A 42,528-nucleotide genomic window follows, 5' to 3' on the forward strand; every position below is an offset into this window, starting at 1 on the left:
GTTCACCAGGTTGTGGTCGCTGCGCAGCAGGTCGCGCGGCTCGCCGGCCTGCGCGGTGGTCTGCGGCACGAGCGTCCACTGCCGGACGGGCGTGCCGGCCTTGACGAAGATGTGGTCGATCTTGTCCTCCGACTTCGGCAGCGGGATCTTCCCGCCGTTGAACGAGGCGTACTCGGCGTTGGAGCGCCGGTTCGCCGGGGCCGCTTCGAAGGAGTCGGCGTAGCCGAGGTCGGCGAACGCGTCGTAGGCGCTGGCGCCGTCCTCCTTCGAGGCGGAGTTCATGTCGCCCGCGAACACGATCGGCAGCCGCCGCGTGGACGCGTTGTCGCGGGTGAGGTATTGCACGGTGCGGGTGGCGTCGGCGTAGCGGACCTGGTCCCAGTTCTTCGTCCAGCCGTTGGGGTCGGTCGCGCCGTTCTTGCGGTACTCCAGGTGCATGTCGACGACGACGAAGCGGGTGCCGGTGCGGCGCTCGCGCAGCACGTTCCACGTCATCGTCTTGCCGTAGATCTCGGTGGAGTCGGGCAGCCACAGCAGGTCGTGCGGGAGGGCCCGGCCGCGCTCGTCCTTGTCGGAGAACCGGCGGGCGTCGTAGTAGGTGAACCGGCCCGCGCCGGACTTGAGCGGGTAGCCGTACCAGGGGTTGCGCGTTCCGGCGTAGTCGGCGGGCGCCTCGGCGTAGCCGCGCGCCCGCATCGCCGCGGTCAGCGGCGCGCGGAACGACTCGACGTCCACGCCCGGCTGGGTCGGGGTGGGGTTGTTGCCGATCTCCTGCGTGACGACGACGCCGGCGCGGGCGCGGACGATGTCGTCGGCGACCTTCGCGGCGCGGCCGTCCGCCCAGGGGGCCAGCTTGGTCGCGCAGTCGCGGCCGATCGTGTCGACGCACTCCTGCTCGGTCGGCAGGCAGCCGTGCCCGCACGTGTTGTAGGTGGCGATCCGCAGATCGAAGCCGCGCGGGTGCCGGCCCGGCGCGGCGGCCTGCGCGGCCGCCGCGGGGGCGAGCACCGCGGCGGCGCACGCGGCCGCGGCGAGCGCGGCGGCCGGGCGGGCGGGGGGACGGGGGGTCCTCATGCTGACGGGGGCCTTCCGGTGGTGTCGGCTGCGTCACATTAACGTTCACGTGATCGTTCACACACCATCGATGTACAGCCACCGTCATGTCAAGAGCGGAAACGAAAACGGCCCGGCTCTCCGCACGAGCGAACAGCACGCCCGTGCACGGCGGCCGGACCGGACGCGGCGGTCCCGCGCGTCACCGGCCCCGGGCCTGCAGACCCGGCTCAGCGGGCCATGCCCAGCGGGCCATGCCCAGCGGGCCATGCTCAGCGGGCCATGCTCAGCGGGCCTCGCCGTCGAGGCGGGCGGCCGCCTGGTCGGACAGGGCGCGGGCCAGCTCGGCGGCCTGCGCGTCGCCGAGCGGCTCGTGCCCGACGAGGACGCGGTACCAGAGCACGCCGTAGACCTGGTCGACCATCAGGGCGAGGTCGGCGCCAGCGGCGATCTCGCCGCGGTCGCGCGCCCGCTCCAGCAGCCCGGTCAACACGCGGCGCCGCGACTCGACGAACGCGCGCATGTGCTCGCGCGCGTGCGGGTCGCGCTGCGCCTCGGCCATCGAGTTGCGTAGGACGGACGCGGTGAGCCGCTGGCCGGCACCGCGGAACGTCGCGGCCAGGAAGCCCTCGAGGTCGCCGCGGAGCGTGCCGGTGTCGGGCACGGGGATGTCGGCGCCCGCGCGCTCGGCCATCGCCTCCAGCAGCACCGCGCCCTTGGACGGCCACCAGCGGTAGATCGTCTGCTTGCCGACGCCGGCGGCCGCGGCGAGCGAGTCGATCGTGACGGGGACGCCGTCGTCGCGGGCGAGCAGGTCCACGGCGACGTCGAGGATCGCGCGCCGCGCGGCCTCGTTGCGGCGCCGCCCGGTGTGCGGCCGTTGGCTGTCACTCATGGCGCCACCCTACCCATTTGACGAGACCACCGGTCTCGATGAATACTTGTCGAGACAGAAGGTCTCGACAATAAAAGGAGCCGGCCATGTCGCTCACCGGAAAGCGCACCCTCGTCTTCGGCGGCACCTCGGGCATCGGCGCGGCCACCGCCGAGCTGTTCGCCGGCCAGGGCGCCGACGTCGTGATCACCGGCCGGGACGAGGAGCGCCTCGCCAAGGCCGCGGCGGGCGGCCTCACCGCCCGCCGCGTCGACGCCTCCTCGCCCGACGAGGTGACCGCGTTCTTCGCCGAGGACACCCGCTACGACCACCTGGTCCTCGCGCTGAGCGGCGGATCGGGCGCCGGCCCGTTCGCCACGCTGGACCTCGGCGACCTCCGCCACGGGTTCGAGGCGAAGTTCTGGCTGCACCTGCGGATCCTCCAGGCGGCGCTGCCGCGGCTCACCGAGGACGGCTCGGTCACCTTCATCACCGCCTCGTCCGCCCGCGCGGCGCTGCCCGGCACCGCCGGCCTCGCCGCGATCAACGGCGCGCTGGAGGCGATGGTGCGGCCGCTCGCGACCGAGCTGGCGCCGCTGCGCGTCAACGCCGTCTCCCCCGGCGTCATCGAGACGCCGTGGTGGGACGGCATGCCCGCCGAGCAGCGGGACGCGATGTTCGCCCAGCACGCCGCCGCGCTGCCGGTCGGCCGGGTGGGGCGGCCCGAGGACGTCGCGCAGGCCGTCCTGCTCGCCGCGGCCAACGGGTTCGTCACCGGCCAGGTCATCGAGTGCAACGGCGGCCTCAGCCTGCCGACCGGCCGCTGACCGGCTCCCGGACGCCGCGCCCCTCGCCGGTTCGTCCCGGCTGCCCTACTCTGTCGCCTGCCGATCACAGCGCGAGGAGACGACCGTGGCCGCCGACTTCCCCACCGATCCGCCCGCCGCCGCACCGGGGGAGGACGACGAGCAGCACATCTCCCCCGACCGGCTGCGGGCGCTCAGCGACGGCGTCTTCGCGATCGCGGCGACCCTGCTGATCCTCGACGTCAGGCCGCCGGCCGCGGACGAGGGCGTCTGGTCGGGGCTGCGGCACGAATGGCCCGCGCTGGACGCCTACGCGGTCTCGTTCCTCATCATCGGGATCGCCTGGATCCACCACCACAACCTGTTCCACCAGGTGCGGAAGGTGGACCGCGGGCTGCTGTTCCTCAACCTCGGCATGCTCGCGACGATCGCGTTCCTGCCCCTGCCGGCGGCCACCCTCGGCGACCACCTCGGCAGGGGCGACGCGCCCGCCGCGGCGGTCTTCTACTCGGTGTCCATGGCGGCGGCGTCGCTGTGGTTCACCCTGTTCTGGAACCACCTGTGCCGCCGCCCCGAGCTGATGCACCCGCGGGCGCGCGACGAAGCGCGGCGCGCCCGCGCCCGGTCCCTGCTGGGCCCGGTCGGCTACGCGGTCGCCGCGGCCATCGCCCTGCTCAGCCCGACCGGCTCGCTGGTGCTCAGCGCCGCGATCGTCCTGTACTTCATCGTCGGACGCCGCGCGCCCGCCACCCGCACCCGCATCCCCGCCGCCTCCGGCGAATGACGACGGGCCGCCTCCCCGCGCGGGGAGACGGCCCGTTTCTCGGCGGTCCTTACTTGCGGATGAGGTTCCGCAGGACGTACTGCAGGATGCCGCCGTTGCGGTAGTAGTCCGCCTCACCGGGGGTGTCGATGCGGACGTCGACCGTGAACTCCTTGCCGTCCGCCTTCACCGTCACCTCGCTCGGGACGCCGCCCTCGTTGAGCGCCGTGACGCCGGTGATGTCGAACGTCTCGGTGCCGGTCAGGCCGAGGGACTCGGCGGAGTCGCCCTCCTTGAACTGCAGCGGGAGGACGCCGAGGCCGATCAGGTTCGAGCGGTGGATGCGCTCGTACGACTGCGCGATGACGGCGCGGACGCCGAGCAGCGCGGTGCCCTTCGCGGCCCAGTCGCGGGACGAGCCGGAGCCGTACTCCTTGCCCGCCAGCACCACCAGCGGGGTGCCCTGCGCGGCGTAGTTCTGCGCGGCGTCGTAGATGAACGCCTGCGGCGCGCCGTCCTGCGTGAAGTCGCGGGTGTAGCCGCCCTCCACGTCGTCCAGCAGCTGGTTGCGCAGCCGGATGTTGGCGAACGTGCCGCGGATCATCACCTCGTGGTTGCCGCGGCGCGAGCCGTAGGAGTTGAAGTCCTTCACCGCGACGCCGTTGTCCTGCAGGTACTGCGCGGCGGGCGTGCCGGCCTTGATGGACCCGGCGGGCGAGATGTGGTCGGTGGTGACCGAGTCGCCGAGCTTGGCGAGCACCCGGGCGCCGTGGATGTCGGAGACCAGCTCCGGCTCGGCGCCCATGCCGTCGAAGTACGGCGCCTTGCGGACGTAGGTGGACGCGTCGTCCCACTCGAACAGGTCGCCGGTCGGGATGTCGAGGCCGCGCCAGCGCTCGTCGCCCTTGAAGACGTCGGCGTAGTCCTTGGTGAACATCTCCTTGCCGATCGACGACTCGACGATCTCCGCGACCTCCTCGGCGGCCGGCCAGATGTCGCGCAGGTAGACCGGGCCGTCGGTGCCCTCGGCGATCGGGTCGTTGAGGATGTCGATGTCCATCGTCCCGGCCAGCGCGTAGGCGATGACCAGCGGCGGGGACGCCAGGTAGTTCATCATCACGTCGGGGCTGATGCGGCCCTCGAAGTTGCGGTTGCCGGACAGCACCGCGGTGACCGCCAGGTCGTTGTCGTTGACGGCCTTGGAGATCTCCGGCTGCAGCGGGCCGGTGTTGCCGATGCAGGTGGTGCAGCCGTACCCGACCAGGTTGAAGCCGATCTTGTCGAGGTACGGGGTGAGGCCCGCGCGCTCGTAGTAGTCGGTGACGACCTGCGAGCCGGGCGCCAGCGAGGTCTTCACCCACGGCTTGCGGGTCAGGCCCTTCTCGACGGCCTTCTTCGCCAGCAGCGCCGCGCCGATCATCACGTACGGGTTCGAGGTGTTGGTGCAGGACGTGATGGCGGCGACCGCGACGTGGCCGTGGTCGAGCTCGAACCTCGTGCCGTCCTCCAGCGTGACCGGCACCGGCTTGTGCGGGCGGCCCGAGCCGTTCGCGTCCACGTGGCGCGGCTTGTCGCCGGCGCCGTCGTGGCCGACGGCCGGGGAGTCGGAGGCGGGGAAGGACTCGGCGGACGCCTCGTCCGCCGGGCCCAGCGCGACCTTGACGTAGTTCTGCACGTCGCGGCGCCAGGTCTGCTTGGCGTCCGACAGCGAGATGCGGTCCTGCGGGCGCTTCGGGCCGGCCAGCGACGGCACGACCGTCGACAGGTCCAGCTCGAGGTACTCGGAGAACTCCGGCTCGACCGACGGGTCGAGCCACATGCCCTGCTCCTTGGCGTAGGCCTCGACGAGCGCGACCTGCTCGTCGCTGCGGCCGGTGAGGCGCAGGTAGTTCAGCGTCTCGTCGTCGATCGGGAAGATCGCGCAGGTGGAGCCGAACTCGGGGCTCATGTTGCCGATCGTGGCGCGGTTGGCGAGCGGCAGCGCGTGCACGCCCTCGCCGTAGAACTCCACGAACTTGCCGACGACGCCGTGCTCGCGCAGCATCTCGGTGATGGTGAGCACCAGGTCCGTCGCGGTGGTGCCGGCGGGCAGCTCGCCGGTCAGCTTGAAGCCGACCACGCGCGGGATCAGCATGGAGATCGGCTGGCCGAGCATCGCGGCCTCCGCCTCGATGCCGCCGACGCCCCAGCCGAGCACGCCGATGCCGTTCTCCATCGTGGTGTGGGAGTCGGTGCCCACGCAGGTGTCGGGGTAGGCGACGCCGTCGCGGTCGAACACCACGCGGGCCAGGTGCTCGATGTTCACCTGGTGGACGATGCCCGTCCCCGGCGGCACCACCTTGAACTCGTCGAACGCCGTCTGCCCCCAGCGCAGGAACTGGTAGCGCTCCTTGTTGCGCTCGTACTCGACCTGCACGTTGCGCTCGAACGCCTGCGGCGAGCCGAAGTACTCCACGATGACGGAGTGGTCGATGACCATCTCGGCGGGCGCCAGCGGGTTGATCTTCGTCGGGTCGCCGCCCAGGTCCCGCACGGCCTCGCGCATCGTCGCCAGGTCCACCACGCACGGCACGCCGGTGAAGTCCTGCATGATCACCCGGGCCGGGGTGAACTGGATCTCCTTGCTCGGCTTGGCCTTGGCGTCCCACTGGGCCAGCGCGCGGATGTGCTCGGCGGTGACGTTCGCGCCGTCCTCGGTGCGCAGCAGGTTCTCCAGCAGCACCTTCAGGCTGTACGGGAGACGGGCCGAGCCCTCGACGGCGTCCAGCCGGTAGATGTCGTACGACTTGCCGCCCACCTGCAGCTTGCTCAGGCTGCCGAAGCTGTTCGCGGACACGGACTCCTCCTCCGTCGCACGCCGCGCGTCCGGTCCGGGACATGACCGCGCGGCGACGTTCATCGTGATGTTCAATGTGCGCCCGCCCTCGCGGCCGGCGCGGTCGGGCGGCGCGGCGCGCGGCGAGGCGGGTGTGCTCGTCTACCTTGATCCTGCCCTAGTCAAGCCCTTGACCGAGAACCGGGTCCGCCTAACTTCCGCAGGTTTTTTCTTGATGTCAAGATACATCCAATTTATCTCGACATCAAGCTACTCGCCCCCGGCCCGCGGCAGTTTCGCCCACACCGCCTTGCCCCCCTCGGTCAGCGGCCGGACGCCCCAGCACCCCCGCACGAACCCGGCGACCAGCAGAAGCCCGCGCCCGCACACCGCCCCGTCGTCGGGCGGCCGGACGACCGGGCGGCCCGCCCCCGAGTCCCATACCTCGACCACCGGCAGCCCGTCCCACTCGTCCAGGTACAACCGGACGACGATCGGCCCCTCGCCATGCCGCCAGGCATTGGTGACCAGCTCGCAGACGACCAGCCGGCCGAGATGGTCGTCCTCGATCCCCCACCCCGCGAACTGCTCGGCGAGAAACCGCCGCGCGAGCAAGGGCGCGTGGACGGTCGGTTCGAGGACGAGCGTGCGCGGACCTTCGGGCGCGAGCGCCATAGCGGACATACCGGATCACCTCGGAAGACTCCATGAATTCCTGTGACCGAAGCGTCTCCCCGCGGCGATGCTTCGGAGAGACGAAGCCCGAGGCGGCGGGCATCGACGCGACTTCGCGTACATCACCGGTCATCGCACGGTCATCACTGGAGGTGGACATGCCGCAACGCCCGAAGCGCCTCACACCGTCCCGCGGCCCGCTGGACCTTTTCGGCTCGGAGGTGCGCCGCTACAGGACCCTCGCGGACCTGTCCCTCGCGCAACTCGCCGCACTGATCCCCTACGCCCCGTCCACCATCGGAGAGATCGAGCGCGGCGAGTCCGCCTGCGACCGCGGATTCGCCGAGGACTGCGACCGCGTCCTCGACACCCGCGACGCTCTCGCCCACCTCCACGACGGCCTCTTCGACGGCCGCAGCGCCGCATATCCGGCGTGGTTCGCCGACTGGCCCGAATACGAAGGGCAGGCTGAGACCCTGCGCGCCTACGAGCCGCTCGTGATCTACGGCTTGTTGCAGACGCCGAGCTATGCAGACGTGCTCTTGTACGGCGACCAGAACGGCGTCCAAGCGCGAATGGCACGGCAAGGAGTCCTGTCCCGCGAGCAACCGCTGCCACCGCGACTGATCTACCTGCTCCCAGAGCGGGTCCTGCGGTCACGCGTCGGCACGATGGCCGTGATGTACGAGCAACTGCATCACCTCGCCGACGCGGTGTCGCCTCGCCTGTCCGTCCAGGTCATTCCCGACGGCGCACCGCACCCGGGGAACTCGGGGGCATTTGTCGTCGCCACCCTGCCGGGAGACTCACATATCGCCTACGCTGCATCCGAGCCGCAGGGAAGGATCCTCGATGGGCGCTCCGACGTTGAACGCCTGAACGAGCGGTTCGCGGACATCGCCACCTACGCGCTTCCGGCTGACTTGTCGGCTGCGCTGATCAGGGAGATTGCAGACGAAGCATGGAAGTCATGAGAGCTCACCCCGGGTGGCGCAAGAGCAGCTACAGCAGCTCGCAGGGCGACAACTGCGTCGAGTTGGCCGACCTCGGTGGGACGATCGGCGTCCGCGACAGCAAGGATCCCGGTGGCGGTCACATCACCATCAGCCGTGATGGCCTGGACGCGTTGCTCGCTCGGCTGAAGCAGCGGTGACGTCGGCGTTTTGAGCGAGGCTACGCCGGGTTAGGCCGGGGCCGGGTCTGGAAGAGCGACCAGTCGGCATACCGGGGCGAATTCGCCCGCAGGAGGGGTGTTCGGGTGGTGGGGTGGCGCTTGCGTACGGGGCCGCCCCTCCAAAGTCAAGGGCGCCTTCGGCGTCGCTTCGCGATGGACTTCGTCCACCCTTGACTTTGGAGCCTCTGCGGCCCCTAGGCAGGTGATGGGGGCAGGCTCCGCCTGCCCCGCCCCCGGGTCGCGCCACCCCACCACCCCCCTCCGTACGCGTGTTCCAACAAACGCGGCAACCGACGGTGCGGCGCAAATAGTCGCCATTCAGATACCGAAAAGTATCCGCGTTGAAGCGCTGAATTCAAGATGCGATTGTCGGTCACAGCGGGTATTATCTAGGTATGCATTCAGTGACGATCAAGCTTGAGGCCGCGTCCACCATGGAACTGGTGAACGCGCTCTCAACCATCGCCACTGAACTCGCCAAGCGAGATGCCCCCGAATCGGCAGCCGCGTGCCTGGAACTCACCGAAACCCTCGTGGCCGCCTGCGATATGCAGGAAAGCGCACTCGCCGGATTCATCGGCCGCGTTGACGCCACCGCAGAACAAGCCCGGTGGGGATATCCCTCCGCCCAAGCATGGCTGCGATCGAGCCTGGGCATGCGCGACAACCGCGCCAAAGAACGCCTCACTCTCGCCCGGCAGCGTCACCGCCTCCCGCAGGTGGCCGAGCGGCTCGCGGCCGGGGAGCTGTCGCACGGTTACGCCGTCACCATCGGCGACGCGGTCGCCCGCCTCGACGACACCGACTGCTCCCAAGCCGAGACCACCCTGCTGGAGATGGCCGACCAAGGCTTCTCGGCCGGGAAGGTCGCCGCGTTCGGCCGCCGCATCCGCGACCTCATCGCCGAACGCGACGACACCGAAGACGCCCCCGACGAGGATTCTCGGCGCGGCTACGACAAGTCCTGGATCACCACCACCCGCTCCCTCGACGGCGGCCGCTACGTCAAGGGCTGGTTGAACCCCGAGGACGCCGCGATCTGGGACGGCACCCTGGCGCCGCTGGCCAAGCCGGCCGGACCCGACGACCGCCGCGACCTCGCAGAGCGGACAGCAGCAGCCCTTTCCAGCGTCCTATCCGGTGGGCACAAGGCATCCAAGGTCACCGTCATCTGCGACCTGGACACCCTCACCGGCGGCAACGCACCCGCCCGCCTGACCGATGGGACACCGATCCCCGCCGCGCAGGCCCGCCGCATCGCCCTGTCGGCCGGAGTGTCGCCCCTTCTCCTCGGGAAGGGGAACACCCCGCTGTATCTGGGGTGGCGGGAACGGTTCGCCTCCTCGGCGCAACGGCAGGTCCTCAAGACGCTGTACCCGTCATGCGCAGTACGGGGATGCGAGGTGCCAGGGACGTTGTGCGAGGTCGACCACGTGCACGGCTGGGCACTCGGGGAATCGCCCACCGACATCGACCAGCTCGCCCTCGCCTGCGGGTGGCACAACCGGTTCAAGCACACCAACCCGGACCAGATCCAGATCACCAAGGATCAGGACGGACGCTACGTCTACCAGTTGCTGCCGCCGTCCGACGCCCGACCGTCTTCGGGAGACCATCCGCCACCGGGTGACATCGGGCCGCCTGATCCGGCGCTCGACTGGGCTGCATAACCCACTTCCACCAGTACGGCCGCCCGGATCCCATCTGGATCCCGGGCGGCTCCGGCATGCCCAATTCACCTGGAACAGAACACGCGTGCGGAAGGGGGTGGTGGGGTGGCGCGACCCAGGGCGGGGCAGGCGGAGCCTGCCCCTAACGCTGCCTCAGGGGCCGCAGAGGCTCCAAAGTCAAGGGTGGACGAAGTCCATCGCGAAGCGACGCCGAAGGCGCCCTTGACTTTGGAGGGGCGGCCCCGTACGCCAGCGCCACCCCACCACCCGAACACCCCTCTTGCCAATCACCCCATCGCCCGAACAACCCCTCATACCCGATCGCGATCCGTCGATGGCGTCACCTCAATGGCGTCACCTCGATGCGACCACCCCGGCACGCCCCCCAGCACGACCACCTCCAGCACGATCACCCCGATGCGACCACCCCAGCGCGACCGCCCGGCGTGATCACCCCCGCGCATCCACCCCGCGCATCCACTCCGGTGGGACCACCCCAGCACGACCACCTCGATCCATCCCCGCGCGGATTCGTCGAGGCTTCCCGTTGGCCCTCCGCCTCTATGCGTCCGTGGGCCTCGCCCCCACTGTGTTGTGCTCGTCGAGCAGGAGCGCCGCGACCGCCTCCGGGGCCTCGCGCATGGCGTCGTGACCGGTCGGCAGATCGTGGACCCGCCACCCGGGATCGGCCAGGAGCCGGCCGCGGAGTTCGGCGAAGGGCGTCCGGTCCTCCCATCCCGAGCAGTAGACGAACTCCCGGCACGGGATCCGGTCGAGCGCGCCGGTGAGCCGGGCCGCCTGCAGGAACGAGGCCAGCGGGTGGGGTCGGCGCCGGGGATCGCCGCCGCCCGGCGGCAGGACGGCGTAGCCGGTGGCCGCGGCGCCGGCGGCGAACACCTCCCGGAAGCGCTCGGTCGTCGCCGACCAGCACGACTCGCCGTCGCGCGGGACGTAGGCGTCGAGATGCACCAGCCGCGAGATCCGCCCGGCGGCGCGGTCGGCGGCGGCGGAGACCACCATCCCGCCGTAGCTGTGCCCCACCAGCGTCACGCCGGTGAGGCCGACGCGGTCGAGGAGCCGCAGGACGTCATCGGCGTGCGTGTCGAGGTTGGCGGACGCGACGGTCGCCTCGTCGTCGTCCGGCCGCAGGCCCGTCAGGGTCAGCGCGTGAACCGCATGCCCGGCGCGCTCCAGCAGCGGAACCACCGCCTCGTACGTCCAGGAGCCGCGCCAACCACCGGGCACGAGAACGAACGTCGCCATGTGCATCTCCCTCGCTCAGCCGCGGCGTCGAGCACGCCGCTTCGGCGGTCACGTGGTCCGGCGCCGCCTCCGCGCGTCTGGGGACCACTCCGCATGCAGGCAGTGTCACAAGATCAAGCCGTGGCCGGCCACCGGCAGAAGGCCAACCGATACCCGTTTGCCGCCAAGTCGGCCGATCGCCGGCACCGGACCCCGAAAGTGATTGACGACCTCCAACTGACAGTGCACTATCAAATTCTAGTCAACTGTCACTTAGGAGGACGCCATGACGACGACGCACCCCGAGCGCTCCGCGCGGCGGTGGTGGGCGCTGGCGGCGCTCACGCTGAGCGTGCTGATCGTGGGACTGGACGGGACGATCATCAACGTCGCGCTGCCCACGCTGTCGGACGAGCTGGGCGCGACCAGCGCGCAGCTGCAGTGGATCGGCGGCGGCTACCTGCTGGCGCTGTCGGTGGGGATGCTCCCTGCGGGGCTGCTCGGTGACCGGTACGGCCACCGGCGGCTGCTGGTGGGCGGGATCGCGCTGTTCGGGCTGGCGTCCGCGGCGGGCGCGCTGGCGGGGACGGCCGGGCAGGTGATCGCGGCGCGCGCGGTCCTCGGCCTCGGCGCGGCGATGATCACGCCGCTGTCGATGGCGATCCTGCCGCGCGTGTTCGGCAGGGACGAGCTGCCGCGCGCCATCGGCGTGTGGACGGCGGCGACGGCGGTCGGGATGCCGATCGGCCCGCTCGTCGGCGGCTGGCTGCTCGACCACTTCCCGTGGGGGTCGGTGTTCCTGTTCAACGTGCCGGTGACGGTGCTCGCCGCGATCGCGTGCCTGCGGCTGCTCCCGGCGGACGGCCCGCGCGCGCGGGACGGCAGGCCGTTCGACTACCTCGGCACGGTGCTCGGCACCTTCGGCATCATCGCGCTCGTCTACGGGACCATCCAGGTGCCCGGGCACGGCTGGGGCAGCGCGTCCGTGCTGGTGCCGCTCGCCGCCGGCGCGGTGCTGATGGCGCTGTTCGTGCGGCGGCAGCGCCGGGCGGCGGCGCCGCTGGTCGACCTCGGCCTGTTCGCGGACGGGACGTTCCGGTGGGGCGCGATCATCGCCGTCTTCGTCAACTTCGCGGTGATGGGGCTGCTGTTCGTCGTCCCGCAGTACCTGCAGGCGGTGCTGGGGAACGGCGCGTTCGGCGGCGGGCTGCGGCTGCTGCCGCTGATCGGCGGGCTGATGGCGGCGGCGACGCTGGCCGAGCCGCTCGTCCCGCGGCTCGGCGCCCGCGTCGTGATCCCCGCGGGACTGCTGCTCCTCGCGGGCGGCGCGCTGCTCGGCGCCGCCACCGGCCCCGGCGACGGCTACGGCCCGACCGCCGGGTGGCTCTCGCTGGCGGGTCTCGGGTTCGGGCTGGCGATCGTCCCGGCGACGAGCATGGTGATCGGGTCGCTTCCGGAGGACGGCCCCGGCACGGGGACGAGCCTGCTGGAGACGATCCAGCAGCTCGGCGGGGCGCTCGGCGTCGCGGCGCTCGGCAGCGTGCTGAACGCGGGGTACCTGGCGCGGCTGTCGGTGGCGGGGCTGCCGGACGCGGCGGCGGACGCGGCGCGCGGCTCGGTGACCGGCGCGGACGCGGTGGCCGGGCGGCTGCACGACGGGGCGCTGGCGGCGTCCGCGCACGGCGCGTTCGTCCACGGGATGGATCTGACGCTGCTGGTCTGCGCGGGCGCGGCCCTTCTCGCCGCCGTCCTCGCGGTCGCCTTCCTGCCCGGGCGCCGCGCGGACGCCGCGGAGGCCGGGCGGACCGCCGCCGCGGCCCCGGTGCCCGCCGCGCGCGCGGGAGAATTGCCGGCATGAGCACCAGGGAGACCCCGGCCGGCAAGGCGTGCGGGCTGCGCGAGCGCAAGAAGGCGAAGACCCGGCTGGCGATCCGGCGCGCGGCGTACCGGCTGTTCGCCGAGCAGGGCTACGAGGCGACGACCGTCGACCAGATCGCCGAGGCGGCCGAGGTCTCCCCCAGCACGTTCTTCCGCTACTTCCCGGCGAAGGAGGACGTGATCCTGTCGGACGAGTACGACTCGGCGCTCGTCGACGCGCTCGCCGCGCGCCCGGCGGACGAGCCGGTGCTGCTGTCGCTCCGGCACTCGATGACCGACTCGCTGGGCCGCGTCCTGGAGGCCGACCGCGAGGAGCTGTTCACCCGGATCCGGCTGTCCTTCACCGACCCCGGCATCCGGGCCCGCGCGATGGACGAGCAGCTGCGCAACCAGGACGCGGTGGCCGCGGCGGTCGCGGACCGGACCGGCCGGGACGCCGCCGAGCTGGACGTGCGGTGCGCGGCGGCGGCGATCATCGCGGTCTCGATGACGGTGATGCGGCACTGGGTGGACGGCGGCGGCACCGAGGACCTCACCGCCCTGTACGACCGGCAGCTGACCACCTTGTTCGAGGGCCTACGCCTGTGACCCCACCGCCGCCCGAGCGGCCGGTGCGCGCGGTCGACGCCCGCCTCACCAGCGCTGGCGGGCCTCCTCCGCCCATCCCGTGAGGCCGTCGAACTCGATCCAGGTGCCGTCGTCGGTGCGGGCGCGCCCGCCGAAGTGCCCGAAGCACTGGTGCGTCTCGCTGCCGACGACGCCGAGCTCGACCCGGGAGACCTTCTCGTGGAAGGGCCGGAACTCCACCTCGACGCGGTCGCCGAGGATCGCCCAGGGGCGGGTCCAGCCGGACCGGTCGTAGGTCCATTCCAGCTCGTCGCCGATCTTGTGCAGGCGGCCGTCGACGATGAGCGCGTTCTCGGTCAGGCCGGTGCCGGCGGTCCACTTGCCGCCGAGCTGGAGCGCGACGCCGGGGCCGGCGGCGGCCGCCCAGTTCCACGTCATCCGGTACGGCCACTTGCCGCGCCCGTGGTCGAGGACGGCGAACGACTCGTCGCCGCCGATGGCGTGCTCGCCGGACGGGAGGACCAGCCGCCCGTGCACGGGCCGGCCCACGTCCTTCACCGTGTACTGGAACCGGGTGTCGCTCCACGGGATCACGACGCCGAGCGACTCGTGGCCGTCCGGCAGCGGGATCTCCAGCTCGATCCGGACGCCGCGCGCGGCGGCGCGCAGCGAGGTGCCGCCGGGGCGCTGCCGGATGCCGACCGCCACTCCCCCGCCGCGGACGGCGGCCTCGCCCTCGCCGCTGCGGTCGGGGAACGCGGCGCCGCGCGCGAACGGGACCACCGCGTCCCTGGCGGTCTCCTCGCCGGTCTCGCGGTCGAGGACGTAGACGCCGTGCACGCCCGCGTAGTCCAGCGACGACGCGACGATCCCGATGATGTGCCGGGGCGTGACGACGCCCCAGTACTCCCAGCGCTTCGCGCGGCCCCAGCCGCGCAGGTTCGCGCGGTGCAGGGGGCGGCGCGTCCAGCCGACCGCCGCCGGGTTGAGGCGCCCGTCGGGGAGGCACAGGTCGACGGGCTCGGTGATCTCGCGCTCGGTCGGCATCCCGCGAGCCTAACGGCGCCGGCGCGCCCCCGTCCCGCCCCGCCGGGGGTCCGTCCCGGCGGGGGCGGGACGGGGCTCACCGGCGGTCAGGACTTGTCGACGTGGCCCGGAACCGGGTCGGAGGCGTGCGGGCCGGGGATCACGGTGCCGCAGCCGCCGCAGGCCTGCTGGACCTGCTTCAGCAGCGTCATCTTGTTCGCGGTGAGATAGCCGATGTTCATGGTGACCGCGGCGTTGTCCGAAACCAGCACCGCGACGGCCGAAATGTTCGTCTTGGTGTAGTTTCCGTAGGCGGTCGCCTGGGCCGGGGTGCCGAACTCGGCATAGGTCATCTGTCCCGCCGCGTTCGGGAACAGCTCGCCCTTCTTCTCGTAGCAGCTGTATTCGCGGTAGAACGTCGTCTGCTTCGAGTACGGCGTGCCGATCGCGAACGTGCCGTCGTTCCATTCGCCGTAACCGCACGCCCGGTCGCCCCCGAGGGCGGTGTCGCCCAGCCCTTTGACCAGGTCGAACGTGAGCTTCTTGGGAGCCGCCTTGACCGGCGCGGCGCTCTTGGCGGCGCTCTTGGCCGTGCTCTTCGCCGTGCTCTTCGCCGCGGCGTGCGACGTCCCGCCGGAGCCCCCGCAGCCGGCGGCCAGGACCATGCTCACCCCCATGAGCCCCACCATCGTCCCCCAACGTGTGCCGGTTCCCCGCATGTCCGGACTTCCTCTCTGAACGGCCTTTACGCGAATGATGGGCAGTTCAATGACCCAGACGCCAGGGACTCTGGAACGGTTCAGCCCGGGACACGCGGCGCTTCAATAAGTCCATACCTTGGCCAGAGTTTCTTTAGTGCCGGACCGGCGAATCTCACAATGGTGATCACCGATTCACCCTGGAGCGCGTTCGACCACGACCGGATGCTGGACGCGCTGGCGGCACGGGAGAACTTCCCGGTCGCCGCGCGGCTGCTGCCCGCCCGGCACCGCGCCGACCTGCGGGCCGTCTACGGCTTCGCGCGGCTCGTCGACGACATCGGGGACGAGGCGCCGCCCGAGCAGCGCGCGGACCTGCTGGCCCTGGTCGACGACGACCTGGACCTGGTCTACAAGGGCGGGACGCCGAAGCTGCCGCAGCTGCGGCGGCTGGCCGGCACGGTGCACGCGCACGGGATCCCGGCCGAGCCGTTCCGGCGGCTGGTCGAGGCGAACCGGCAGGACCAGGTCGTCCACCGCTACGAGACGTTCGAGCAGCTGGTGGAGTACTGCGCGCTGTCGGCCGACCCCGTCGGCCGCGTCGTGCTGCACGTGTTCGGCGCCCAGGGCGCCGGGCTGGAGGGGGCGTCGGACCGGGTCTGCACGGCGCTGCAGATCATCGAGCACTGCCAGGACGTCGCGGAGGACCACCGGGCCGGGCGCGTGTACCTGCCCGCCGAGGACCTGCGCAGGTTCGGCTGCGAGGACGCCGACCTGGCCCGCCGGGCGACGCCGACGCGGCTGCGCGGCGTGCTGGCCCTGGAGGCCGGGCGCGCCCGCGACCTGCTGGACCGCGGCGCCGCGCCGCTGATGAGGGGACTGTCCGGATGGGCCCGGGTCGCCGTGGGCGGCTACGTGGCCGGCGGGAGGGCGGCGCTGAGGGCGCTGGCCGGGGCCCGCTACGACGTGCTCGCGCATCCGCCGCGTCCCCGCCGGGCCGCAGTGCTGGCCGGGTGGGCGCGCGCACTGGGAAGGGGCTGAGCGATGACGGTTTCAGAGACGTGTGAGCGTGCCGAAGAGGTCGCCGGGGCGTACCGGCACTGCGAGCGGGTGGTGCGCGAGGAGGCCCGCAACTTCTCCTACGGGATACGGCTGATGCCGCCGCCGAAGCGCCGCGCGATGAGCGCGATCTACGCGTTCGCGCGCGGCGTCGACGACATAGGGGACGGCCCGGAGCCGGCGTGCGTGCGGCTGGACCTGCTGGACCGGTCGCGGCAGCGGCTGCTCACCGTGCAGGAGGTGCTGCGGCGGCGCAGCGACGCGCGGGCGCTGGAGGGCCATCCGGTGCTGACGGCGCTGGCGGACGCGGCGGGCCGGTTCCCGATCCCCCTCGCCGCGTTCGACGAGCTGATCGACGGCTGCGAGAGCGACGTGCGCGGCGCCCGCTACGAGACGTTCGACGACCTGCTGCGCTACTGCCAGCAGGTCGCGGGCACTGTGGGCCGGCTGTCGCTCGGGGTGTTCGGGTCGGACGGCCGGCAGCGCGCCGAGGGCCTCGCGGACTCGCTGGGCGTCGCGCTGCAGCTCACCAACATCCTGCGGGACGTCCGCGAGGACCGGATGGCGGGGCGGGTGTACCTGCCCGCCGAGGACCTGGAGCAGTTCGGCTGCACGCTGGAGCTGGACGAGTCGGGCGTGTTCATCGACCCGCCGTGGCGGCTGCACAAGCTGATCGGCTTCCAGGCGGAGCGGGCCCGCGCCTGGTACGCGGAAGGGCTGCGGCTGCTGCCGCTGCTGGACCGGCGCAGCGCGGCGTGCACCGCCGCGATGGCGGGGATCTACCGGCGGCTGCTGGAGAGCATCGCGGCGAACCCGGCGGCGGCGCTGAACTCGCGGGTCTCGCTGCCGACGTGGCAGAAGGCCGTGGTCGCTGCGCGCGCGCTCACGGGGGTGGAGCGGTGAGCGTCGTCGTCGTCGGCGGCGGACTGGCCGGCATCAGCACCGCGATCGCCCTGCAGGAGACGGGCGTCCCGGTCACGCTGGTGGAGGCCCGCCCGTGGCTCGGCGGCGCGACCCACTCGTTCCGCCGCGACGAGCTGAGCGTCGACAACGGCCAGCACGTGTTCCTGCGCTGCTGCACCGCCTACCAGGGGCTGCTGCGGCGGCTCCGCGCCGAGCACCTGGTGCGGATGCAGGACCGGTTCGACGTCGCGGTGCTGCGGCCGGGCGCGCGGCCGGCGCGGCTGCGCAGGTCGCCGCTGCCGAGCCCGCTGCACCTGGTGCCGTCGCTGGCGCGGTACTCGCACCTGCCGGTCGCCGACCGGCTGCGGGCGGTGCGCGCGGCGGCGGGGCTCCAGCGGCTCGACCCCGACGACCCGGCGCTGGACCTGCTGTCGGCGGGCGCGTGGCTGGCCGAGCGCGGGCAGCGGCCGTGGGCGCGGGAGGCGCTGTGGGGCCTGTTCATCACCGCGGCGCTGAACGCGGAGGTGGGCGACGCCGCGCTCGGCCTGTCGGCGATGGTGTGCCGGCGGGCGCTGTTCGGGCGGCCGGACGCCGCCGACATCGGCGTCCCGACCGTCCCGCTGGGCGAGCTGCACGGCGGCCCGGCGCTGCGCCGGATCGCGGAGATGGGCGGCACCGTCCGGCTGAAGGCGAAGGTCGAGGCGGTGACCACCGACCCGAAGGTGGTGGTGGACGGCGTGCCGATCGCCGCGGACGCGGTGGTGCTGGCCGTCCCGCACGAGGCGGCGGCGCGGCTGCTGCCCGCCGAGGCGCTGCCGCAGCCGCTGCGCTGGCACGAGCTGGACGCGAGCCCGATCGTCAACGTGCACGTGGTGTACGACCGGCCGGTGCTGGACGAGCCGTTCGCCGCCGCGGTCGGCTCCCCCGTCCAGTGGATCTTCGACCGGTCGGGGGTGGCCGGGCTGCGCGACGGCCAGTACCTGGCGATCTCGCTGTCGGCGGCGGACCGCTGGATCGACCGGCCCACCGCGGCGCTGCGCGCGGAGTTCGTGCCGGAGCTGGCGCGGCTGCTGCCGGCGGCGCGCGGCGCCCGCGTCCGGGAGCTGTTCGTGACGCGCGAGCGGCGGGCGACGTTCCGGCAGCGGCCGGGCAGCCGGTCGCCGCGGCCGGGGGCGGCGACCCGCGCCCGCGGCCTGTTCCTGGCCGGCGCGTGGACCGACACGGGCTGGCCGGACACGATGGAGGGCGCGGTGCGCAGCGGCCTGACCGCCGCACGCCTGGTCCGCCGCCATCTGGAGGGGGTGAGGGACCGGTGACCGCCGCGTCCGCCACGGCTCACCCGACCCACCGCTGCTTCGAGAGGTGTGATCGATGACGGCCGTTCCGGTCTCGATGACCGATGTTCGCGGGCTGGTCGACGGGGCGCTGCGCGCCGCGGTGGGCCGGCTCGATCCCCGCACCTACCGGGTCGCGGCCTACCATCTCGGCTGGGCCGACGAGGAGGGCCGCCCGCTCGCGGCGCCCGCCGGGAAGGCGCTGCGCCCGGCGCTGGCGCTGCTGTCGGCGCGGGCGGCGGGCGCGCCGCCGGAGAGCGCGCTGCCCGGCGCGGTCGCGGTGGAGCTGACGCACGCGTTCTCGCTGCTCCACGACGACATCATGGACGGCGACCGGACCCGCCGGCACCGCCCGGCCGCGTGGACGGTGTTCGGGGAGCCCGCCGCGATCCTCGCGGGCGACGCGCTGCTCGCGCTCGCCCTGGAGGTGCTTCTGGAGGCCCCCGGGCAGGGCTCGGCGCGGGCGGCGCGCGCGCTGACCGTCGCGACGCGGCGGCTCATCGCGGGCCAGTCCCTCGACCTGGAGTTCGAGACGCGCCGGCAGGTCGGGCTGGAGGAGTGCACCGCGATGGCGGCGGACAAGACCGCCGCGCTGCTCGCCTGCTCCTGCGCGATCGGCGCGGTGCTGGACGGGGCCGCCGAGCCGCTGGCCGCCGCGCTGGAGGCGTTCGGCGCCGACCTCGGGCTGGCGTTCCAGCTGGTGGACGACCTGCTCGGCATCTGGGGCGACCCCGCCACGACCGGCAAGCCCGCGCTGTCGGACCTGCGGTCGCGGAAGATGTCGCTGCCGGTGGTGGCCGCGCTGAACTCCGGCACGCCGGAAGGGGCGCGGCTCGCCGAGCTGTACGCCCGGCCGCCGGACCCCGAGGGTCCGGACGAGGACGAGCTGGCCGAGGCCGCCGCGCTCGTCGACGCCGCCGGGGGCCGGGCCTGGGCCGAGGCCCGGGCCGACGAGCGGATCGCGAGCGCGACCGCGCACCTGGCGTCCGCCGCGCTGCCCGAGCCCGTCCGCGCCGAGTTCCTGCGCATCGCCGCCTTCGTCACCCGCCGGGACCACTGATGACAGCGACCGAACCGACCGAGACCAGCGCGTCCACCGTGCCCGCCGCGCCCAGCGCGCCCAGCGCGTCCGCCGGGACCCGCACGCCCGCCGAGGCGATGGCGGCCGCCCGCGACCACCTCCTGCGCCTCCAGGCGCCCGAGGGCTGGTGGAAGGGCGAGCTCCAGACCAACGTGACCATGGACGCCGAGGACCTGCTGCTCCGCGAGTTCCTCGGCATCCGCACCGCCGACGACACCCGCGAGGCGGCCCGCTGGATCCGCTCGCAGCAGGCCCCCGACGGCACCTGGGCCAACTTCCACGACGGGCCGCCGGACCTGTCCACGACCGTCGAGGCGTACGTCGCGCTGCGGCTCGCCGGCGACGAGCCGGACGCCCCGCACATGCGCCGCGCCGCCGCGTTCGTCCGCGGCGAGGGCGGCATCCCCGCCACCCGCGTCTTCACCCGCTTCTGGCTGGCGATGTTCGGGCACTGGTCCTGGGACGAGCTGCCGGCGCTGCCGCCGGAGATGGTGTTCCTGCCGCGCTGGTTCCCGCTGAACGTCTACGACTTCGCGTGCTGGGCGCGGCAGACGATCGTCCCGCTGACGGTGGTCGCGGCGAAGCGGCCCGTCCGGCCGCTGCCGTTCGAGCTGGAGGAGCTGCGGTCGGGGCGGCCCGTGCGGCGCGGGCGGCGCCTCGTCCCCGGCTGGGACGAGGCGTTCACCGCGCTCGACCGGGCGCTGCGCGTCTACGAGCGGCGTCCGCTGCCCGGCCTGCGGAAGGCGGCGCTGCGCCGCGCCGGCGAGTGGATCATCGCGCGGCAGGAGCCGGACGGGTCGTGGGGCGGCATCCAGCCGCCGTGGGTGTACTCGCTGCTCGCGCTGCACCTGCTCGGCCACGGCCTGGACCACCCGGTGGTGCGGCGCGGCCTGGACGGGCTGGAGCGCTTCACCATCCGGGACGCGAAGGGCCGCCGGCTGGAGGCGTGCCAGTCCCCCGTCTGGGACACCGTCCTGGCGATGAACGCGCTGGCCGACGCGGGCGTGCCCGCCGGCCACCCGGCCCTGGAGACGGCGGCCGAGTGGGTGCTCGGCGAGGAGGTGCAGGGGCCGGGCGACTGGTCGGTGCGCCGCCCCGACCTGCCGCCGGGCGGCTGGGCGTTCGAGTTCGACAACGACTACTACCCCGACACCGACGACACCGCCGAGGCCGTCCTCGCGCTCAGCCGGGTCGCCCACCCGAAGGCGGAGCCGGCGATCGAGCGCGGCGTCCGGTGGATGGCCGGGATGGTCTCCAGGGACGGCGGGTTCGGCGCGTTCGACGCCGACAACACCCGCGCGCTGTGCCGGCGGCTGCCGTTCTGCGACTTCGGCGAGGTCATCGACCCGCCGTCCGCCGACGTCACCGCGCACGTCGTGGAGGCGCTCAGCCACCGCGGGATGGCCGACTCCACGCTGGTGAAGCGGGCCGTCGTGTGGCTGCTGAAGGCGCAGGAGGACGACGGGTCCTGGTTCGGCCGGTGGGGCGCCAACCACGTCTACGGCACCGGGAGCGTGGTGCCCGCGCTCATCGCGGCGGGCGTCCGCCCCGGGAAGCCGGCGATCCGGCGGGCCGTCCGCTGGCTGGAGCGCCACCAGCGCGAGGACGGCGGCTGGGGCGAGGACCTGCGCTCCTACCGCGACCCGGAGTGGGTCGGGCACGGCGTCTCCACCGCCTCGCAGACCGCGTGGGCGCTGCTGGCGCTGCTCGCGGCCGGGGAGCGCGGCCGGACCGTCGAGCGGGGCGTGCGGTGGCTCACCGAGCACCAGCGCCCCGACGGCACGTGGGACGAGGACCACTTCACCGGCACCGGGTTCCCCGGCGACTTCTACATCAACTACCACCTGTACCGCCTGGTGTTCCCGCTGTCGGCGCTGGGCCGCTACGTGAAGGGGATCGGTTCCTAAATGGCCATGCCACTGCGCCAGAGCCTGCGCGTCGGCGGGTACGTCCTGCGGAACAAGCTGGCGGGGCGGAAGAAGTTCCCGCTGATCGTCGAGCTGGAGCCGCTGTTCGCCTGCAACCTGGCGTGCGCGGGCTGCGGCAAGATCCAGCATCCGGCGAGCGTGCTGAAGCAGCGGATGCCGGTCGAGCAGGCCGTCGCCGCGATCCGCGAGTGCGGCGCGCCGATGGTGTCGATCGCCGGCGGCGAGCCGCTGATGCACCCGCAGATCGGCGAGCTGGTGCGCGAGCTGATCCGGATGAAGCGGTACGTGTTCCTGTGCACGAACGCCGCGCTGATCCCGCGGAAGATCGACGACTTCGAGCCGTCCCGGTTCTTCGCGTGGGCGGTGCACATCGACGGGCTCCGCGAGCGGCACGACGCGTCGGTCTGCAAGGAGGGCGTGTTCGACGAGGCGGTCGCGGCGATCCGGATGTGCCAGGAGCGCGGGTTCCGGGTCACGACGAACACCACCGTGTTCAACACCGACACCCCGCAGACCGTCATCGACGTGCTGAACTACCTCAACGACGACCTGCGCGTCGACCAGATGATGATCTCGCCGGCGTACGCCTACGAGAAGGCGCCCGACCAGGAGCACTTCCTCGGCGTGCAGGAGACCCGGGCGCTGTTCCAGAAGGCGTTCGCGGACGGCAACCGCAAGCGCTGGCGGTTCAACCACTCGCCGCTGTTCCTGGACTTCCTCGAAGGCAAGGTCGACTTCCCGTGCACGGCGTGGGCGATCCCGTCGTACTCGCTGAAGGGCTGGCAGCGCCCCTGCTACCTGATGGACGACGGCTACGCCGAGACGTACCGGGAGCTGCTGGAGGAGACCGACTGGGACTCCTACGGCCGGGGACGCGACGACCGCTGCGCCAACTGCATGGCGCACTGCGGCTACGAGCCCACCGCCGTGTTCGCGACGATGGGCTCGCTGAAGGAATCGCTTCGCGCGGTGCGCAGCATCTGATCATCGTCGGGCGACCGGCCGCGTGTGGTCGGCGGGGGCGCTCACTCGTCCCGCAGCTCGCGGATGACGTCGCGGACGGCGGCGGCCAGCGCGCCGGCGTCGTCCACCAGCCCGGTGTCCGCGCAGAAGCCGAAGCACAGCTCGCGGTCGACGCCCAGGGCGGCGACCGCGAGCGGCGCGCCGGGCGCGAGCGGGACGACCGGGTACACGCCGGTCACCGGGACGCCGGTCAGCAGCATCCGCTCGCCGCTGGCCGGCAGGCTCGACACGATCCCCTGCAGGAACCGGCCGCCGTAGACGGCCCGCGCGAACCGCGCGTGCAGCGGCACCGGCATGAGCCGCCCCGCCCGCCGCATCACGAACCACGCGGCCAGCGCGCGGGTCCCGGACCGCAGCACGCGGCTGCGCCGGGCGATCTCCGCGAGCCGCTCGCGCTCCGGCATCGCGCCGATCGGCAGGTCCACCATGACGGCGGTGGTGTGGTTGCCCTCCATGCCCTGGCCGGGCGACCGCATCATCAGCGGCACCGCGACGCGGCACTCCCCCGCCGGCCTTCCCGGCGGGAACCGGACGGTCCGCTGGAGGGCGCCCGCGACCGCGCACATCACGACGTCCGAGACGCGGGTGCCGTGCCGCCGCGCGATCTCGCGGGGCTCGTCGAGCGGGATCCGCAGGGTGCCGAAGCGGCGCCCGGCCGTCCCGGCGGACGGCAGCCGCGCGGGCGGCGCGGCGCCGACCCCGCTGTCCACGGCGAGCTGCGCGAGGCCGAGGGCGCCGGCGAGCGCCTCGCGGACGCGGCGGCGCGGCGGCGCCGCCGGTTCGCGCCCGGTGGCCGGGCCGGGCGCGGCGGGCTCCATCAGCGAGACGGCCTGCGCGACGACGCCGACGCCGTCCGCGACGACGTGGTGCATCAGGAACACGAGCGTGGTGCGGCCGGGCGCGGCCCCGTTGACCAGGATCATCCGCCACAGCGGCCGGTCGCGGGGCAGCGGCTCGGCCTGGATCTCGGCGATCATCGCGCGGAGGCCGTCCATGCCGTCGACGTCGCGCTCGGCGACGTGCCACGACCAGTCGATGGCGGGGTGGTCGCGCCAGACCGGCCGCCGCCACCGTCCGCCGCCCGCGAGCCGCTGCCGGAACCGCGGGAGCCGGTCGAGCCGGTCGCCGATCAGCCGGACCAGGTCGAGCCGGCCGAGGGCGCGGCGGGAGGTGTCGAGCATGATGACGCCGCCCGCGTGCTGCGGCGCGGCGGCGCTCTCCACCGCGAGGAAGAACGCGTCCTGCGCCGGGACGCGCTCCTCCGCCGCGGGGCGGGCCGCCAGCCGGTCGGCGGTGACCACCGACAGCGCCACCAGCGGCACCGCCGCGACCGCGTCCAGCACGTAGTGGTTGGCCGTCGCGACGATGACGTAGGCGGTGACCGCGATGTGCGCGCCGTTCAGCGCGCGCGCCGGGCGCGGTGCCCTCGCCCGCGCGAGCTCCACGCCGGCCCATAACGCCCATGCCATGTGCAGGGACGGGACGGCCGCGAACCGGTCCGCGTGCTCGATCACCGGCGAGCCCCACGACCCCCAGGTCCGGCCGAGCCGGACGGTGTCGACGAAGCCGAGGCCGCCCAGGAACCGCGGCGGCATCACCGGGAACAGCGCGAAGCAGGCGATGGCGCCGACGTTCAGCGTCACGAACGCGTTGCGCGCCGTCCGGTACCGCCCGGGATGCCGCACGTACAGCCAGACCAGCACCGCGAGCGTGGCCGCGATGTAGGTGGTCGCGTACTCGTAGTCGGCCAGGACGCGCAGGACGGGCCGTCCGGCGAGCCAGCCGTTGAGGGCCCGCTCGACGTCGAGGTGCAGGGTCCGCTCCAGGGCGAGCACGCTCTGCCCGCGCAGGCGGGACGCGTGCTCCCTGGTCTGCTCCGGCAGCATCGCCACCAGGGAGTACAGCCCGAACAGCGCCAGCCCGAGCAGGATCTCGCCGCTCGCCCGCCCCCGCGTCGCGGCGCCGTCCCGGGCGAGGACCGCGTCCCGCGCGGTCACCGCATCCTGAGTCCCCATCGTCCCCCCGCCCGGCTGTTACCCAGCATTTCCGCCGGTCAGACGGCCATGACCGGAATAGATGATCATGTCCGGGATGTCGGCGCGATCCGGCCGGGAGGCAGGCGCGATCCGGCCGGGGGACCGGCGCGGCGAATCCGGGAACCATCTGGCACAGCGAGCCGTCTTCGATATATCGTTGTCGTATCGCGAAGGATCAAAGAGAGATCTCAGAAGGAAGGTGCAGAACATGGGAGCGGCACACGCGCACGGCGGACCCGACTGGCGCTGGGCGTTCGCAGCGGCGGCGCTCGGAGCGAAGGCCGCGCACGCGGCGTCCCGGCACGGCCCGCACGCGCACGGCCCCGGGCCCCGGGGCGAGTTCCCCGGCTTCGGCCCGATGTTCGGCGGCGGGCCCGGCCCCTGGGGGCCGCCCGGCGGGTTCGGGCCCGGCCGGGCGCCGTGGGCGCGCGGGCGCGGACCCTGGGGGCGGGGGCCCAAGGCGCGCAAGGGCAACGTCCGCGCGGCGATCCTCGTCCTGCTGGCCGAGGAGCCCCGCAACGGCTACCAGATCATCCAGGAGATCAACGAGCGCAGCGGCGGCGCCTGGAAGCCCAGCCCCGGCGCGGTCTATCCGGCGCTGCAGCAGCTCGCCGACGAGGGGCTCATCGCGGGCGAGGAGGGCGGCGGCCGCCGCACCTTCCACCTGACCGACGAGGGCCGCGCGTACGTCGAGGAGAACGCCGAGCGGCTCGCCGAGCCGTGGGCGGAGATGACGCCCGAGTTCGGCGAGGGCGTCCCCGAGCTGTTCAAGCAGGCCGCGCAGACGGGGGCCGCGGTCATGCAGATCGTCCACTCCGGCTCGCCGGACCAGGTCGCGCAGGCCCGGGACGTCCTGTCGGAGGCGCGCCGGAACCTGTACCGGATCCTGGCCGACGACGACCCCGCCGGCGACGACGCGGGCCCGACGGCCGCCGACGACGAGGAGTAGACCGGTGACGCGCCCGGACGACATCCGCATCGGCGACGCCGAGCGGGACGCCGTGATGGTCGCCCTGCACGACCACTTCGCGGCGGGGCGGCTCGACCGCGGTGAACTCGACGAGCGGCTGGACGCCGTGCTGGCCGCCAAGACGCACGGCGACCTGCGCGCGCTCGTCCGCGACCTGCCCGCGCCGAACGGCCTGCCCGAACCGGAACGGCCCGCGGCGACCTTCGGCGCGGTCCCCTGGGACCTCGGCCCCGCGCTCGCGTTCGGCGGCCCGGGGCGGCCCCTGAACCGCCACCACCGGCACATGGCGCACGCCCACCGGCATATGGCGCACTACCGGCACGGCCCGCGCTTCCCGGCGTTCCCGCTGATGATCGCCGTGTTCTTCGCGGTCGCGTTCACGGTGGGCGTCGGCACGGCGGCGCTGGCCGTGCTGCACGTCGCGCTGGTGATCTGGCTGGTGCGCGCGGTGATGCTGCTGGTCGGCGCCCGCCGGTCGCGCCGCCGCCTCAACCCCGGCGCCTGAGCCGGGGACGGACCGCCCGCTCCGGCGGGCGGGCAGGCCGGCCTGGGTGCGGTCCCCGCAGCCGGGCCGGCGCCATTCCGGCGCCAGGCGGCGGAGCGTTCCGGCGCCAGGCGGCGGGGCGTTCCGGCGCTAGGCGGCGGGGCGTTCGGGCGGGAGCGCGCAGCGGGACGGGACGGCCTCGCGGAGCGCACCGAGCGCGCGGGCGATCAGCGGGTTCGCGCGGCTGCCCCGCCGGACGCAGGTCAGCACCTGCCGCATCGGCACGGCGTCGCCGGACAGCGGGACGCGTACGACCGGCTGGTCGGCGGGCCCGTCCGCCAGTCGCGGGACCAGCGACACCCCGAGCCCGTTGCCGACCAGCGCCCAGATCACCGACCAGGTGGTGGCGTTGTGCGCGATCCGGGGCGTGAAGCCGGCGGCCGCGCAGTAGGCCATGACCTGCTGGTGGTGGGCGCAGCCCTCGGGCTGCACGCTGATCCACGCCTCGGCCGCCGCGTCCTCCAGCCGGACGCCGCGGCGGCCCGCGAGCGGGTGCCCGGCCGGGACGATCAGGTCGAGCGCCTCCGCCATGAGCGGTTCGCGGTCGAAGCGCGGATCGCCGGGCGGCGGCGCGTCCGCGGTGGGCTCGATGACCGCGACGTCGGTCTCGCCCGCCGCGAGCAGGCCCATGGCCACGTCGGTGTCGCACTCGCGGATCTCGATCGTCAGCGCCGGGTCGGCGCGCAGCAGCGCGCCGGCGGCCGGAGCGACCAGGCCGCCGACCGCCGTGGTGAACCCGCACATGCGCAGCGGCCCGGCGGCGCCCGCGCGGTGCGACTCCAGGTCGGCGAGCGCCTCCTCCCAGCGGGCGAGCATGGCGTCGGCGTGCTCGATGAGCAGGTGCGCGGCCGGGGTGAGCCGCACGCGGCGGCCCTGCGGTTCCAGCAGCGGGACCTTGAGCTCGCGCGCCAGTTCGCGCAGGTGGTGGGAGACGGCGGACGGGGTGAGGTGCAGCGCGTCCGCCGCCGCGGTGACCGTCCCGTACTGGTGGACGAGCCGGAGCATGTGCAGCCGCCGCAGGTCGATCATGCAATCATTTTGCACATACGATCGCGGAAATGTGAAATGGACGGCAACGTTCGGATCTGTGCAGACTGCCGTCATGACACAGCGAGGCAGGATCCTTTCCCGGCATCTCACCAGTGACGGCGTCGTCGTGTGGAGCCGCTGCTCCTGCGGACGGCTGCGGATGGACCTCGTCCCGGCGGCGGGCGGGGCCCGGCTGGGCGCCGGGCCGTGCCCGCACCGGGACGGCGGTCAGGCATCGAGCGTCAGCTCGTAGTGCAGGGTCTTGTAGTGCTTAACGCGGTGGAGGAGCGGAACGGCGAAGCCCTGCTGGAAGCGGTGCTTGCGCGCCAGCATCCGGCGGATGGGCTTCGCCTCCTCCTCGCTGAGGAGCCGGACGCGGCCGTGGACCGCGGGCCCCGTGACCTTGCCGCTGTAGGTGCTCGGCGCCACCTCGACCTCGGGGTTGCGGGCCATCCGCTTGGCCTTGTACGCCTTGTCGTAGGTGCGGAAGTAGGCGTGGTCGCCGCGGACGACGATGTTCACCGGCGTCCCGACCGGCGTGCCGTCCTTGCGGTAGGTGGTCAGCAGGACGGTGCGCTGGCGCGCCAGCCCGTCGAGCGTCTCGCGGATGTTCGTGGTGTCCATTGCGGGCCTCCCTTGTTCTCGCTCCTGCCCAGGAGACGTGAGGGAGACCCGCGGACGTGACATCAGGCCGGGCGGAGCTCCGCGGCCTCGGCGGCGAGGCCGCGGATCCGGTCCCAGTCCCCCGCGCGGACGGCGTCGGACGGGGTCAGCCAGGTGCCGCCGACGCAGCCGACGTTCGGCAGCGCGAGGTACTCGGCGGCGTTGCCGGGCCGGATCCCGCCCGTCGGGCAGAACGTGATCTGCGGCAGCGGCCCGCCGAGCGCCTTCAGGTAGGGGACGCCGCCCGCCGGCTCGGCGGGGAAGAACTTCATCGCGGTGACGCCCTCCTCCAGCAGCGCCATCGCCTCGGACGCGCTGGACACGCCCGGCAGGAACGGCAGGCCGGTGTCCGCCATCGCGGCGCGCAGCCGGGGCGTGCAGCCGGGGCTGACGAGGAACCGCGCCCCCGCCTTCAGCGACCGCTCGGCGTCCCGCGCGGTGACGACCGTGCCCGCGCCGACGACGGCGTCCGGCACCTCGGCGGCGATCCGCTCGATCGACTCGGCGGCGGCGGGCGTGCGCAGCGTCACCTCGATCGCGGGGAGGCCGCCCTCGACCAGGGCGCGGGCCAGCGGGACCGCGTGGTCGGCGTCGTCCAGGACGACGACCGGGACGACGGGCGCCAGCCCGAACAGCTCTTCGGTGTTCACACGTGCTCCAGGGTCTCCATGGCGGCCGGGGTCTGCGCCAGCCGGACGGCGGCGCCGACGAGGGCCGGGCCGGGGTGGACGATCAGCGAGGTCGGGATGGGGCGCAGGTAGTCCTCGACGGGCGGCTTCGCCTCGAAGCGGGCGCGGAAGTCGCTGCGGCGCAGCTCGTCGGCGATGCGCGGCAGGATGCCGCCGCCGAGGTGGACGCCGCCGCGGGCGCCGAGGGTCAGCGCGACGTTCCCGGCGAGCGAGCCGAGGAGCGCGCAGAACATCGCGACGGCCTCCGCGCACAGGGGGTCGCCGTCGTGCGCGCAGATCCGCGCCGGGTCCAGCGGCTCGACCTTCACACCGTCGAGTATCGCCAGGTAGCGGTGGATGCGCGCCAGGCCCGTCCCGGACAGCAGGGACTCGGCGCGGGCCGTGCCGTGCTCGGCGCGCAGCAGCCGCGCGACCGCCAGCTCCCGGTCGGTGGCGGCGGGGACGTCCACCTGGCCGCCCTCGCCGGGCAGCGGCACCCACCCGGCGGGCGTCGGGACGAGACCGGCGACGCCGAGCCCGGTCCCCGGGCCGAGCACCGCGAGCGGCGCGGGCCCGGCGGCGCGGTCGGCGGCGGGGCCGATCGGGACCAGGTCGTCCGGTCCCAGGCGGGGCAGCGCGAGGGCGAGCGCCTCGAAGTCGTTGAGGATCTCCAGGTGCGGGACGCCGAGGTGCTCGCGCACCCCCTCCGCGGTGCCCTTCGGCCAGCCCGCGTTGGTCAGGTGGTAGGTCCCGCCGGTGACGGGGCCCGCCACCGCCAGGCACGCGGCCGCCGGGCGGACGTCCGGGGCGTACCGGTCGAGATAGGCGGCCGCGGCCTCGGCCAGCCCCGCGTGGTCGCGGGTCGGCAGCGACTCCACCCGCTCCGGGGCGCCGTCCGGGCCGTCGACGAGGGCGAAGCGGGCGTTCGTCCCGCCGACGTCGGCGACCAGCCACACCGTCTCCGCTCCATTGCTCATGCGAACACCCCCGCGCCCAGCTCGGCCGCGCCGACGGACCGGCGGAACACGTCGAACAGCTCCCGGCCGGTGCCCGTCCACTCCTCGGCGGACGGCGCCGCGCCGCCGGGGATGCGGGCGTCGAACTCCTCGTCCGGGACGAGGACCTCCAGCAGCCCCTTGTCGGCGTCCAGCCGGACGACGTCGCCGTCGCGGACGCGGGCGAGCGGGCCGCCCGCCGCCGCCTCCGGCGACACGTGGATCGCGGCGGGCACCGCCCCCGAGGCGCCCGACATGCGTCCGTCCGTGACCAGCGCGACCCGGAACCCGCGGTCCTGGAGCACCGACAGCGGCGGGGTGAGGCGGTGCAGCTCCGGCATGCCGTTGGCGCGCGGGCCCTGGTGCCGGACGACCGCGACGACGTCCCGGTCCAGCTCGCCGGCGGCGAACGCCTCCTGCAGCGCCTCCTGCGACTCGAACACCCGGGCGGGCGCCTCGACCGTGCGGTGCTCCGGCCGCACCGCCGACACCTTGATCACGGCGCGGCCCAGGTTCCCGGACACGGTGTGCAGGCCGCCGTGGGTGTCGAACGGCTCGTCGGCGGGGCGCAGGACGTCCGGGTCGCCGGACTCGGCGGGCGCGTCCCGCCACACCACCTTGCCGCCTTCCAGGTGCGGCGTCCTGCGGTACGCGGCGAGGGTGGCGCCGCCGACCGTCCGCGCGTCCTCGTGCAGCAGCCCGGCGTCGATCAGCTCGCCGATGAGGAACGCCGTGCCGCCGGCCGCGTGGAAGTGGTTCACGTCGGCGGTCCCGTTCGGGTAGAGCCGGGTGAGCAGCGGCGTCACCTTCGACAGCTCGTCGAAGTCGTCCCAGGTCAGCTCGATGCCCGCGGCGGCGGCCATGGCGACCAGGTGCAGCGTGTGGTTGGTGGAGCCGCCGGTCGCGAGCAGCGCGACGATCGCGTTGGCGAACGCCCGCTCGTCCAGCAGCTCGCCGATCGGGGTGTACTCGTCCGCGAGGTCGGTGAGCTTCAGCACCCGGCGCCCGGCCGCCTCGGTCAGCCCGTCGCGCAGCGGGGTCCCCGGCGGGACGAAGCTGGCGCCCGGCAGGTGCAGGCCCATGACCTCCATGAGCAGCTGGTTGGAGTTGGCCGTCCCGTAGAAGGTGCAGGTGCCGGGCGAGTGGTAGGACGCGGCCTCCGCGGCGAGCAGCTCGTCCCGCCCGATCTCCCCCGCCGCGTACCGCTTGCGGACCTTCGCCTTCTGCGCGTTCGGCAGCCCGGACGCCATCGGCCCGGCCGGCACCAGGATCACCGGCAGGTGCCCGAACGACAGCGCCCCGATCACCAGGCCCGGGACGATCTTGTCGCAGACCCCGAGCAGCAGCGCGCCGTCGAACATGTCGTGCGACAGCGCCACCGCCGTCGCCATCGCCACCACGTCCCTACTGAACAGCGACAGCTCCATGCCCGCGCGGCCCTGCGTGATGCCGTCGCACATCGCCGGCACGCCGCCCGCGAACTGCGCGGTGCCGCCCGCCTGGCGGATCGCGGCCTTCAGGATGTCGGGGTAGTCCTTCAACGGCTGGTGCGCGGAGAGCATGTCGTTGTACGCCGACACGATCGCGATGTTCGGCGTGACGTTCCCGCGCAGCCACAGCTTGTCCTGGACGCCGCAGGCCGCGAACCCGTGCGCGAGGTTGGCGCACCCCATGCCGGTGCGCGCCGGGCCCTGCGTGCGGGCGGCGGCGATGCGGTCGAGGTAGGCGGTGCGCCGGGCGGCGCTCCGCTCGGCGATCCGCTGTGTGACACGTTCCAGGGCAGGGTGCAAGGCCATCGCGAGCTCCAGACCAGGGGGATCGGTAGATCGCCAAACTATCGAGACATAGGTCACGCATACAAGCCGACTTATGAACTTCAACTAACAAAAGTCCGTCAGTTCGGCTAACTGGACGTACGGAAGACGGCCGTGCTTGACTGACCGGATGCCGCGCCCCGTGTCCCGCCCGTGCACGACCGGCGACGTCCTGCGCCTCATCCGCGAGGACGGCGTCGCCACCCGCGCCGACCTGGGCCGCGTCACCGGCCTCTCCCGGCCCGCCGTCGCGTCCCGCGTCGCCGAGCTGATCGCCCGCGGCCTCGTCGTCGAGCGCGCCGACGGCCCGTCCACCGGCGGGCGGCCCCCGGCCCGCCTCGCCTTCAACGCCGCCGGCGGCGCCGTGCTCGTCGCCAACCTCGGCCAGTCCCGCGGCCAGCTCGCCGTCTGCGACCTCGCGGGCCGCGTCCTCGCCCGGTCCGACGCGCCGCCCGCCGACGTCACCGCGGGCAAGACGCTGCCGCGCCTCCTCGACCAGTGGAGCGAGCTGCTCGCCGATTCCGGCATCGACCCGGCGTCGATCCGGGGCGTGGGCCTCGGCGTCCCCGACGCCGTCGAGCACGTCGCCGGACGCTGGGACCGCGTCGAGGTCAGCCCGCCCGTCCTGGAGCGCTTCGGGGTCCCCGCCCACCTCGACAACGAGGTCAACACCGCCGCGCTCGGCGAGCACCAGGCCCACCCCGGCGTCCGGGACCTGCTGTTCGTCAAGGTGTCCACCGGCATCGGCGCGGGCGTCATCGCGGGCGGCGCCATCCAGCGCGGCGCGCTCGGCGCGGCCGGCGAGATCGGCCACGTCCCCGTCCCGGCCGCCGGCGACGCGCCGTGCCGCTGCGGCAACACCGGATGCGTCGAGGCCGTCGCGGGCGGCACCGCCCTGCTGGCCCGCTCGTCCGCCGCCGACCTGCCCGCCCTCGCCGCCATGGCCCGCGCCGGCGACCCCGCCACCGTCGCGCTGCTGCGCGAGGCCGGCCGCCGCATCGGCGAGGTCGTCGCCACCGCCGTGAACCTGCTCAACCCCGCCGTCGTCGTCCTCGGCGGCGACCTCGTCGGCGCCGACGAGCCCCTCATCGCGGGCCTGCGCGAGGTCGTCTACCAGCGCTCGACCGTCCTCGCGACGCGCAGCCTGCGGATCGAGCCGAGCCGCCTCGGCGAGAGCGCCGGCCTCACCGGCTGCGCCGCCATGGTCCTCGACAACATCCTCGCGCCCGAGGCCCTCGACGCCCTGTGACCCGCGCCCTCACCGGCCGGCGCCGTCAGCGCCCCGTGGGGGCGAGGTCGTCGGCGACGCGGCCGTCCGCGACGGTGAGCCGGCGGGTGGTGCGGACGGCCTGGAGCATCCGGCGGTCGTGCGTGACCAGCAGCAGCGTGCCCGGGTAGGACTCCAGCGCGGATTCGAGCTGCTCGATCGCCGGCAGGTCCAGGTGGTTGGTCGGCTCGTCCAGCACCAGCAGGTTGACGCCCTTGCCCTGGAGCAGGGCCAGCGCGGCCCGGGTCCGCTCGCCGGGCGACAGCGTGCCCGCCGGGCGCAGGACGTGGCCGGCGCGCAGCCCGAACTTGGCCAGCAGGGTCCGGGCGGGCTCCGGCTCCAGCCCGGACGCGGCGGCGAACGCGTCCAGCAGCGGCTCGTCCCCGAGGAACAGGCCGCGCGCCTGGTCGACCTCGCCGACGACCACGCCGGGGCCGATCGCCGCGTCGCCCTCGTCCGGGACGATCCGGCCGAGCAGCGCGCCCAGCAGCGTGCTCTTGCCCGCGCCGTTCGCCCCGGTGATCGCGACCCGGTCGGCCCAGCCGATCTCCAGGTCCACCGGGCCCAGTGTGAACGCGCCGCGCCGCACGACCGCGCCGCGCAGCGTCGCCACCACCGCCCCGGACCGGGGCGCGGCGGCGATCTCCATCCGCAGCTCCCACTCCTTGCGGGGCTCCTCGACCACGTCGAGGCGCTCGATGGCCCGCTCGGTCTGCCGCGCCTTCGCCGCCTGCTTCTCGCTCGCCTCCGACCGGAACTTGCGCCCGACCTTGTCGTTGTCGGTGGCCTTGCGGCGCGCGTTGCGGACGCCCTTGTCCATCCAGGACCGCTGCATCCGGCCGCGCTCCTGCAGCGCGGAGAGCTTCCCGGCGTACTCGTCGTACTCCGCCCGCGCGTGCCGCCGGGCGACCTCGCGTTCGGCCAGGTAGGCGTCGTATCCGCCGCCGTACAGGTTGATCTGCCGCTGGGCGAGGTCCAGTTCCAGGACGGACGTCACCGTCCGGGCGAGGAACTCGCGGTCATGGCTGACGACCACGGTCCCGGCGCGCAGGCCGGTGACGAAGCGCTCCAGCCGGTCCAGGCCGTCCAGGTCGAGGTCGTTGGTCGGCTCGTCCAGCAGGAACACGTCGTACCGGCTGAGCAGCAGCGACGCCAGCCCCGCGCGGGCGGCCTGCCCGCCCGACAGCGCGGTCATCGCCTGGTCGAGCCCCACCCCGAGGCCGAGGTCCGCCGCGACCTCCCCGGCCCGGTCCTCCAGGTCGGCGCCGCCGAGGGCGAGCCAGCGCTCCAGGGCCGCCGCGTAGGCGTCGTCGGCGCCCGCGCGGCCCTCCACGAGGCCCTCGGTCGCCGCGTCGAGGTCGGCCTGCGCCCGCGCCACCCCGGTCCGGCGCGCGAGGAACCCGGCGACGGTCTCGTCCGGCCGCCGCTCCGGCTCCTGCGGCAGGTACCCGACGGACGCCGACGCCGGGCTGAGCCGGACGGTGCCCGCCTCGGGCGTCCCGAGCCCGGCCAGCAGCCGCAGCAGCGTCGACTTACCCGCCCCGTTGCCGCCGACCAGCCCGACGACGTCGCCGGGCGCGACGACGAGATCGAGCCCGTCGAACAGGGCCCGGTCCCCGTGCCCGGCCGCGAGATCCTTGACGACGAGAGTGGCGCTCATAGACCCCCAACGCTATCCGCCCCGGGCACCCGGCCGGCCAGGCCCCGGCGGCCCGTCGCAGGGCGTGACGGCCCCGAATCGTTGATCGCCAGGAGTCATCCGGTCCGTCCCGGTCGTTGGGGTGGACATGAACCCGGTTTACCTGCAGACCGAAAGAGCATGGCCCCCCGATGGCACGACCGCCTCCCCCGCGCCGGCGGAGATCCGATCGTTCACGGAGAGTGACCGTCCCGAGCTGCTCGCCCTGTTCGCCCGCGCCCGCGAGGACTCCCCGTCCGCGTCCCTGTGGGGCCACGAGGAGTCCGAGGCGGACATCTACCTCACCCCCTACATGGACCTGGAGCCGGAGTCCCTCTTCGTCGCCGAGTCCGGGGGACGGCTCGTCGGCTGCCTCACCGGGTGCCCCGACTCGTCCCGCCTCCCCAGCGAGGAGGCGCGCATGCTGGAGGCCATCCGGACGCACCGCCTCATGCTGCGCCCCCGCCTCGCGGCCTTCTTCGCGCGCAGCACCGGGGACCTGCTGTGGGGCGCGGCCCACCGCCGCCCCAGGGCCGCGGCCTTCGAGGACCCCCGGTGGCCCGCGCACCTGCACATCAACCTCGTTCCCGAGGCGCGCGGCACCGGCGCCGCCGAAAACCTCATGACCGCCTGGTTCGACCGCCTCAGGTCCACCGGCTCTCCCGGCTGCCATCTGCAGACCCTGTGCGAGAACACCCGCGCGCTCGCGTTCTTCCGGCGCATGGGCTTCACCGAGCACGGCCCGGCCCGCCCCGTCCCCGGCCTCAGGTACCGCGGGCGGCGCCTCCACCAGCGGACGATGATCTGGACGCCCTGACGCCCTGACGCGGGCTCAGCCCACGATCACCAGCGGGCCGCGCACCGTCCCGCCGTCCTCCGACGTCCACTCCCCCGCGACGCACCCGGCCGCGCCCGCCGCATCGGCGTCCGGCCGCAGCAACCGGAGCACCCGCACGGCGGGCCTCCCCGGGAACCGGAGCTCGGTCCCGTCCGGTCCGTTCACGACGGCCGCCGGCCCGCCGGGGAACGGCTCTCCGCTGTAGCGGCTCTCGACCGTCTCGTTCCGCATGTCGGAAACACTCTGGTCCTGCGGCACCGCGCGGCCCTCGATCAGCGCGAGCAGCTGCGCCTGCAACACCGGGTCGTGGACCCCGTCGTAGATCCACCGCCGCCCCAGCACACCGTGCTCGGACGTCCCGATGAGGGCGTCCTCGGCGCCGTCGAGCGGCGCCCCCCGATAGGACATCGGCACGAGGTGGGCGTGCCCGCCCTCCCCGACGACCATGAACTCGATGCCGACCTCGCCGGCGGGGTCGTCGAGCCGGAACCCGCCGGCCTTCCGCAGCTCGCCCCCACTCCCCGCGTACCACGGCTGCTCCGGCAGCCAGCCCGCGAGAAGCTCCAGCTTCCCGGGCGTCATCGTGGTGTCGTAAACGACCGCCATGCCTCTCCCGCCGTCTCGCCCAGCGCCGATCGAGGCCACGCTACAGCGGCGCTGCTTCGGTACGGCCAGGGGAACCGCTGATCATCACTTGAACAACCCCGGAACCGCGCCCGGCATGCACCGGACCGGGCAGGGCAGATCATCAGCGGCTTTGTCGGATGATCAACCGCGAGTCCCTGCCATGGACCGCTCAATCATGAACCGGGGGTAGACCGGAGCGATGTCACGCCTCGCACTCGTGGCCCTGGCGGTCGCCGGCGTCCTGACCGCCGCGATCACCGGGCCGCTGCGCCCCTCGTCACAGCCCGTCCGCGCGGCGTCCTCGCCGCCGCCTCCGGCGGGCGCCAAGAACGGCGAGGCGTGGGCGTGGACGCAGCTGGTCAACCGCGCCTCGCACACGACCGAGCTCCGGTTCGCCACCACCGAGCAGCCCTCCGGCCAGTGCCCCACCGCGCAGTACAAGCAGGGCGGCCAGATCCGCACCGCGCCGATGCGGAAGGTCAGCGACCCCTACACCCCGGGCGGGCTCCAGCAGTTCCCCACCACGCTCTGCACGCTGCAGGTCCCCGACGGGGCGACCGGCGCGCTGATCGAGCCGAGCACCACCAGCGCGGCGACCGTCCACCCCGGCAACCTCCAACTCCCCCTGCCGGACTGGCCCGTCAGCGGCCGCCCCCGCCGGGTCGCCGTGATCGGCGACGCCGGCTGCGAGGTCGTCTCCCCGGTGTCCGGGGCCGCCGCGAACCAGGACTGCCTGAAAGCCTGGCCCCTGCACACCCTCGCGACGCACGCCGCCGCCCAGTCCCGGCCGGACCTCGTCGTCCATGTCGGCGACTACGTCTACCGCGAGCAGCCGCAGGCCGCGAACGACGCGTCCCCGGGCTGCGACACCCAGGGGCAGGCGGCCGACTGGGGCTGCCTCGTCAAGGACTTCCTGCGCCCCGCCGAACCCCTCCTCGGTGAGGCGCCGTTCGTCTTCGCGCGGGGCAACCACGAGGTCTGCACGCCGGGGAAGGTGGGGCGGGGCGCCGAATGGTTCCGCTACCTCGCCACCACCCCGCAGAAGGACAACGAGTGCTACACGCTGCCGCAGACCCAGGTCGAACCCGAACAGATCAACGCGGGAACGCTGCACTTCGTCCTGTTCGACTCGTCCGCGGCCGACGACGGGACCCAGCCGGACAAGACCCAGGCGGCCCTCTACGCGAAATGGTTCGACGAGGTGAACACCCTGGCCGCCAACCACCCGGCGCACGACTACTTCCTGATCACCCACAAACCGCTGTGGACGGTCAAGCAGGCCTCATCCACCGCCGTGACGTGGACGAACCCGACGCTCGCGAGCGGCCTCGCCCGGTCTGCGAAGAAGGCGCTGGCGCCCAACGTCCGCCTGGTGCTCTCCGGCCACCTGCACCTGTACCAGATGCTCGACTTTGCCAAGAGCACGCGTCCCCCGCAGCTGACCGTGGGCTCTTCGGGGACCACGCTCGACACCGCGCCGGACGACACCAAGGTGATGGGCAAGACCGTCGACGGCCAGACCGTCCAGAACTCGATCTCACACGACGTGCACGGCTACGCGCTGCTGACCGACAAGAAGGACCACTGGCACCTGGCCTTCCACGACAGCTCCGGAACGGCCTGGCCCCCGGACTGCACGCTGAGCAACGGCACCACCGAGGGCTTCACCTGCAAGTGACCGCCCGCCGCCTCAGCGACCGCCCCGCTCATCGAGGTTCAGCTCTCCGAGCTTGATGCGCGCCACCAACCCGCCGAAGTCCCGAGCACTGACCCGGAGCCGAGGCCCCTCCGGATCCTTGGAATCCCGCACGCCGACGAGGCCGCTCAGCCGGGCCAACTCGACGCATGCGTCGTCGTTGCCGCCGCCGCTATGAGAGCTCTTGCGCCACTTGGTCACTCGTAGGTCCTCATCGTCTGCTCGATCAGTTCCCTCGAAGCGTCCCTGGATAGGGCAAACGCCCCGATCTGCTCGAACCGTATCGCGATGGTGGCGACCTCGTCACCGGCCTCGATCAGGCGCCCGCCGATCTGCGCTCCCGCGTAGGCCAGCTCCCTCGATCGGATCTTATAGATCTGGAGGGGACCGTCATGCCCCGGATGCCATCCCACCGATCTGGCCACGACGCGGATCATGGTGCGCGGGTTCTCCCCCATTTTGAGAAGGTGACCAAGCTGGTCCCGCATCACCGCGTTGTCGCCGACGCGGGATTCGAGCACTTCTTGGTCGAGCAGCACCCAGAGATACGGCGGCTCCTTGCGGAGCAGGATCTCCTGACGCTTCATCCGCGCTCTGGTCTCCGCCTCAGCCTCGCGCATTCGGCCGGCGGCCCGCAGGAGCGAGAGAGCATAGTCCTCCGTCTGCGCCAGTAGCGGGATCGTCTTCCCGTGGTAGACACGGACAACGTCCGCGCTCTTTTCGTACTGGATGAACTGCTTGAACCAGTCCGGGTCATGCCCGGTACGGGCGTAGTACATCAGCCTCTGGAAGTGACCACCGGTATTCCATGCCTCATCGAGGAGCGTCATGTGGTCGTCATTAGGCCGATACCTACCGGCCTCCCAATTCGATACGGTCCCCCTCGTGGCCTTGACGATGCGCGCCACCTGCGCCAGCGACAGGTTCCGCTGGGTCCGGTGGAACCACAGGTCAAAGGCCAACCAAGCCCAGAGGGACGAGTTCGGATCGATCGTTTCGCGCACCGTCATCGAGACCCCTCCTGTTTTGCATGCTTTGCAATCCAGTGCAGGCTAACTCCCACGCCTTGATCCTGGGAGGCGAATCACGCAACGACCAGGACGGCGGCAATGAACGACCAAGTCCCGACGGTTCAAATCCCCAAATCAGGCGAAATCCGGATGACCCTACTTGCAGTGGGCTCTTCGGTCGCCCTCGCTCGCGAACTCGTCCGATACGCCCTCACCAACTGGGGCTACGGCAGATCTCTGATCGACGACTCGATCCTCGTCATGAGCGAGATCACGACGAACGCCGTCAACGCGGCGCCCGGCCACCACATCCGAATCCGCATCACCGCGCACGACGGCGCGCCCCTCCTTGAGTGCTGGGATCCGGCACCCGGGCTTCCGCTCCCCCGCGTCGCCGGCGCGGACGCCGTGAGCGGACGCGGCCTGGCGATCGTCGCCGCCTACGCCGAGGACACCGGCGTCCGCCCCTCCGCCACCGGCAAAGGCAAGATCATCTGGGCCCTCATGCCCGCCACGGACGCCTCTCCCCCGCCTTGACCCGCACGCCTCTCACCCGCCGCACGGCGCCGGGCGCCGCGCACACCCACGGCCTTACCTTCAAGAAAGGGGGCTATACCCCCACGCGCGAGGCCACAGAAGGGCCGCCTCAACGATCAAGCCCAGCCCAAGCCCGCTTTCGGCTCGAAGTTCGCCCACCGGACGTCCCTCTTGCCCGCTTCGCCCCCTGAAAGCAGCCCCTTGTCATGTTTGCTCTGCAATGCGAAGGTCTCAGCGCAGTGCCGTCGACAGGAGGGCGAGCGCCTCATGACGAGACCCTGGGAAGCGGACCATCGAGCGGATTTCCGGCGGAGGCTGGGCAAGACCGCCGCCGAAGTGGGCGACAGCCGCACCACGCAGGACTGCCCGGAGATCTGGGAACTGGACAACGGCGACATCGCCGTGATCGGCCGTGACGCCACGACCGCATATGCCGACCGGCTCCCGCCGGGCGTCAGCATGGGCGCCGACGAGCGCCTCGTGATCATCTCAGGACGCCTGCTCTCGGCCGCCAAGCCGGACATCCCAGACGCCTGACCCATCCGCGTACCGGGACCGATCGATCGCGATCGGATCACCTGAGCCGAACGCGACGGCGCGGGCCGAAATCTCGAATTTTCGCAGCCCCTTCTCGCGTCCGCTCGCGGTCCGATCCGATGACTTGTGGCGTGCCGCCCTTATGACCTTCCGCAAAGGGCGACACGCCACAGGCCGTCAAGGGGCGATACGAGAAGTGCCGCCACCTGACGGCGACGTCCGCCTCGCCGGCGGCGACAAGGTCGACCTCAGGCCAAATAGCCAAATCTACGCCTTACTGCACACAACAGCGCATCACTCACACAAAACGCATTTAAGTAGATTTAGCACTCGCTGATTTTAAGAGCACGAGCGAGAGGCTCTCACAATATAATTCACGCATGCCGCCCCCCAGCGTGAGCAAACACGCTCTCGGAAGCGAGTTCCCCTCAACTTTTGGCACGCTCCTCGCCATCCCCCTTGTCGCCGCTCCCGCATTCGGCTCAGCGCTCTTCTCCGCCGAACGCTCGCACCACGCCTACCTCTACAGCCTGGCTTGGGCAACGGCCTTCTTCGCCGTCGTCTCCGCTGGTGTTGCCGCCGTCCTCGTCCAAGGGCACGGCGTCAAGATCGCTCGTGAGGAGGCTCGGCGGATCGCGATCGCCGAACTGCTCAAGATGGCGATGGACGACCCGGCGCTGGACGAGGCGTGGGGTCCGGTTCCCGAAGGCGAGGACCGCAAGGTACGCCGGCAGCTCATGTACATCAACATGATCGTCTCCGAGTGGCAGATGTCCTACGAGACCAAGGCCCTCCCCGAGGTCCGTCTGCGCGCCATCTCCCGCGAGATGTTCAGCGGCCGTCCCGGACGCGCCTACTGGGAGGAGGCCCGCCAGGTGCGCCTGAGCACGTCCGGCAGCAAGCGGGCCCGCCGCTTCCACGAGATCCTCGACGAGGAGTACCGCCGGGCCCCCGCTCCGCCGCCCGAGTCTCCGCCCGCACGCCGCCGCCGCTGGGCGCTCCTCGCCGCCACGGCCGCCGGCACCCTCGCCGTGGCCCCCGTCCTCCGCCGCGCCCTGACCCGGCGCGGCGCACGCTGACATACCCGTCCGCCATGCCGTGGACAGCGCGCGCTTCCAGGAGCGGGCATGCGGCGGCCCCGGGCCGCGGAGTGGTCGCGCGGCGCCGGGGCCGTTGCTGTCGCCCGGTCAGCCTTCCGTGTGGGCTCGCTGGGCGGTGTTCCGCGTCCCGGGGATCAGGGACGCGTAGACGATGATGTTGTCGTCGTAGTGGCCGCGAGCGTGGTCGAACCTGCCGCCGCACGTGATGAGGCGCAGTTCCGGCCCGCCACCGCGCCCGTAGACGCCGTCGGTCGGGAACTTGTCCTTGTCGACGCGCTGGACGCGGTCGATGCGGAAGGCCGGGACGGTCCTGTCCTCGCGGACCACCTCGATCCGCTGCCCCGGACGGAGCGCGCCGAGCTTGTAGAAGACGCCCGGCTTGGTCTTGGAGTCGACATGGCCGACGAGGACGCTGCGGCCGTTCTCGCCCGGCGTCGGCCCGTCCTGGTACCAGCCGACCTGGTCGACCCGGCTGAGCGGCGGCACCTCCAGCTCCCCGTTCGGCTTGGTGGCGACCCGGATGACCGGGGCGTTCACCTTGATGACCGGGATCCTGACCCGTTCGGGCAGCGACGGCGAGAGCGCCTGCTCCGGGTTCGGCGCCGTGTCGTCGGGCGCCTTCTCCACCAGGTTCGACGAAGGCGGCTGCGGCGGCGCGTCGGGGCCGGTCAGCCGGAACCCGACGACGCACATGGCGGTCCCTGTCGCGATGAGGACGGCGGCCAGCCAATACCACGGGTGCATTGGCCGGCCGCTGCGCCTTGCTTTGCTCATCGGTTCAGGAGAGCCCCTGCGCCCGGCGGCGGAACGCCGCGATCCCGACGCCGCCGCCCAGCGCGATCACGCCGAGGCCGGCCCCGGCCAACAGCGGGCTGGACGCGGCGGAGGTGCCGCCGGCACCGGCCTCGACACCGCCGCGCGCCCCGCGGATCGGCTTGAGGAACGCGCCGGAGACCCACTTGCCGAGCTGGTTCGACGGCACGCTCTGGCGGAGCGTCTTCCAGCCGGCCTCGCTGCGCCTGCAGTCGGCGGTGATGTGCTGGCCGCGCCGCAGCGGAGGCGGCGACACGCTGTAGCCGGTGCCCGGGCCGGTGCGGACGTTCAGGGTGTTCGCGGTGACCTCGTAGCGGCAGCTCCTGCCGATGTGGCTGAGCAGGCGCAGGAACCGGCCGTCGACCCACTTGCCGGTCTGGTTCGACCGGAGCTGGTGCCAGCCGGCCTGGCTGCTGATGCAGTCGGCGCCGAGGTGCTTGCCGCGCCGCAGCGGAGGCGGCACCGTCTCCCACCGGGTGCCCGGGCCCGTGCGGACGTTCAGGCTGCTCGCGGTGACCTCGTACCGGCAGATCTTCGGCGCGGCGGCCAGCTGCGACGTGGCCGTCGCCGCCTCGGCGGCGCCGCCGGCCAGCAGCGTCAGGCCGCCCGCCGCACCGGCCACCGCGAGCGCCATTCCAGTGCGCGCGCTAGAGCTCATTCTTCCCCCAACAGTGATCTTGTTGATGCCGGAGGTGTCCGACATCATCATGATCAAGCTGCCCTCAGCTGATTAGGCACATGCCGTCCTGGCCGTAAACGTTGGGGATAGCGATCCGACCACTGATCGAATATCTCATCGTTCAATGACAAAGCGGCGCCCTTGATGGCCGGTCATGGACTCCATTACGGACAATAGGCCCATGCACCCAATGCACCGCGAATATTCCCCCGCTCTCGGAAATAGTCCGCGAGTCCCTCGTAATCCGACAACGCCGTCATGGACTCGCCTCCGGCGCGTCGGCGGCCGGCCGATGGAACGGACGGTCCGGCCGCCGACGGAGCGCGCGTACGCTCAGGCGGCCCTACCTTCTTGATCGGGTTGAGCGAGCCGTTCGTAGGGTTGGCTGGCCCAGGGGTGCCGGGTGTGGCTTTCATGCGGCTGCCGAAGGTGTGGTTCAGGACGCTTCGCCGCCCGGC

General features: G+C 73.0%; 41 protein-coding genes (1 of these 41 cut by a window edge). 22 read left to right on the plus strand and 19 right to left on the minus strand.

Annotated features, from left to right (window positions below):
• Both amrb99_RS18785 and amrb99_RS18790 read right to left on the minus strand, forming a co-directional pair.
• Positions 1–1,074: the 5' portion of a hypothetical protein gene (locus tag amrb99_RS18785; RefSeq protein ID WP_190857482.1), read on the minus strand. The gene continues 33 nt to the left of window position 1, outside the view; 1,074 of the gene's 1,107 nt are visible here — the first part of the coding sequence; the start codon lies at positions 1,072–1,074; its stop codon lies off the left edge, out of view.
• Between the two features lie 265 nt (positions 1,075–1,339).
• Positions 1,340–1,948 carry a TetR/AcrR family transcriptional regulator gene (locus tag amrb99_RS18790; RefSeq protein ID WP_190857484.1) on the minus strand — a complete coding sequence of 203 codons (609 nt, stop codon included), beginning with the start codon at positions 1,946–1,948 and terminating at the stop codon, positions 1,340–1,342.
• Positions 1,949–2,034: 86 nt separating this feature from the next.
• On the opposite strand from amrb99_RS18790, the gene amrb99_RS18795 reads away from it, so the two are divergent.
• Positions 2,035–2,754: an SDR family oxidoreductase gene (locus amrb99_RS18795; RefSeq protein WP_190857486.1), complete on the plus strand. Its 720-nt coding sequence runs from the start codon at positions 2,035–2,037 to the stop codon at positions 2,752–2,754.
• Between the two features lie 85 nt (positions 2,755–2,839).
• On the plus strand, positions 2,840–3,517 hold the full coding sequence (locus amrb99_RS18800) for a TMEM175 family protein (RefSeq protein ID WP_190857488.1): 678 nt from the start codon (positions 2,840–2,842) through the stop codon (positions 3,515–3,517).
• A 49-nt stretch (positions 3,518–3,566) separates the two neighbouring features.
• Here the strand turns inward: amrb99_RS18800 and amrb99_RS18805 are convergent, their stop codons facing one another.
• Positions 3,567–6,332 (minus strand): aconitate hydratase, encoded by a 2,766-nt coding sequence (locus tag amrb99_RS18805; RefSeq protein ID WP_347256739.1) that lies wholly within the window; start codon positions 6,330–6,332, stop codon positions 3,567–3,569.
• A 249-nt stretch (positions 6,333–6,581) separates the two neighbouring features.
• Complete coding sequence (locus tag amrb99_RS18810) at positions 6,582–6,995, minus strand: ATP-binding protein (RefSeq protein ID WP_190857490.1); 414 nt, start codon at positions 6,993–6,995, stop codon at positions 6,582–6,584.
• A gap of 149 nt (positions 6,996–7,144) precedes the next feature.
• Here amrb99_RS18810 and amrb99_RS18815 point away from each other — a divergent pair, with 149 nt between their 5' ends.
• From amrb99_RS18815 to amrb99_RS18825, 3 genes are all read left to right on the plus strand, one after another.
• Positions 7,145–7,960 (plus strand): helix-turn-helix transcriptional regulator, encoded by an 816-nt coding sequence (locus tag amrb99_RS18815; RefSeq protein WP_190857491.1) that lies wholly within the window; start codon positions 7,145–7,147, stop codon positions 7,958–7,960.
• Complete coding sequence (locus tag amrb99_RS18820) at positions 7,957–8,139, plus strand: DUF397 domain-containing protein (RefSeq protein WP_190857493.1); 183 nt, start codon at positions 7,957–7,959, stop codon at positions 8,137–8,139. The genes amrb99_RS18815 and amrb99_RS18820 overlap by 4 nt, the downstream gene beginning before the upstream one ends.
• Before the next feature lie 416 nt (positions 8,140–8,555).
• A complete protein-coding gene (locus amrb99_RS18825; RefSeq protein ID WP_190857495.1) occupies positions 8,556–9,830 on the plus strand; it encodes an HNH endonuclease signature motif containing protein in 1,275 nt (424 codons plus the stop codon).
• Between the two features lie 561 nt (positions 9,831–10,391).
• Here amrb99_RS18825 and amrb99_RS18830 read toward each other — a convergent pair.
• Positions 10,392–11,093 carry an alpha/beta hydrolase family protein gene (locus amrb99_RS18830; RefSeq protein ID WP_190857497.1) on the minus strand — a complete coding sequence of 234 codons (702 nt, stop codon included), beginning with the start codon at positions 11,091–11,093 and terminating at the stop codon, positions 10,392–10,394.
• 265 nt (positions 11,094–11,358) lie between these two features.
• Here amrb99_RS18830 and amrb99_RS18835 point away from each other — a divergent pair, with 265 nt between their 5' ends.
• Both amrb99_RS18835 and amrb99_RS18840 read left to right on the plus strand, forming a co-directional pair.
• Positions 11,359–12,930, plus strand: coding sequence for an MFS transporter (locus amrb99_RS18835; RefSeq protein WP_190857499.1), 1,572 nt, complete (start codon positions 11,359–11,361; stop codon positions 12,928–12,930).
• On the plus strand, positions 12,927–13,538 hold the full coding sequence (locus amrb99_RS18840) for a TetR family transcriptional regulator (RefSeq protein WP_190857501.1): 612 nt from the start codon (positions 12,927–12,929) through the stop codon (positions 13,536–13,538). Before amrb99_RS18835 ends, amrb99_RS18840 begins: the two co-directional genes overlap by 4 nt.
• Positions 13,539–13,583: 45 nt before the next feature.
• Here amrb99_RS18840 and amrb99_RS18845 read toward each other — a convergent pair whose 3' ends face one another.
• Together amrb99_RS18845 and amrb99_RS18850 are read right to left on the minus strand one after the other, a co-directional pair.
• The gene (locus amrb99_RS18845) at positions 13,584–14,564 is read right to left on the minus strand and encodes a DUF2804 domain-containing protein (RefSeq protein ID WP_190857503.1); all 981 of its coding nucleotides are present in this window, start codon (positions 14,562–14,564) and stop codon (positions 13,584–13,586) included.
• An 86-nt stretch (positions 14,565–14,650) separates the two neighbouring features.
• The gene (locus amrb99_RS18850; RefSeq protein ID WP_190857505.1) at positions 14,651–15,220 is read right to left on the minus strand and encodes a hypothetical protein; all 570 of its coding nucleotides are present in this window, start codon (positions 15,218–15,220) and stop codon (positions 14,651–14,653) included.
• 201 nt (positions 15,221–15,421) lie between these two features.
• Here amrb99_RS18850 and hpnC point away from each other — a divergent pair, with 201 nt between their 5' ends.
• From hpnC to hpnH, 6 genes are read left to right on the plus strand one after another with little or no spacing between them, the layout of a single operon-like run.
• Positions 15,422–16,282: a squalene synthase HpnC gene (gene hpnC / locus amrb99_RS18855; RefSeq protein ID WP_190857507.1), complete on the plus strand. Its 861-nt coding sequence runs from the start codon at positions 15,422–15,424 to the stop codon at positions 16,280–16,282.
• 3 nt (positions 16,283–16,285) lie between these two features.
• Positions 16,286–17,203: a presqualene diphosphate synthase HpnD gene (gene hpnD, locus amrb99_RS18860; RefSeq protein WP_190857509.1), complete on the plus strand. Its 918-nt coding sequence runs from the start codon at positions 16,286–16,288 to the stop codon at positions 17,201–17,203.
• A complete protein-coding gene (gene hpnE, locus amrb99_RS18865; protein WP_190857511.1) occupies positions 17,200–18,519 on the plus strand; it encodes a hydroxysqualene dehydroxylase HpnE in 1,320 nt (439 codons plus the stop codon). The genes hpnD and hpnE overlap by 4 nt, the downstream gene beginning before the upstream one ends.
• A 55-nt stretch (positions 18,520–18,574) precedes the next feature.
• Positions 18,575–19,597, plus strand: a complete 1,023-nt coding sequence (locus amrb99_RS18870) for a polyprenyl synthetase family protein (protein ID WP_190857513.1) — start codon at positions 18,575–18,577, stop codon at positions 19,595–19,597.
• A complete protein-coding gene (gene shc, locus amrb99_RS18875; RefSeq protein ID WP_190857515.1) occupies positions 19,597–21,525 on the plus strand; it encodes a squalene--hopene cyclase in 1,929 nt (642 codons plus the stop codon). Before amrb99_RS18870 ends, shc begins: the two co-directional genes overlap by 1 nt.
• Positions 21,526–22,530, plus strand: a complete 1,005-nt coding sequence (gene hpnH / locus amrb99_RS18880) for an adenosyl-hopene transferase HpnH (RefSeq protein ID WP_190857517.1) — start codon at positions 21,526–21,528, stop codon at positions 22,528–22,530. It begins immediately after the preceding gene.
• 41 nt (positions 22,531–22,571) lie between these two features.
• On the opposite strand, the gene amrb99_RS18885 is transcribed toward hpnH, so the two are convergent.
• Positions 22,572–24,584: a phosphatase PAP2 family protein gene (locus amrb99_RS18885; RefSeq protein ID WP_190857519.1), complete on the minus strand. Its 2,013-nt coding sequence runs from the start codon at positions 24,582–24,584 to the stop codon at positions 22,572–22,574.
• Between the two features lie 229 nt (positions 24,585–24,813).
• On the opposite strand from amrb99_RS18885, the gene amrb99_RS18890 reads away from it, so the two are divergent.
• Both amrb99_RS18890 and amrb99_RS18895 read left to right on the plus strand, forming a co-directional pair.
• Entirely contained in the window at positions 24,814–25,554 is a 741-nt protein-coding gene (locus tag amrb99_RS18890) for a PadR family transcriptional regulator (RefSeq protein ID WP_190857521.1), read from the plus strand.
• A gap of 4 nt (positions 25,555–25,558) precedes the next feature.
• Positions 25,559–26,080: a DUF1707 domain-containing protein gene (locus amrb99_RS18895; protein WP_190857523.1), complete on the plus strand. Its 522-nt coding sequence runs from the start codon at positions 25,559–25,561 to the stop codon at positions 26,078–26,080.
• A 129-nt stretch (positions 26,081–26,209) separates the two neighbouring features.
• Here the strand turns inward: amrb99_RS18895 and amrb99_RS18900 are convergent, their stop codons facing one another.
• The gene (locus tag amrb99_RS18900; RefSeq protein WP_206700002.1) at positions 26,210–27,148 is read right to left on the minus strand and encodes a LysR family transcriptional regulator; all 939 of its coding nucleotides are present in this window, start codon (positions 27,146–27,148) and stop codon (positions 26,210–26,212) included.
• 73 nt (positions 27,149–27,221) lie between these two features.
• On the opposite strand from amrb99_RS18900, the gene amrb99_RS18905 reads away from it, so the two are divergent.
• A complete protein-coding gene (locus amrb99_RS18905) occupies positions 27,222–27,401 on the plus strand; it encodes a hypothetical protein (protein WP_190857596.1) in 180 nt (59 codons plus the stop codon).
• Here the strand turns inward: amrb99_RS18905 and amrb99_RS18910 are convergent.
• The 4 genes from amrb99_RS18910 to edd all read right to left on the minus strand — a co-directional run bounded on the left by amrb99_RS18910 (position 27,377) and on the right by edd (position 31,270).
• Positions 27,377–27,772 (minus strand): PPOX class F420-dependent oxidoreductase, encoded by a 396-nt coding sequence (locus amrb99_RS18910; RefSeq protein WP_190857525.1) that lies wholly within the window; start codon positions 27,770–27,772, stop codon positions 27,377–27,379. The genes amrb99_RS18905 and amrb99_RS18910 overlap by 25 nt on opposite strands.
• 62 nt (positions 27,773–27,834) lie before the next feature.
• A complete protein-coding gene (gene eda / locus amrb99_RS18915; protein WP_190857528.1) occupies positions 27,835–28,461 on the minus strand; it encodes a bifunctional 4-hydroxy-2-oxoglutarate aldolase/2-dehydro-3-deoxy-phosphogluconate aldolase in 627 nt (208 codons plus the stop codon).
• A complete protein-coding gene (gene glk, locus amrb99_RS18920) occupies positions 28,458–29,456 on the minus strand; it encodes a glucokinase (RefSeq protein ID WP_190857531.1) in 999 nt (332 codons plus the stop codon). The genes eda and glk overlap by 4 nt, the downstream gene beginning before the upstream one ends.
• Positions 29,453–31,270 (minus strand): phosphogluconate dehydratase, encoded by a 1,818-nt coding sequence (gene edd, locus amrb99_RS18925; RefSeq protein WP_190857533.1) that lies wholly within the window; start codon positions 31,268–31,270, stop codon positions 29,453–29,455. Before edd ends, glk begins: the two co-directional genes overlap by 4 nt.
• A gap of 148 nt (positions 31,271–31,418) precedes the next feature.
• Here edd and amrb99_RS18930 point away from each other — a divergent pair, with 148 nt between their 5' ends.
• Positions 31,419–32,537, plus strand: a complete 1,119-nt coding sequence (locus amrb99_RS18930; RefSeq protein ID WP_190857535.1) for an ROK family transcriptional regulator — start codon at positions 31,419–31,421, stop codon at positions 32,535–32,537.
• A gap of 25 nt (positions 32,538–32,562) precedes the next feature.
• On the opposite strand, the gene amrb99_RS18935 is transcribed toward amrb99_RS18930, so the two are convergent.
• Positions 32,563–34,215: an ABC-F family ATP-binding cassette domain-containing protein gene (locus amrb99_RS18935; protein WP_190857537.1), complete on the minus strand. Its 1,653-nt coding sequence runs from the start codon at positions 34,213–34,215 to the stop codon at positions 32,563–32,565.
• Between the two features lie 127 nt (positions 34,216–34,342).
• Here amrb99_RS18935 and amrb99_RS18940 point away from each other — a divergent pair, with 127 nt between their 5' ends.
• On the plus strand, positions 34,343–35,050 hold the full coding sequence (locus tag amrb99_RS18940) for a GNAT family N-acetyltransferase (protein WP_190857539.1): 708 nt from the start codon (positions 34,343–34,345) through the stop codon (positions 35,048–35,050).
• 15 nt (positions 35,051–35,065) lie between these two features.
• Here the strand turns inward: amrb99_RS18940 and amrb99_RS18945 are convergent, their stop codons facing one another.
• Positions 35,066–35,677 carry a 1,4-alpha-glucan branching protein gene (locus amrb99_RS18945; protein ID WP_190857542.1) on the minus strand — a complete coding sequence of 204 codons (612 nt, stop codon included), beginning with the start codon at positions 35,675–35,677 and terminating at the stop codon, positions 35,066–35,068.
• Between the two features lie 220 nt (positions 35,678–35,897).
• On the opposite strand from amrb99_RS18945, the gene amrb99_RS18950 reads away from it, so the two are divergent.
• Positions 35,898–37,376 (plus strand): metallophosphoesterase, encoded by a 1,479-nt coding sequence (locus amrb99_RS18950; RefSeq protein ID WP_190857544.1) that lies wholly within the window; start codon positions 35,898–35,900, stop codon positions 37,374–37,376.
• Positions 37,377–37,388: 12 nt separating this feature from the next.
• Here amrb99_RS18950 and amrb99_RS18955 read toward each other — a convergent pair whose 3' ends face one another.
• Positions 37,389–37,595: a DUF397 domain-containing protein gene (locus tag amrb99_RS18955; protein WP_190857546.1), complete on the minus strand. Its 207-nt coding sequence runs from the start codon at positions 37,593–37,595 to the stop codon at positions 37,389–37,391.
• Positions 37,592–38,404: a helix-turn-helix transcriptional regulator gene (locus amrb99_RS18960; RefSeq protein WP_190857549.1), complete on the minus strand. Its 813-nt coding sequence runs from the start codon at positions 38,402–38,404 to the stop codon at positions 37,592–37,594. The genes amrb99_RS18955 and amrb99_RS18960 overlap by 4 nt, the downstream gene beginning before the upstream one ends.
• Before the next feature lie 99 nt (positions 38,405–38,503).
• Here amrb99_RS18960 and amrb99_RS18965 point away from each other — a divergent pair, with 99 nt between their 5' ends.
• From amrb99_RS18965 to amrb99_RS18975, 3 genes are all read left to right on the plus strand, one after another.
• The gene (locus tag amrb99_RS18965) at positions 38,504–38,941 is read left to right on the plus strand and encodes an ATP-binding protein (protein WP_190857551.1); all 438 of its coding nucleotides are present in this window, start codon (positions 38,504–38,506) and stop codon (positions 38,939–38,941) included.
• 267 nt (positions 38,942–39,208) lie between these two features.
• Positions 39,209–39,478 carry a hypothetical protein gene (locus amrb99_RS18970; protein WP_190857553.1) on the plus strand — a complete coding sequence of 90 codons (270 nt, stop codon included), beginning with the start codon at positions 39,209–39,211 and terminating at the stop codon, positions 39,476–39,478.
• Positions 39,479–39,858: 380 nt separating this feature from the next.
• Positions 39,859–40,557, plus strand: coding sequence for a DUF6082 family protein (locus amrb99_RS18975; RefSeq protein WP_190857555.1), 699 nt, complete (start codon positions 39,859–39,861; stop codon positions 40,555–40,557).
• A gap of 108 nt (positions 40,558–40,665) precedes the next feature.
• On the opposite strand, the gene amrb99_RS18980 is transcribed toward amrb99_RS18975, so the two are convergent.
• Both amrb99_RS18980 and amrb99_RS18985 read right to left on the minus strand, forming a co-directional pair.
• A complete protein-coding gene (locus amrb99_RS18980) occupies positions 40,666–41,352 on the minus strand; it encodes a class F sortase (RefSeq protein ID WP_190857558.1) in 687 nt (228 codons plus the stop codon).
• A gap of 4 nt (positions 41,353–41,356) precedes the next feature.
• Entirely contained in the window at positions 41,357–42,049 is a 693-nt protein-coding gene (locus amrb99_RS18985) for a hypothetical protein (RefSeq protein WP_190857560.1), read from the minus strand.
• Positions 42,050–42,528 lie beyond the last annotated feature (479 nt).

The sequence above is a fragment of the Actinomadura sp. RB99 genome (genome assembly GCF_014706005.1).
Taxonomy (GTDB): Bacteria; Actinomycetota; Actinomycetes; order Streptosporangiales; family Streptosporangiaceae; genus Spirillospora.

What these genes read in the sequence shown, in the direction of transcription:
- amrb99_RS18840 (WP_190857501.1), top strand. Translation starts at nt 12,927, where the DNA reads ATGAGCACCAGGGAGACCCCGGCCGGCAAGGCGTGCGGGCTGCGCGAG.
- amrb99_RS18945 (WP_190857542.1), bottom strand. Translation starts at nt 35,677, where the DNA reads ATGGCGGTCGTTTACGACACCACGATGACGCCCGGGAAGCTGGAGCTT.
- amrb99_RS18790 (WP_190857484.1), bottom strand. Translation starts at nt 1,948, where the DNA reads ATGAGTGACAGCCAACGGCCGCACACCGGGCGGCGCCGCAACGAGGCC.
- hpnH (WP_190857517.1), top strand. Translation starts at nt 21,526, where the DNA reads ATGGCCATGCCACTGCGCCAGAGCCTGCGCGTCGGCGGGTACGTCCTG.
- amrb99_RS18965 (WP_190857551.1), top strand. Translation starts at nt 38,504, where the DNA reads ATGAACGACCAAGTCCCGACGGTTCAAATCCCCAAATCAGGCGAAATC.
- amrb99_RS18820 (WP_190857493.1), top strand. Translation starts at nt 7,957, where the DNA reads ATGAGAGCTCACCCCGGGTGGCGCAAGAGCAGCTACAGCAGCTCGCAG.
- hpnD (WP_190857509.1), top strand. Translation starts at nt 16,286, where the DNA reads ATGACGGTTTCAGAGACGTGTGAGCGTGCCGAAGAGGTCGCCGGGGCG.
- amrb99_RS18830 (WP_190857497.1), bottom strand. Translation starts at nt 11,093, where the DNA reads ATGGCGACGTTCGTTCTCGTGCCCGGTGGTTGGCGCGGCTCCTGGACG.
- amrb99_RS18940 (WP_190857539.1), top strand. Translation starts at nt 34,343, where the DNA reads ATGAACCCGGTTTACCTGCAGACCGAAAGAGCATGGCCCCCCGATGGC.
- amrb99_RS18890 (WP_190857521.1), top strand. Translation starts at nt 24,814, where the DNA reads ATGGGAGCGGCACACGCGCACGGCGGACCCGACTGGCGCTGGGCGTTC.
- amrb99_RS18815 (WP_190857491.1), top strand. Translation starts at nt 7,145, where the DNA reads ATGCCGCAACGCCCGAAGCGCCTCACACCGTCCCGCGGCCCGCTGGAC.
- amrb99_RS18980 (WP_190857558.1), bottom strand. Translation starts at nt 41,352, where the DNA reads ATGAGCAAAGCAAGGCGCAGCGGCCGGCCAATGCACCCGTGGTATTGG.
- amrb99_RS18905 (WP_190857596.1), top strand. Translation starts at nt 27,222, where the DNA reads ATGACACAGCGAGGCAGGATCCTTTCCCGGCATCTCACCAGTGACGGC.
- amrb99_RS18835 (WP_190857499.1), top strand. Translation starts at nt 11,359, where the DNA reads ATGACGACGACGCACCCCGAGCGCTCCGCGCGGCGGTGGTGGGCGCTG.
- amrb99_RS18960 (WP_190857549.1), bottom strand. Translation starts at nt 38,404, where the DNA reads ATGACGGTGCGCGAAACGATCGATCCGAACTCGTCCCTCTGGGCTTGG.
- hpnC (WP_190857507.1), top strand. Translation starts at nt 15,422, where the DNA reads ATGGTGATCACCGATTCACCCTGGAGCGCGTTCGACCACGACCGGATG.
- amrb99_RS18975 (WP_190857555.1), top strand. Translation starts at nt 39,859, where the DNA reads ATGCCGCCCCCCAGCGTGAGCAAACACGCTCTCGGAAGCGAGTTCCCC.
- amrb99_RS18950 (WP_190857544.1), top strand. Translation starts at nt 35,898, where the DNA reads ATGTCACGCCTCGCACTCGTGGCCCTGGCGGTCGCCGGCGTCCTGACC.
- amrb99_RS18845 (WP_190857503.1), bottom strand. Translation starts at nt 14,564, where the DNA reads ATGCCGACCGAGCGCGAGATCACCGAGCCCGTCGACCTGTGCCTCCCC.
- amrb99_RS18985 (WP_190857560.1), bottom strand. Translation starts at nt 42,049, where the DNA reads ATGAGCTCTAGCGCGCGCACTGGAATGGCGCTCGCGGTGGCCGGTGCG.
- edd (WP_190857533.1), bottom strand. Translation starts at nt 31,270, where the DNA reads ATGGCCTTGCACCCTGCCCTGGAACGTGTCACACAGCGGATCGCCGAG.
- amrb99_RS18870 (WP_190857513.1), top strand. Translation starts at nt 18,575, where the DNA reads ATGACGGCCGTTCCGGTCTCGATGACCGATGTTCGCGGGCTGGTCGAC.
- amrb99_RS18850 (WP_190857505.1), bottom strand. Translation starts at nt 15,220, where the DNA reads ATGGGGGTGAGCATGGTCCTGGCCGCCGGCTGCGGGGGCTCCGGCGGG.
- amrb99_RS18795 (WP_190857486.1), top strand. Translation starts at nt 2,035, where the DNA reads ATGTCGCTCACCGGAAAGCGCACCCTCGTCTTCGGCGGCACCTCGGGC.
- amrb99_RS18825 (WP_190857495.1), top strand. Translation starts at nt 8,556, where the DNA reads ATGCATTCAGTGACGATCAAGCTTGAGGCCGCGTCCACCATGGAACTG.
- shc (WP_190857515.1), top strand. Translation starts at nt 19,597, where the DNA reads ATGACAGCGACCGAACCGACCGAGACCAGCGCGTCCACCGTGCCCGCC.
- glk (WP_190857531.1), bottom strand. Translation starts at nt 29,456, where the DNA reads ATGAGCAATGGAGCGGAGACGGTGTGGCTGGTCGCCGACGTCGGCGGG.
- amrb99_RS18900 (WP_206700002.1), bottom strand. Translation starts at nt 27,148, where the DNA reads ATGATCGACCTGCGGCGGCTGCACATGCTCCGGCTCGTCCACCAGTAC.
- amrb99_RS18930 (WP_190857535.1), top strand. Translation starts at nt 31,419, where the DNA reads ATGCCGCGCCCCGTGTCCCGCCCGTGCACGACCGGCGACGTCCTGCGC.
- amrb99_RS18885 (WP_190857519.1), bottom strand. Translation starts at nt 24,584, where the DNA reads ATGGGGACTCAGGATGCGGTGACCGCGCGGGACGCGGTCCTCGCCCGG.
- amrb99_RS18935 (WP_190857537.1), bottom strand. Translation starts at nt 34,215, where the DNA reads ATGAGCGCCACTCTCGTCGTCAAGGATCTCGCGGCCGGGCACGGGGAC.
- amrb99_RS18810 (WP_190857490.1), bottom strand. Translation starts at nt 6,995, where the DNA reads ATGTCCGCTATGGCGCTCGCGCCCGAAGGTCCGCGCACGCTCGTCCTC.
- amrb99_RS18910 (WP_190857525.1), bottom strand. Translation starts at nt 27,772, where the DNA reads ATGGACACCACGAACATCCGCGAGACGCTCGACGGGCTGGCGCGCCAG.
- amrb99_RS18970 (WP_190857553.1), top strand. Translation starts at nt 39,209, where the DNA reads ATGACGAGACCCTGGGAAGCGGACCATCGAGCGGATTTCCGGCGGAGG.